The organism is Streptomyces sp. S6, from assembly GCF_054880855.1.
The window spans coordinates 1-57,671 of record NZ_JBTYMC010000004.1 but is presented as its reverse complement, the minus strand read 5'-3'; the positions used below and the strand labels follow the sequence as shown (position 1 = coordinate 57,671).

The window sequence follows — 57,671 nt, the reverse complement described above, 5'->3', positions numbered from 1 at the left end:
TCCCAGTGAGGGGGCTGAGGGTGCGGACGGTGCTGGGGTTGAGGGTGAAGCTGGAATCGAGGCTGAGGTTGGGGCTGAGGTCGGGGTCGAGGCTGAGGTCGGTGCCGGGGTAGGGGCTGAGGTCGGGGTTGGGGGTGAAGCCGGGGTCGAGGCCGGTGCCGGTGTCAGGGTCGGTGCTGGTGCTGGTGCTGGTGCTGGTGCTGGAGCCGAGGCCGAGGTCGAGGTCGGTGCCGAGGTCGGGGTCGGTGCTGCGCGGGCCGGAGTTGAGGCCCTGGACGGGGAGTCCGCTGAGGGTGCCTTGCCTTCAGGGGGTGGTGCCACGTCAGAGGCCGATGTCACCGTTCAGGCCCGCGTCATGTCCGAGGTTGGCGGCGCGGGCGTCGTGGCGGTGGACGGTGCCGGACTCGGGGCGGGGCTCGGAGACGGTGAGGGGGAAGCGGTTGCGGCTGTGTCTCCCGAATCGTCCGCTGCTGTCGAGGGGTTCACCTCGGATGAACGGCCCGCTCCCGGTGATCGGGCTGACGGGGACGGGTACACCGGTGCCGAGTCTGGCGCCCGGTCCGACGGAGTCGAGCGCGTTGACGCCGAGCCCGACGATCGAGTCGGTGCTGAGCGCGTCAGCGTTGAGTCGGGCGGTGATGTCGTCCAGGCTGTGTCCGTGTCCGTGCCTGCTTCCGGTGATGGGGCTGACCGGGACGAGTACACCGGCGTCGAGTTCGGTGCGCGGTCCGACGGAGTCGAGCGCGTCAGTGCCGAGCCCGATGACCGAGTCGGTGCTGAGCGCGTCAGCGTTGAGCTGGGCGAGTCTGCTCTTGCCGAGCGCGCCAGTGTCGAGTCGGGCGGTGATGTCGTCCAGGCTGTGCCCGCTCCCGGTGATCGGGCTGACGGGGACGGGTACACCGGCGTCGAGTCCGGTGCGCGGTCCGACGGAGTCGAGCGCGTTGACGCCGAGCCCGACGATCGAGTCGGTGCTGAGCGCGCCAGTGTCGAGCCGGGCGGTGATGTCGTCCACACTGCGCCCGCTCCCGGTGAGCCGGGCGAGTCTGCCCCCGCCGAGTCCGTTGAGCTTCCCGTCTCCTCCGAGACGACCATGGCCCTCCTTCTCCCGCCCGCCCCGGGAGGGGAAACGGTCCCGCGCCCGGGATCTGGTGGCGGGGTGGACCTTGGTGCTGATCCGCGTGCGGAGGCTCCTCGGGAGGCTGACGTGGACGCGCGGGGCGGTCACGAACGGCGTCGGCGTCTTGACCGCCGAGCCGGTGCTGACGACTGGCCGGGTGCTGATCGCCGATCCGGCGCAGACCTTCGGCCCGGTGCTGACGACTGGCCGGGCGCAGACCTCCGTCCTGGCGCAAACCGCCGATCCGGTGCTGACGACTGGCCCGGTGCTGAGCAGCGGCCGGGCGCATTCCGCCTGCCGGGTACCGACCACCGGCCCGGTACCGACCACCGGCCCGGTACCGACCACCGGCCCGGTACCGACCACCGGCCCGGTACCGACCACCAGCCCGACGCCGACCGCCTGCCCGGCGCCGATCCGCGTGTCGGCGTCACCCCGCGAACTACCCCCCGCGTCGGCCCCGCCGTGGAACCCGCCCCCGCCTCCGCGGAGCACGCCCGTGCCGAAGGTGAGGAGCAGGTCACCGCGAAGGGGTTGCCCAAGCGGACGCCCAAGGTGAGTGCGCCGGAGGCGGTGGTGCGGCCGAGGGCGGGTGGGGTGGACGCGGAGGCGCTCAGGAAGAAGCTCGGAGGGTTTCGGCAGGGGGCCGTGGCCGGGTACCGGGACGCGGAGTCGGAGCTCGCGGAGGAGACGGTCAAGGTGGAACTGCCTGCCCAACAGGGGGAGTTGCCCGCACAGCGGGGGCAGCGCGGGGAGCCGGGAATCGCCGGGGAAGCCATGGGGGGCACAGTCGAGGAGGCAAGCAGTTGACCGCGCCCAGTACCTTCGGCCTGAGCAGCGAAGCCCGTAACCTGCACTGGCTGCTGAACAACTTGGTGGAGGAGGTCCCCGGCATCCAGTCGGTGGCCGTCGTCTCCTCCGACGGCCTGTTGCTGCTCTCCTCCGACCCGGGCCTCAACGCCCAGGCGAAGGAGGTGAGTTCACAGAAGCCCAGCGGCCCCAAAGGCTCCGCCGCAGACCTCGCGACGATCGTCTCCGGCATCGGCAGCCTCACCCTCGGCGCCGCCCGCCTGATGGACTTCGGCACCGCGAAGAACACGATGGTCGCGATGGACGACGGCAGCCTCTGCGTGATGTCGATCAGCGACGGCTCCCTCCTCGGCGTCCACGGGAACGCGGACTGCGACATGAGCGTCGTCGCCTACCACATGGCCCTGTTCGTCGGCCGCGTCGGACACGTCCTGACCCCCGAACTCCGCACGGAACTACGGAAGTCGCTGGAGGCGGAAGGGGGCGCCCGATGACCGACGGCAGGAAACAGCTCCCGACACGCGGCGGAAACCGCCGCCCCGCCCGCGTCCGCCCCTACTCCCTGACCGGCGGCCGGACCCGCTTCGGCCACGTCCTCCTCGTCGAGACCTTCGTCGCCGCTCTCGAAGCGCCGGAGGAACACAAGGAGTTGACGAACCGTCAGCCTGATCTCAGGGGCCTCCCGGAACTCGCCGCCATCATCGAACTCTGCCGCCGCATGCGCACGGTCGCCGAGATCGCCGCCTTGCTGCGCATGCCCCTCGGTGTGGTCCGGGTCCTGCTGAGCGACCTCGCGGACCAGGGGAAGATCCGGGTGTACGGCACCGGTACCACCCACGGTACGGGCCGCCCGGACCGCGCACTGCTGGAAAGGGTGCTGAGTGGACTCCGTCGTCTCTGATCGCACAACCTCCGGAAGATTATGGGGAGTTGATCCGGACGAGAACCTGAAATCCTGGCAGACGGACCGCACCCGCGCCCCCGTCGCCGCGAAGATCGTCGTCGCGGGCGGCTTCGGCGTCGGCAAGACCACGCTGGTCACGGCCGTCTCGGAGATCACCCCCCTCCAGACGGAGGCCCTGATGACGCAGGCGTCCGCCGCCACGGACGACCTGACCGCCACCCCGCAGAAGCTCACGACCACGGTCGCGATGGACTTCGGCCGCCTCACGCTGGACGACGACCTGGTGCTGTACCTCTTCGGCACCCCCGGCCAGCAGCGCTTCTGGTTCATGTGGGACGACCTGGTGCGCGGCGCGATCGGCGCGGTCGTCCTCGCCGACACCCGCCGCCTCAAGGACTGCTTCCCGGCCCTGGACTACTTCGAGAGCTGCGGACTGCCGTACGTCGTCGCCGTGAACCACTTCGACGGCACCGAGCGCTACGAACCCGACGACGTACGCGAGGCGTTGACGATCCCTCAGCGGGTGCCCGTCCTCGTCATGGACGCCCGCCGCCGCATCGCGGTCATCGACACCCTCCTCTCCCTCGTCGCCCACGCGCTCGACGAAACCCCCGAATAACGACCGGAGTTGGCATGCGGAAGATACTCGTGGTGGGGGCCGGCCAGTCCGGCCTCCAGCTCGCCCTCGGCCTCCAGAAGCACGGCTACGAGGTCACCCTGATGTCCAACCGGACGTCGGACGAGATCCGTTCGGGCCGCGTGATGTCCACGCAGTGCATGTTCCACACGGCCCTCCAGCACGAACGCGACCTCGGGATCAACTTCTGGGAGAGCCAGGCCCCGAGGATCGAGGGCCTCGGTGTCTCCCTCGCCGCCCCCGGCTCCTTCGACCCCGGCTCCTCCCAGCGCGCGATCGACTGGCTCGGCCGCCTCGACGGCTACGCCCAGTCCGTCGACCAGCGCGTGAAGATGGCCGGCTGGCTGGACACGTTCGCCCAGCGCGGCGGCCAACTCGTCGTCCACGGCGCCGCGGTGGGCGACCTGGACTACTTCTCCCGGACGTACGACCTCGTCCTGGTCGCCGCCGGCAAGGGCGAGCTGGTGTCGATGTTCGCCCGCGACCCCGAACGCTCCCCGTACGACGCCCCGCAGCGCTCCCTCGCCGTCGCCTACGTCCACGGCATGGGCCCGCGCCCCGAACACCCCGACACCGAGGCCGTCCGCTGCAACCTGGTGCCCGGCGTGGGGGAGTTGTTCGTCATGCCGACCCTCACCACCTCCGGCCGCGCCGACATACTGTTCTGGGAGGGCGTCCCCGGCGGCCCCGTGGACGCCTTCGCCGGCGTCCAGGACCCCGCCGAACACCTCGCCCTCACCCTGGAGTTGATGAGGACGTTCCTGCCCTGGGAGTACGACCGGGCCAAGGACGCCGAACTCACCGACGCGGGCGCCACGTTGGCCGGCCGCTACACCCCGACCGTCCGCAACCCCGTCGGTACACTCCCCGGCGGCGGGCTGGTCCTCGGCGTCGCCGACGTCGTCGTCGCGAACGACCCGATCACCGGCCAGGGCTCCAACTCCGCCGCGAAATGCGCTGCTTCCTACCTCGGCTCCATCCTCGGCCACGGCGAGAAGGAGTTCGACGAGGAATGGATGCGGGGCACCTTCGAGCTGTACTGGGACACCGCCCGGCACGTCACCAAGTGGACCAACGCGATGCTCGCACCGCCGCCCGAGCACGTCGTCAACCTCCTCGGCGCGGCAGGACAGTTGCAGCCCGCCGCCGACCGGTTCGCCAACGGGTTCGACGACCCCGCCGACTTCGAGGACTTCTTCTACGAGCCGGAGCGGACGGCCGCGTACCTCGCGTCACTGACCTGATCGTCGGCCAACTCCAGTACCGGATAGTCGAGATACCCCTTCTCGCCACCCGTGTACATCATCAGGGCGTCCCGCACCTCATTGAGCGGGGCGCCCTCCCGTATCCGGCCGACCAGGTCCGGGTTGGCCAGGAAGGCCCGACCGAGAGCCACCAAGTCAGCCCCGGCGGCGAGGAGTTGCTCGGCCGCCCCCTGACCGCCGTCGGCGGGGAGCGTCGCCCCGAGCGCAGGGTTCCCGATCAGCGTGCCGGGCCACAGGGCGCGCAGGCGGGGGAAGAGGGGGTGGTCGTGGTGGAGGAGTTGGTGGCGGAGCGGGCTCGGATCGACCGGTTGATCGCCGAACTCGCCTTGTCGCGTGAGGTGTTGGACGAGGCGATTGGGGCGGCTTCGGGGGAGTGAGGGGAGGGGAGGAGTGAGGGCGTCGGGGTGAGAGGGCAGGTGGGGCCGCGTTGGGGTGAGCGGGGTCGGGTGGGGCTGCGTTGCGGGCGGGCGAGGCGTCGATGTGGCTGATAGTGCCCCGCACCCTTTGCGCCCGCGTCGCCTCTCCGCGCCTGTGCTGCATTGCGCCCACCCTGCCCGCTCCCCGCCCCCACTTCTAGGCCGGTCGCACCGCCCCCAGCACCGGATCGGTCGCGATGGGCGTGACCTTCACCCTGCCGCCCGGCCCCGGCGCCTGCACCACTTTCCCCTTCCCCACGTACACCGCCACGTGCGTCGCGTCCGGGCGGTACAACACCAGGTCACCCGGCTGGAGTTGACGCAGCGGCACCTTCGGCAGCCGCGCCCACTGCTCCTTCGCCGTACGCGGGATCGTCCGGCGCCAAGCCCCCACCGCCAGCCCCGAGTTGTCGTACGCGGACGGCCCCGCCGCACCCGTCTCGTACGGCTTGCCCACCTGGTCCATGGCGTAGCGCACGGCCTGTTCGCCCGCCGGGGAGGCGGGGGAGTCGGGTGTAGGGAGGGTGTCGAGGAACTCCCGCTGGCGTTGGTCGACTTGGGTGCGTTCGAGGAGGGCGAGGCGGGTGAGCTGTTCCGGGGTGAGGGAGGCGAGGAGCTTCTGGACGTCGTCGAGCCGGTGCCGGACGTCGTCGAGGGCCTTCTTCTTGCGGGCGGTGAGGGCGAGTTGGGTGTCGAGGGCGGTGCGGGCGCCGCGCGTGAGAGTGTCGCGGCGGTGTTCGTCCTGGGCCAGCCGGGTGGTCGCGGAGGCACGGTCGCGGGCGAGCTGGCCGATGACGTGGCCCTCGTCCAGGGCGTGTTGGGGGTCCTTGGCGAGGAGCAGCCGGACGTAGGGGGAGATGTCGGTGTGGGACTGGTACTGCTGGCGGGCGAGCCGCCCAGCGGTGTCGCGGCTGTCGTCCAGTGCGAGCCGGGCCCGCGTCAACTCGGTGTCGAGGCGCGTGACTTCACCCCGCTGCGCCTTGAGCCGCTCCTCGGTCGCGTTGTACGCCTCGGTGGCCGACTCCGCCTCCCGGTACAGCCGCTGAAGCTCCGTCAGCAGCTCGGCGACGGGCCGCTCGGCGGGCTCGGGCACGCCCACCGCGACCGACGGCACCAGCGCCACCTGGGCGGCCAGCGCCGCCGTGCACACCAGCCGCAGCAACCTTCCTGACATGCCATCACCTCCGCCGGGGACGGTGGATCCGTCCCGCAGGGCGAGCATCAGGCGCGGGAGAGCAGGGCGCGCGCCGGGCGTGGGCGGTCCGGCGCAACGACGTCACTCGTGCGCGTCACAGGGGGCGGGGGTCGGCGTGGCGGCTGGTGCGGTGGCGCCTGGCGGCTCACACCGCGGCTGGCTGCTTACGCCCGGGCTGGTGGCTGAGGTTCCGGTGGGTGGCTCGTATCCGGGCTGGCCGCTGACGCTCCGGTCGGCAGCTTGCACCCGTGCTGGCCGCTCACGTTCCGGTGGGCGGCTTACGCCCGGGCCGGCTGCTCGCACCCCGGCCCGGTGCCTCAGTCGAGGCAGAACTCGTTGCCCTCGACGTCCCGCATCCCGATGCAGGACTCGTTGAACTCGTCGGCGACCAGTACGCGGTCGCAGACCGCGCCGAGCGCGATCAGGCGGTCGCGCTCCGCCTTGAGCACGGCGAGCCGCTCTTCGCCGACGAGGCCGGTGCCTACGCGGACGTCGAGGTGGACGCGGTTCTTGACGACCTTGCCCTCGGGGACGCGCTGGAAGTACAACCGGGGGCCTACGCCTGTGGGGTCGGAGCAGGCGAACGAGGCGCCCTGGCGGTCGGCCGGGAGTGTGCGGTCGTAGTCCGTCCAGGAGGCGTAGCCCTCAGGTGGGGGCGGTACGACATACCCCAGTACCTCGCACCAGAAGCGGGCGACCCGCTCGGGGTTCGCACAGTCGAAGGTCACCTGGAACTGCCTGATCGTTGACACCGGCGCACCCTAGCAAGGGGGTGGGCCGATGATCAGCTAATTTTCCGTGCCCTCCTCGCGGGGCCGCGGCTTCGACCAGGGCCAGCGCGGCTTCGCCGGACCCCCCTTGCCGTCCGGGTCGAACGCGTACTTCCAGCCCGTCGGGACCCCGAGGCGCTTGCTGTGGCCGCGCGGGACCCGCCGGTAGACGAGGACCGTCGGGGGGCCGCCCGCGCTGTCGGGGACGGGGATGCGGTACGTCTTCGGGGGATGGCCGGTCGGGCCCAGGAGGACGGGGAGGGTCCGGCCGTCCATGGGGCCGCCCTCGAAGGGGGTCTGCTGGCTCTTCACGGGACCAGTCTCCGGTACGGGGGTGGTGGGGGCGCGCGGTGGTCGTGGGCGCGCTGCCGGTGTTCGGGTGCGCCCCCTAAGGGACGCGCTGCCTCAGGGACGCCCCTCAGGGATGCCCCCCTCAGGCCCGCTCCGCCAGCCCGCCGAGCAGTTCCGCCGTCTGCGGGTCGCGGCTCGCGGTGACGGTGAGGACCGCCACGAACTGGTCGACCAGCCAGTCCCGCAGCTCCTCGGCGGGCGGCTGCTTCCCCTCGTCGAGCCAGATCAGGGAGGCCGCCTCGACGGCGGTGATCCACATCCGGACGGTCATCCGAAGGCGGGGGCCCGGGTCGGCGACGTCGAGATGGCTGTAGATGTGCTCGGCGGCGGCCCGGCGCACCCCGTCGACCGTCGCCGTCGTCCGGGAGGTCTCGACGACGCTGCCGCCCTGGAGCAGCGCGCTGAACCCGGTGCCGTGCTCGTCGACGAAGCCGAGGTAGCGGTCCAGGGCGCGGCCGAGGCGGGTGAGGAGGGGGCCGTCGTGCGGCTCGTCGAAGCAGTGCCGCAGCTCTTCGGCTGCCGACCGCAGCGCCGCCTCGTACAGTTGCTGCTTCCCGCCGGGGAAGTACCGGTAGACGAGCGGCCGGGAGACCCCCGCCGCCTCCGCGACGTCGTCGAGCGAGACGTCCTCGGGGGCGCGGTGCGCGAAGAGCGTGAGCGCGGAGTCGAGGAGCTGACTGCGCCGCTCCTCGACACTGAGACGGCGGTAGGCGGGGACGGCGGGGGGCGGCATGACGTGCAGCGTAACCGCTGGGACCGGACCGTGGCCCTCCGGTACTACGGGGGTGACCCTTAGGCCAGCAGCCCCGACGACCGCCACAGCCGGCGCCCCACACCCCGTAGTACCCCGATGTCGTCGAGGAACTCGGTCAGCTTCCCGGCGCCCTTCTGTATGACCTCCCGCCGGTGCCCGCTCGCCTTGACCTGCGCGACGGCCTCCCGCTGGTCGAGCCCGACGTTGGCGTACACCTCGGGGTTGACGAAGGCGACGGAGAACACGCGGGCGAACTCCCCGGACGTCACGCGGGTGAACTCCTGCGACCAGCGCGGCGCGGTGAGCATCTGGCGGCGCAACTCCTCGCGGGCGTACCGCACATGCCGCGCCTCCTCGACGACGTGGATCCGGGTGACCCCGCGGATCAGCGGCTGGACGCGCTCGTCCGGGAACGTGAGGCGCTGCATCCAGTCGAGCACCTCCTCGCCGAGGAGCGTCGCCGTGAACGAACCCGGCGTCGTCGAGATCGTCTTGAAGACCCGGCCGAGGTTGTGGTGCGCGCGGCTCACCGGGTACCAGGGGGTGTCACCCCGGGTGACGAGCCGGGCGAACATCTTGGAGTGCCGGCACTCGTCCTCGATCTCGGTGAGGGCGTACCGCACGTGCGCGCTCGTCGCCGCCTTGTCGTAGATGTGCCGGACCAGCAGCTGCATGAGGATCAGCTCGAACCAGATGCCGAGCGAGGCGAGGGCGGCGGCCTCGTGCCGGGAGAGCAGGATGCGCTGCTCCTCGCTCATCCGCCGCCACATCGGGGTGTCGTACAGGGACAGCAGCTCCGGCGGCCAGAACCACTTGCCGTCCTCGAAGGGGGCGTCCCAGTCCAGCTCCTTGTCCGGGTCGAACGAGTGCTTCGCGGAGGAGGCCAGGAGCCGTTCGGCCACCTGCTCGCGGTCCTTGAGCAGGCCGAGCGCGTCCCGCAGACCGTCAACGGCGTCGGTATCGGTCAGGGTCGTCATGGCGCTTATGAGACCGCTTGTCAGCAAGGCCGTCAATCCCCCGTGCGGAACTTCGTCGTCCTCCCCCGCTTGGAGTACGGTTCTGGCGTGTCCACGCCTCCACCGCCCCCGGGTCCCTACGGGCCGCCGAACCCCTACGGGCAGCCGCCCGCCGCTCCCGGGCCCTACGGGCAGCCGCCCGCGTACGGAGGCGCCGCCCCCTACGGGCCGCCGCAGCAGGCCCCTTACGGGGTGCAGTCGCCCTACGGCCAACCCCCTCAGGGTCAACCCCCCTACGGCCAGCCTCCCCAGGGTCAACCCCCCTACGGCCAGTCCCCTTACGGGCAACCCTGGGGTGCCCCGGTCCCGCCGCCCCCGCGCAGGCGGCGTCTCGGCCTCGTCCTCGGGATCATCGCCTCCGCCCTCGTCCTGCTCATCGTCGCCGTCGTCTCCCTCGTCTTCGTCAGCGGCTCCGACAAGGGGTTCCCCGAGGCCAGGTACAAACTGACGCTGCCGACGACGCTGCTCGACGGGGAGTACCGGTTCGGCGAGGACATGTCGCAGACCCTCGGCGAGCAGATCGAGAGCGAGAGCGGCGCCTGGAACGCGCGCGACGTCAAGGCGGTCGTGGGACGGTACGACGCGAGCGCCGGCCGGACCAAGGGTGGCCTGGTCGTCTCCGGGATGTACGGCCGTTTCAAGGACACCGCGGCCTCCCGCAAGAGCATGATGAAGGGCGTCGGCGAGGCCGAGAACACGTCCATCGCAGTAGCTCCCAAGGACTACAACCTGCCCGGCGCCGATCTCACGATCACCTGCGAGATCGCGGTCCAGGAGCGGCTCGGCACCAAACTCACCTACCCCGTCTGCGCCTGGGTCGACGGCAACACGGGCGCGACGGTCGCCGAGGTCTCACCCGAGTCGCTCGCCCAGAAGGTGGAGGACGTCGACCTGGAGGCGGCGGCACGGACGACGCTGAAGGTCCGCGAGGAACTCCGGAAGCCGATCTGACCCCCACCCGCACACCCCGGTGGCCGATCCGCCCCGCCTCTCACACCCCACCCCTCACACCCCGCCTCTCACACCCCGCACCCCAACCCCTCCGGCACCTCTCCCGCCACCGCCTCGCGCACCCCCGCCGCGAACGACGTCCGCAGCGTGAACGCGTACGGCGTGGGTCCGTTCGCGCGCAGGTGCAGCAGCCGTGCCTCCGCCTCCGCGACGGTCGGCCGATGTCCCGCCGGCACCCACCACAGCACGGCCATCGCCTCCACGGCCTTCTGAAACCACTCCCGCCGCCGCTGGAGCAACTCCCGGTGCCGCCCTCGGTACATGAACGCGGTCAGCGCGTCGGTGTCCTGCCAGACCGACATGTTGATGATGAGCCAGCGGTCCCCGAAGACCTCGATGCCGGTGGCGTCACCGTCGTCGGACTGGAGCCTCCAGACGAACCCCGGTGCGGCGTCCGCGACTGCGTTGACCGGGTCCAGAGCGTCGACGAAGTCCTTCAACTCCGGTGAGTCCAAGGGGAACTTGAGGCGGGCGATGTTCACCTGGGCGAGTTCGTGGGAGGTCATGGCCGAACGTTAGGTCGGGGTCCCCGTCCCCGGCACCCCCCGTCTCACGACGTGAGCACCGCCTCCATCACCGCCCGCGCGATCGGCGCCGCGACGTCCCCGCCGGTGATGTCGCCCCGGTCGGCCGAGCCGTCCTCGACGACCACGGCGACCGCCACGCGGGGCTCGGGATCCCGCTCGCCCTGCGCCCAGGACACGAACCAGGCATACGGGGTACCGGAGTTGCCCACGCCGTGCTGTGCGGTGCCGGTCTTGCCGCCGACGACGGCGCCGGGGATCGCGGCGTTGGTGCCGGTCCCCTCCCGCACCACGCCTTCCATGAGTTCCCGCAGCCGAAGGGCGGTTGACGGATGCATCGCCTGCCGCACCGGACGCGACCCGGCCGTCGACATCGTCATCCCACCCCTCCGTGTCGTCCGCTCCACGAGGTACGGCGTCCGCACCTGCCCCCCGTTCGCGACGGCCGCCGCGACCGTCGCCATCTGGAGCGGCGTCGCCCGCGTGTTGTACTGCCCGATGGACGACAGCGCCAACTGGGCTTGATCCACGGTCCGGTCGAAGGTGCTCGGCGCCACCGCGAACGGGATCCGCACGCCCGGGTCGTTGAACCCGAACGCCTCCGCCGTCGCCACCATGTTCCGCACCCCCACGCTCACCCCGAGCTTCGCGAACACCGTGTTGCAGGACCACTCGAAGGCGGCCCGCAACGGCGCGTCCTCACACCCCGGCCCCTCGTTCGTGAGGCTCGTCGTCGTCCCCGGCAGCGTGTAGGGCGCGGGCGAATCGGTGGGCGCGTCAAGGTCGTTGACGACACCGGCGTCCAACGCGGCAGCCGCGGTCACCACTTTGAAGGTCGACCCCGGCGGATACGTCTGCCGTACCGCCCTGTTGAGCATCGGCTGATCGGGATCACCGTTCAGCCGCGCCCACGCCCGCCGCACGGCCGCCCCGTTCCCGGAGAGCGCGGCCGGGTCGTACGACGGCGTCGACACCAGCGCCAACACCCGCCCCGTGGACGGCTCGACGGCAGCCACCGCGCCCTTCCGGTTCCCGAGGCCCTCGAACGCGGCGCGCTGCGCACGGCGGTCGATGGTCGTCACGACCCGCCCGCCGGGCGGGCGGGCGCGCGTCACGCCGTTCAGGATCGGGAACGCCGACAACGACGGGTCGGTGCCGGAGAGCACGGCGTCCTCGCTGTGCTCCAGGAGCGTCGTCCCGTACTGCTGCGACGAGAACCCCGTCACCGGCGCGTACAACGGCCCGTCCCGGTACGTCCGTTCATAGCGCAGCTGCTCCCCGCTGTCCCGGGAGCCGGTGACGGGGGCGCCGCCGACGAGGATGTCGCCGCGCGGGGCCGCGTAACGGGCAATGGCGGTACGGCGGTTGGCGGGGTTGCCGTCGTACGACGGGGACTGCACGACCTGCACGCGGGCCGCGTTGACCAGCAGGGCCAGCAGCAGGAGGCAGGAGAAGACGGCGGCGTGCCGGATGTGCCGGGTCATGCGCGGATCGCTCTTCACCGCTCCCCCTTCCGCGCCACGTGGCTCAGCCGGATCAGCAGCGCCACGATCACCCAGTTGGTCACCACCGACGAACCGCCCTGCGCGAGGAACGGCATCGCCATGCCCGTCAGCGGGATCAGCCCGGTGACGCCGCCCGCGATGACGAACACCTGGAGCGCGACGATCGCCGAGAGCCCGACGGCCAGCAGCCGCCCGAACGGGTCGCGCAGCGCGAGGCCCGCGCGGTAACCGCGTTCCACCAGCAGGCCGTAGAGCAGGAAGAGCGCAGACAAGCCCGCGAGGCCCAGCTCCTCGCCGGCCGTCGCGAGGATGAAGTCGGACTTCGCGGCGAAGCCGATCAGGACGGAGTGGCCGAGCCCGAGGCCGGTGCCGAGGACGCCGCCCGCCGCGAACGAGAAGAGGGACTGGGCGAGTTGGTTCGGTCCGAGACCCGCGTCGATCGACGCGAACGGGTGCAGCCAGTCCTCGACCCGGCTGTGCACATGGGGCTCCAGCGCGCTGACGGCCGCCGCGCCGAACGCCGCGAGCAGCAGGCCGACCGCGATCCAGCCGGTGCGCCCGGTGGCGACGTACAGCATCACGACGAACAGCCCGAAGAACAACAGCGAGGTGCCCAGGTCGCGTTCGAGGATCAGGACGCCGACACTGATCAGCCAGATAGCGACGATCGGCCCCAGGACACGGCCAGTTGGGAGCTGCATGAACCAGATCCTGCGGCCCGCGTAGGCGAGCGCCGTGCGGTTGTCCGCGAGGTACGCCGCGAAGAACACCGCCAGCAGCACCTTCGCGAACTCGCCCGGCTGGATGGAGAATCCGGCGATCCTGATCCAGATCCGGGCCCCGTTGACGGCCGGGAACAGCACCGGGAGCGTCAGCAGCGCGAGGGCGGCGGCGACACTGACGTACGCGTACCGCTTCAGGACCCGGTGGTCGCGCAGCGCCAGGACGACGAGTGTGAAGAGGGCGACTCCCGAGGCGGACCAGATGAGTTGGGCGGGCGCCGCGCGGTCGCCCGGGGTCTCCAGGTCGAGCCGGTGGATGAGGACCAGGCCGATGCCGTTGAGGAGTACGCCGATCGGCAGGAGCAGCGGGTCCGCGTACGGCGCGCGCAGCCGGACCGCGAGGTGCGCGCAGAGCGCGAGCACCCCGAGCCCGGCGCCGTAACCCGCGGCGCCGGGCGGCACCGAGCCGCTCTTCGCAAGCCCCACGGCGCAGTAGCCCGACACGCAGAGCAGGACGGCGACGACGAGCAGGGCCAGTTCGAGGCCGCGGCGCCGGGGGAGCCGTACGGCCGCGTCGGCCGCGGCGATTCCGATACCGGCGCTCGTCATGTCCGGAACCTACCCAAATGGTGCTCCTTGTGAGCCTGGCGCTAGCACCAGCGCGGCGCCGGGCCGATGTTGTCGATGTACCGCGCGGCACCCCACGCCCAGGTGCCGTCCGTCAGCAGGTACCAGAGCGGGTTGCTGTCGACCGTGTCCCCGGGGGTCTTGCAGAAGATCGACACGATCTCCCCCTTGGGGGCCACTCGGATGACCTCGCTGCCTCGCGTGGGCTTGGAGTGCAGCCGCAGCCCGCCGTTCGCCGTCACGACGCCCTTGTAGAGGCGCGGATTGTCGTGATGGTGGTGGTGTCCCCAGTCGTCGTTCGCGGCGGCCGGTACGACGGCGGCGGCGAGCGCGAGGGCGGCGGTGGCGCCGGCTATGCCGAGACGGGCGAGGGTGGAGCGCATGGCGGTTCCTCCGGGAGAGAGGGGGAGAAAGCTGACTAACCGCCACGTTAGGGGTGAAGGGGTAGGGGATGCCCCTTAAGTTGCGCCACTAGGGGACGCCCCCGAGGGCAGCGTCAGGGTGGCGACCGCCCCGCCGTCCGGCGCGTTGCCGAACGCCAGCCGCGCGCCCAGCGCCTCCGCCTGCCCCACCGCGATCGTCAGTCCCAGCCCGTGCCCCCGCGCCCCGCCCTCGGTGCGGAACCGCTGCGGCCCGTGCAGCACCAGGTACTCCGGGTACCCCCCACCGTGGTCCCGGACCGACACCACCGGCCCGTCCACCGTCACCACCACCGGCCCCGCCCCGTGCCGGTGCGCGTTCGACACCAGGTTCCCGAGCACCCGCTCCAGCCGCCGCCGGTCCGTCTCCACGACCCTGTCCTGTACGACGACGACGTCCGCCGCCGCACCCGAAGCCGCCACGACCCGGTGCGCCAGCGCGCCCAACTCCACCGCACCCAGGTCGAGTCGCTCCTTCCCGGTGTCCAGCCGGGAGATCTCCAGCAGGTCCTCCGTGAGCGTCCGCAGCGCGGCGACCCGGTCGCGGACCAGCTCCGTAGGGCGGCCCGGCGGCAGCAGTTCCGCCGCCGCGTGCAGGCCGGTGAGAGGGGTGCGCAGCTCGTGCGCGACGTCCGCCGTGAAGCGCTGTTCGCTCAGCAGCTTGCCCTGGAGCGACGACGCCATCCGGTCCAGCGCCGACGCCACCGCCGCGACCTCGTCCTGCCGGGACTCCCTCGCGAGGGGGTCGTCCACCCGGGCGTCCAGATCGCCCGCGCTGATCCGGCGGGCGACCTGCGCGGTCGCCTGGAGCCGACGGGTCACGCGGGCCACGGCCACCGCGCCGACCAGCAGCGTCACGCCGATCGCGAGGCCCGACGACCACAGGATCGCGTTGTCCAGCGCCTCGATCGTGCGGGCCTGCTGGCCGTACTCGACGGCGACGGCCAGCGCCTTGCCGCCGGCCGCCGGGCCCGCCGCCCACATCAGGGGGCGGCCCCGGTGCTCGGCGACCATCGTCCCCCGCTCACCCGCCGCCGCCAGCGCCTTCAGCTCCCGGGGGAGCCCGGCCGGGTCCACCCCGGCGTTCGGCGACAGCGCGTCGCCCGCCTCGTACGCGTCCGTCGCCTCCGCGAGCCTCGACAGTGCGACGCTCCTCGACTGGCCGACCGTCTGGTTCGTCACCTGGACGTGCACGAGGATGCCCAGCATCGTCGCCAGCCCGCAGCACATCACCGTGATGAACGCCGCGGTCTTGAAGGCGAGAGTGCGGGTCCAGCGGGGGTTGCGGATGAGGCGCGGGGGGCTCATCCGGACAACCCTGACGCCCCGTACACCCCGTACACCCCAGGTACGACGTCCGACGTGCCCGCCGCGGGGGAGTACGAGGAGTACGAGGGGCGGGGCGTCGCGGACGGGAGCGGCTGAGGGGTGGTGGACGGGTGGGTCACGGACGGGGCGCCACGGCGTTTGCCGCTCGGCATGCGGCGGCCGTCCGTGCGGAGCATCTCGTCGTGGGTGAGGAGCATCGCCTTCTGCTCCGGGTCCCAGGTCCACTGGAGGCGGTACTCGTAGTCCGCGAGGTCCGAGGGCGAGCGGATGATCACCGACCGCCCGGCCAGCTCCACCGCGCTGACCGCGTCCTCCCAGGACATGACCTGCACGAGCCGGTGCGATTCGACGGTGTAGACGCGGACGGCGGTGAGGTCGCCGGGGTGCAGCCGGAACCCGAGGGTGAGGTCGGGTTTCCCGTCCCCGGTCAGGTCCCGGTAGTACGGCTGGAGTACGGGGCACTCGCCCTTCCCGGGCGTGCCGCACCTGTCCATCAGCCGCCCGGTGTCCCGGTACGGCGCCTTCGCGCCCGCGTAGTCGCTCGGGTCGGAGGCGATCTCCGCGCGGACGACCGCCACCGGGTCCACCCGGCGGATGTCGTCCCCCGGCACGGTGATCCCCTTGACCACCCGCGTCTCCGCCTCGTCCAGATCCCACGCCGGGCTCGACGCCGGCTTGATCTGCGGCCACAGCCGCTCCGGGCTGTTCGCGACCGCCGTCGGCCCCGCCCCCCGCACCCCACCGGCGTCACCGCACCCCACTCCCGCCGCCGCCAACAGCACGACGACGAGCGCGAGACGAAGACGCCGGGCGAGACTCAAGGGACTCCTGTGGGCCGAACGGAACACTGATCCCGTTCACCTTATTCGTGCGGAAGTCCTTTTTGCGTACCGGGCTGGACCAAGGGATGGGCAAGAGGGGGGTACTACGGGGGTGACAGGGCCGGGATTTGTAGGGATTTAGTCGTGAGTATTCGGGTGGGGAAGTGAAGGGTGTGAAGAGAGGAAGAAGAAGGCGAAACGATTACTCACCCCTTCACTCGGCCAGCTCCTCCAGTAACCGGGCCGTCGGCAACCCCGCCCGCAGGTACTCGACGAACAACTCGTTGTGCAGAGCCCAGGGCGACCGCCGCCCCCGGATCAGCCGGATCGCCTCCTCCGCCCCGTACCCCCGAAGTCCCAGCGCGTGGGCGACGACGAGGCCGGAGCGGTTGTAGCCGTGGTAGCAGCGGACCAGCACCCGCCGCCCCTCGTCGAGCGCCTCGCTGGCCGCGCGGGCGAGCCGGATGACGCCGGCGAGCTGGGTACCGTCGAGAGGGCCGTCCGGGATGTCCCAGACGTGGTGCTCGACGGTGGAGCCGGGACCGTACCCCGGCAGGCGCAGCAGCGTCTGCACCAGGTCGAACTGATCGCGTACGACGGCCCGTTCCACCTGCCCGGAACGGCCCCGGAACTCGTGCCCGCCCATCCACAGGCCGGGGACGATCTCGTTCCACGGGCTGTCGGGGGCCGGTACATCGGGCTGCTTCCTGCGGGTCCGCAACAACGCCTCCCCAACGCGCGCTCACCGGAATCTGCCTCGGAGGTATTACGGGACGTGTGCAAGGGATCTGCCAGTGGCCTGCCCAACTCGCGCCAAAGGTAACCGCCTTCTTGCCCCTGGCGTACCGCTCCTGTTCCCATGGTCCATGGGGTGATGGTGCATGACGGGACTGCGCGTCGTACCGACCTGGCGCCACGGCCAGGAACGGCTCTACGTCTGCCTGACCGACGGACGGAACATCGCCTGGTACGACCGTGAGGCGGCCAGGGTCAACCTGCTGAGCGACGACAGCAGAGCGGACGTCATGACGGCGCTCGCCCCGTTCCTCACCGGCCCGGTCACGGTCGGCCCGCCCCCCGTCCCCACCCCCGCCGAACTGGCGCTCCTCTCCCTCCACCCGGACGACGACCTCGCCCCCAACCGCCCCGGCGAGGCCCTCCTCGTCGCCCTCGACCGCACCCCGCCGACCGGCTCCCGCCTGCGCCCGGACCCCCGGCGCCGGGCCCTGGCCGCCGAGCAGACCGTCGGCGACGCGCTCGACGCCCTCGACGGCGCCGGCTGGCACACCCTGCACTCGGTGCCCCTGCCCGGCGGCGACCGCCTCCACCACCTCGCGATCGGCCCCGCCGGCCTCTACGCCGTCCACACCGTGTACGCCCGCAAGGTGCGCGTCATCGTCGCCGACCCCATGGTCACCCTGGGCCGCCGCGACGCCCAGCCCCTCCTGCGCCGGGTCCGCGCGGACGCGGCGAGGGCGTCGTACGCGCTGACCGCCGAGGTACGGCCCGTCCTCGCGGTCGTCGGCGCGAGCGAGGTACGGGTGACGGCTCCCCTGCGGGAGGTACGGGTCCTACGGGACGACGCGCTGCCCGAGCTGGGGCGGCAGGGCGGGGTGCTGAAACCGGCCGATGTGGAGGCGCTGCACGCGATGGCCCGGGACCGGGGGACGTGGGGGAAGGTATGAGGGGCGGGGGGACCGGAGGGGTACGGGGCGTCACCTAGGGGACCCGGCCCGCCCGGTCCGCGTCGAACAGTGGGGCCAGTAGATCCCCGTACTCCGCCACCCGTCGGACGACGTCTCCCGCGCGGAACGCGAGACCACCGCCGTCGGATCCGGCCGCCACCTCCGCCCAGCGCACCGGCGTCGAGGCCGTGGCCGTCGGGCGGGCGCGGAGGGTGTACGGGGCGGCGGTCGTCTTGCGGGCGGCGTTCTGGCTCCAGTCGACGAAGACCTTGCCGGGGCGCAGACCCCGGTTCATGCGGTGGACGACGAGATCCGGCAGCGCCGTCTCCGCCTCGACGGCGAGCCGCTTGGCGTACTCGCTCACCCGTTCGGACGACGCGTCGCGCACCGCCGCCAGGAGGTGCAGCCCCTTCGCGCCGGACGTCTTCACGAACGCCTCGATCCCGTCCGCCGCGAGCCGCTCCCGCAGCCACAGCGCGACCCGGCAGCACTCGGCGACGCTCGCGGGCGGGCCGGGGTCGAGGTCGAGGACCAGCCGGTCGGCGAGGTCGGGCCGCAGCACCGTCCACTGGTGCGTGTGGAACTCGGCGACCAGGTTCGCCGCCCACATCAGGCTCGCCAGGTCCTGGACGACGACCATCCGCGCAGCCCCGTCCGACCGCGTGACCTGCGCCTTCGTGACCCACTCGGGGGTGCCCGGCGGGACGTTCTTCGTGAAGAAGACCTGGCCCGCCGCGCCGTCCGGGTAGCGCAGGAACGAGACGGCGCGGTCCCGCAGGTGCGGCAGCAGGACGTCCGAGATCGTCGCGTAGTAGTGCAGCACCTCGCCCTTGGTGAACCCGTCCGCCGGGTACAGCACCTTCTCCAGGTTGCTGAGCGCGAGCCGCCGGCCGTCCACGGAGGTGATGGGCGTCATAGGATAAGAATCCCGCAAAACGGAGATTATCGGGATGGAAAGGAAGCGAACCGTGCGATCCATATGGAACGGCGCGATCTCCTTCGGGTTGGTCAGCATCCCGATCAAGCTCGTCAACGCCACCGAGAGCCACTCCGTCTCCTTCCGCCAGATCCACACCGAGGACGGCGGCCGGATCCGCTACCGCAAGGTCTGCGAACTGGAGGACCGCGAGGTGGAGACGGCCGAGATCGGCAAGGGGTACGAGGAGGCCGACGGCACGATCGTCCCCATCACCGACGACGACCTCTCCCACCTCCCCCTCCCCACCGCCCGCACCATCGAGATCGTCGCCTTCGTCCCGGCCGACCGGATCGACCCCCTCCAGATGGACACGGCGTACTACCTCGCGGCGGCCGGCGTCCCCGCCGCGAAGCCGTACACGCTGCTGCGCGAGGCGTTGAAGCGCAGCAACCGCGTCGCCGTCGCCAAGTACGCGCTGCGGGGCCGTGAACGCCTCGGCATGCTGCGCGTCGTCGGCGACGCGATCGCCATGCACGGCCTGCTCTGGCCCGACGAGGTCCGGGTTCCCGAAGGTGTCGCCCCCGAGACCGAAGTCACCATCCGGCCCGAGGAGTTGGACCTCGCGGACGTCCTCATGGACACCCTCGGCGAGGTCGACCTCGCCGACCTCCACGACGAATACCGGGAAGCGCTGGAGGAGTTGATCGCCGCGAAGTCCTCCGGCGAGACCCCTGCGGAGACGCCCGCCGCCCCCGCCTCCGGCAAGGTCCTCGACCTCATGGCCGCGCTGGAGAAGAGCGTCAACGCCGCGAAGGCGTCCCGGGGTGAGGAGGCCGAGGTCCGCCAACTCCCCGAGCGCACACCGAAGAAGACGGCGCCGAAGAAGAAGGCCACGGCGAAGAAGACGACACCCCGCAAGCGAACGGCCTGATCACGCCCGCCCGTTCAGTCTCCTGCGCCCCCACACGAGACACCCCCACCTGGCCACCGCCCCCACCCCCAACGCGACGATCACCGCACCCCAGTCGATGACATGCGGCAACCCTGGGAAGAACGCGAAGAACCCCAGCCCGGCCACAACTCCCCCCACAAACCCCCCGACCCCGACCCACCGCAACCACGCCTCCCGCCGCTCCTCGCCCACAACACCCCTCACTTCGTCACGTGATGACACTGACTCACCCGCCGCACGCCACTTACGTAGAGATGCGCGCACGCCTTGTACTCGAACGTCCGCACGGGTGTCGCCCCCACGGCGGTCGCATGCACCGTCCCCGGAACAACCCGGATGAGCAGAGAACGGTTACTTGGCGGGTCGGTGATCACTGTGACGAGTGAGCGTGAGCGTCTCGGCTGTGCGCCCCCGGCACGAGGTGGGCCCGGCTGCGTCTCCCTCCCAGGAAGCAGCCGGGCCCGCGTCGGGTGCGCTGTGGGTCACCCCGAAGCATGGATCAGCTCATGGACCTCACCGTCCGCCAGTCCGTCGACAGCACCACCTTCACCGCCGCGTTCGTGTTGGTCCGCGACGGATAGTAGATCCGCATCTGCCCGTCGACCGCGGACCGCGCCCAGATGTCGGGGACGCCGTCGCCGTTGACGTCGGGGATGCCGAGGGCGGTGGAGACGGCGGACTCGGCCCAGCCGGTGCCGTAGGCGACGTCCTGGCCGCTGAGGGAGCTGGAGCCCACCTTGAGGGATTCGAGGTCGACGCTGCCGGTGACGGAACCGGGCTTGCCGTGGCGGACGTACATGTTCCCGTTGTCGAGGTTGCGCCACAGCATGTCGGGCGTCTTGTCGCCGTTGACGTCGGCGATGTTGACGATGTCGCGCCGGGCCCACGCGTCGGTGTTCATCATCGTGGCCGTCTGGAACTTCGCCCCGGTGTACCCGGAGAGGACCCAGAAGGAGGTGCCGGAGCGCAGGACGAGGTCCGGGAGCCGGTCGCCGGTGATGTCGCCGACGGCCCTGATCTGGGTCCAGGTCGAGGGCGCGGGCGCGTCGGCGGGCAGGATGACCCGGATGCGCTTGTCGATGTTGAAACTGCCGTACCCGTCCCCGGGGTAGAGCCAGAGGACCCCGTCGGGGGAGACCGCGAACAGGTCGGAGACGCCGTCACCCGGGTACGCGTCGGAGTAGTGGCTGATCAGCGCGGCCTTGTTCGTCGCCGGGTCGTACCAGTGGCCGGCGGGGTGCAGCTCTCCGCCGGACCTGTACGACGCGGCCATGCACCCCTGGAGTTCACCGGCCGGCAGACCGACGCAGGTGAGGAGCTTGCCGTCGCCGTTCACCAGGACGATGTCGGGCAGCGCGTCGCCGTTGACGTCACCGGGGGCGTCTCCCGAGTCACGGGGCGGGACGTAGAAGCCGTAGTTGGTGACCACGCTCTGGTTGTTGGCCGCGTCGATGGCGTACACGTTCAGCCAGTTGATGCCGGCGTGCTGGGGTTTCAGCGCCGTGTCGGTGAACGTGTCCACGACCGTCTCGTCGATCTTTTTCTTGACCGCGTCGGCGGTCTTCCACCACAACCCCTCGATGCCGTACCGGAACTTCACCGCACCCGGCGATGTGAAGGTGACGGCCCCGGTGTTCCCGAACTTCTCCTTCGCCCAGGTCTGTCCGTCGTCCGTGGCCTCGGGAAACACGTCGCTCTCCACCGTCGGCGGCGGCGGAGCCGACCCGTCGACGGTCACCGTGCACCGGCTCCCGCTGGTCGGGAAGTAGTCGGAGACCAGCCCACCGGAGTCCTCGGCGCGGACGTCCCAGAAGTAGACACCCTTGTCGACGAGGTTGGCGGCGGAGATGGTGAACGTCGCCCTTCCGCTGGACAGGCTGGTGACGAGGGCGCCCGCCGGGACGGCGGCGCCGGACTTCCACATCCGGAAGCGCAGCCCCTTGAGGTTGCCGTCCGGGTCGGAGGACTTGGCGGACAGGACGACGTTGGTCTTGCCGATCGTCGCCCCCGCCTTGGTGGTGTTGCAGGCGTTGCCCGGGGTGCTCGTCACGCTGCTCGGGACGGCCGGCGGGCGGTTGTACTCGACGTCTATGACCGCCGAGTCCGCCCTGAACTTGCGCCAGGTCTGGGTGTCGCGTTTATTGGTCGGGCGCATCCCCAGCGTGATGCTCGACCAGCCGTTGTCAGCGCCCTTCTGCGCGGCGGCTCTCACGTCGAAATCCACGAATTTGTCAGGGCAGTTGCCGGATTTCCAGCCGTGCGCGAACGACGCCCGGTCGATCTCGGTCGTCCAGGCGGGCGGCTTCCGCCACGTCGTGCCCGACGAGATCGCGCCCGTCAGCCAGAGCTGGAACTCCCGCTTCTCACACGACCAGGAGTGATTGTTGAGCACCTTGAACTTCGCGGACGTGATCTTCGCGCCCTTCAGGCTGCTGCTGTACTTCATGCGCCAGAACGAATGAGCGGTGCCGCCGGTGTCCTTCTCGTGGCCCACCCGCGCTTCGGGTGTGCCGTCGTTGTAGTTGACGCCGTTCCAGAAGCTGGCGTTGGGATGCGGCTCGTAGGCTATGGTCCAGTTCAGCGTGCCCGGGTGGATCGTCGGGTCGACGAACACCGGGAAGCGGGCCTGCGGGTCGCTGAGCAGCCCGGTCGCACCCGCCTTCACCTCAAGCCGCGCCGTCCCCGTGCCCTCCCCGGTCAGCGCCATGGGCGCCGGGGCCTGCCGTGAACCCGGCTCGATGCCGTTCAGCCCGGACAGGGCCAGCACCTCCTCCGGCGTCGCGACGGAGTCGCCCGGCGCGTCCGGGTCCTGCGGCAGCTCCGGGTCACGCCCGCTGGAGTCCCACGCGAACGGCGTCGGCACGGAACCGACCTCCGCGCCGGAGGAGTCCGCGATCAGCACGCGCTGCGCCGACGCGTCGGACTTGAAGACGGCCGTGGACGACTTCAGCCCGTACGACAGCGACGCGAGTGCCGGATTCGCCGCCGCCTCACGGGTCTTGACGATGAGGAGCTGGGCGAAACCGCCCTCCGCGCGGGCGACCATCAGCAGGTCGACGCCGGGCAGCACCTCGGAGTACAGCGCGCGCTGACCGCTCAGCACCGGCTCGGGCAACTCCCCGGGCCAGGTGTAGGAGATGACGTGGCCCTGGATGACGGTCTGGGCCAACACGGTTTCCGTGGACGATTTCTGACGAGCCGTCAGTGAGCTGCGCGCGTACGACCGGTCGGCCCTGTCCTGCCGGGTGCCGGCGGAGAACGTCAGCGGAACCACCGGGTTGGCGGGGCGGACGCCGTCGGCGGTCCGGTGGAGCCGGTTGTCGATCGGCGCCCACCGTCCCTCGGCGTTCTTCGCGCGCCGGGGGAGCGCCGCGGACTCGGTGCGCATCCGCCCGTCCGGCAGCGCCCATGTCATCCCGGTGGCGGTGGTCGCCGTGTCGACGACCACCGCCTTCCCGGTACGCCGGGACTCGGCCACGGCCGCGGCTTCGTCACGGGGGCCGACCTCGGCCTTCCGGGCCTCGGTCGGCTTGCGGGCAGCGGGAGTTGATGAGTCGTCGCCACTCCACCAGGGCAGCAGAGCGGCGATCACGGCGGCCAGGACCAGGCCGAGGGCGAAGGTCAGCCGGGTGCGGGTGCGCACGAAGGGGCTGAGAAAGCGAGGCGGCGCGGGCACGACGGTCTACTCCCCGTGGGAACCAGGACGGATGGAGACATGGGCGCGGACACGATCACACGGTTCTCACCGTTCGTCCATGAATGAAAATTTTATAAACCCGTGATGGAGGCTTGGTGAGGGCTTTACCGGCGGGATTTGTGTCCGATCGGTGACGTTCCGTTGCGAAATTGCCTGTGGCGTACATCTCAAAGGGACGATTCCCTTCCAGATCAAGACACTTGAACCATGCGGTGGACATGCCACAGGCTGCCGACCATCTCTGTTGTCTGCATCGCCTGGGTGGGGTTCGACGCGTATGCGTGCTCAAGGTCCTCTGACATGGCTGCGGCGCCGCCACGGCCGCGTGGCGACCGTCCTGCTGCTGTCCTCGGTACTGACTGTGACCAGCCTGAACGCGCAGGCATGGGCGATTCCGGCGCCCAAGATGACGCGGTCGATCGACCTGCCCGAGCTGCCGAAGACGGACCCGCTCGACGGCGACGAGCAGGCGGACAAGAACCTCACCACCGCCCCCGAGGTCCCCGTCGAGCCGTACGTGCCGAAGGCCGTCACCCCGTGGGCCGAGGACAGTGGCGTCGCGAAGCTCACCCAGGACACCGCGCCCGGCACCACCGTCCCCGTCGAGGACCTGCCGATCGCGATCGGCGTGCCCAAGGGCACCCAGGCCGCGACGGTCGCCGGTGACTGGCAGGTCGACCTCGCCTCACCGGCCGTCTCCCAGGACGCCGGCGCCGCGGGCCTGATCATGCGCGTCACCCCGCCCACCACGGCCGACCCCGCCGCCCAGGTCACCATCGCCGTCGACACCACCGCCTTCGCCGACCTCTACGGCCCGCAGGCCGCCGAACGCTTCGGCCTCATGCTGCTGCCCGACTGCGTCCTGGAGGCCCCCGGCAGCGGCGACTGCGCGGCCGAGGACGGCGTCACGACCATGTCCGCCACCGCGGACGCGCCGCCCGAGCGGCTCTCCAGCACGGTCGAGGAGGTCCCGGCGGCCGACGCCCCCGCGAAGATCACCGCCGCGAAGCAGGAGAAGACCCGCACGATCCTGACGGGCACGGTGCCGGTCGCCGACCTGCTGGCCGACGACAGCGGGACACCGGTCACCTCCGGCGCCTCCGTCCGCACCGCAGCCGCCACCGCCGCCTCCGGCTCCCGCGTGGTCGGCGCCCTCGACACCGGCTCCTCCACCTCCGGCGACTTCAACGCGACCCCGCTGCTGTCCTCCGGCTCCTGGTCGGCGGGCTCCTCCTCGGGCGCCTTCACCTACGGCTACCAGGTCCAGGTCCCGGAGTCGGCGGGCGGCCTCACACCGAAGGTCAGCCTCGGCTACTCCTCCCAGACGGTCGACGGCCGCACCTCCGCGACCAACAACCAGGCCTCCTGGATCGGCGACGGCTGGGACTACAACCCGGGCTCCATCACCCGCTCGTACGCCACCTGCCGCGAGGACTCCAAGAAGGACGGCTCGAACAACAAGACCCACCGCACCTCCGACCTGTGCTGGGGCTCGAACAACGCGACCCTCTCCCTCGGCGGCACGACCACCGAACTGGTGTGGGCGGGCGGGAAGTGGACCACCGCCAACGGTGACGGCGCCGTCGTCCAGCAGATCCGCGACAAGTCCAACGGCAACGGCGCCTTCGAGGGCGAGTACTGGATCGTCACCACCCGGGACGGCACCAAGTACCACTTCGGCAAGCACAAGCTGCCCGGCGCCCCGGACGGCACGGTCACCGACTCCGTCCTGACGGTCCCCGTCTACGGCAACCACAAGGACGAGGACTGCTACCAGTCCGAGTGGAAGAACTCCGCCTGCACCCAGGGCTGGCGCTGGAACCTCGACTACGTCGAGGACATCCACGGCAACGCCATGTCCCTGTGGTGGAAGAAGGAGAAGAACCTTTACGCCCGCAACTTCAACTTCAAGGCCCCTGTCGAGTACGACCGCGCCGCCTGGCTCGACCGCATCGAGTACGGCCAGCGCAACGTCGACGACAGCATCTTCCGCACCCCCGCGACCTCCCGCGTCCTGTTCCACGTCGAACAACGCTGCCTCCCGAAGGACGGCGTCTGCTCCGACGCCGACTTCGCCGACAAGGACCCGAGCAAGTACCGCATCTGGTACGACACCCCGGCCGACCTGAACTGCCAGTCCGGCAAGAGGAAGTGCTGGAACGCCGGCCCCTCCTTCTGGAGCCGCAAGCGCCTGACGACGATCACCACCGAGACCCAGCGCGTCGCGGGGTCCACCGCCCGGCAGAACGTCGACAAGTACACGCTCACCCATGACTTCCCGACCCTGAAGACCGGCCCGAACACGGCCCTGTGGCTGGAGTCGGTGCAGCGCACCGGCTACGAACCGGGCGGCGCGGCCGTCACCCTCAACGCGGTGCGCTTCGAGAGCAACGCGGAGGACATGCCGAACCGCGTCAAGAAGGACAGCGCTCCCGGCTTCGCCCGCCTGCGCATCGGCCGTGTCATCAACGAGTACGGCGGCGAGACCGTCGTCAACTACAAGGCTCCCGAAGGGGATTGCGCGACCGGCAAGGGACTGCCCGGCAAGGACGACAAGGCGGCGCTGAAGGCCAACACCCGGCTCTGCTACCCGACTTACTGGCACCCGGACCCCGAGGTCGAGGACATCGACTGGTTCCACAAGTACGTCGTGGATTCCATCGAGGAACTCCCCAACATCTCCGGCGCGTTGGCCACGGAGACGGCCTACCGGTACAAGAACGCCGGCTGGAAGCTCGCCGAGGCCGAGTTCACCAAGAAGTCCACCCGCACGTACTCCCAGTTCGCGGGCTTCGAGCAGACGACCGTCATCACCGGCGACGACAACAAGCAGTTCGGCAGCAGGCGCTCCAAGGCCGTCACCCGCTTCTTCCGCGGCATGGGCGACGACGTCCCGGTGAAGGACATCACCGGCGACGAGATCGCCAAGGACCGCGAGCCCTTCGCGGGCCGCATCGCCGAGGAACTCACCTACACCAACGCCGACGACGCCGACACCGACTGGCTCTCGCGCTCCGTCACCGTCCCCGAGGCCACGGAACTCGCCAAGCGCAAGCGCGACGACGGCCTCAGCGACCTGCGCGCCTGGCGCGTCACGGAACCCGAGGAGATCGCGTACACCCGCTCCTCCGGCACCGGCGACGACACGCGCAAGCAGCGCGTCGTCAAGTCCCGGACGACGTACGAGCCGACGTACGGCCTGCCCGTCCTCGTCGAATCCCTCGGTGACACCCGCGAGAACGACGACGATTCCTGCACCCGCCTCGAATACGTCCACCAGACCGACAAGAACCTCATCGGCCTCACCAAACAGGTCCTGGTCTCCCCGACCACCTGCGCCGCAGCGAACTTCGCCGACCTGTCCACCCTGAGCGGCGCCACCCGCACCGCCTACGACGGCCAGGCATACGGCGCCGCCCTCCTCGCCGGCACGCAGGGTGAGGCCAGCCAGACCTGGTCCCTCAAGGGTGACGGCACCGGCTTCCAGCCGAACGGCCGCAGCGAGTTCGACGCGATCGGCCGCGTCGTCAAGCAGACCGACCCGGACGGCAACTCCGGCACCATCGCCTACGACCCGCCGACCGGGCAGGTCTTCAAGGTCACCGAGACCAACGCGCTCGGCCACTCCCAGATCCAGGAACTGGAGCCGGGCCGGGGCACCTCGCTGAAGACCACCGACGCCAACGGCCATGTCAGCCGGGCGAAGTACGACGCGCTGGGCCGTCTCGTCGAGGCCTGGGGCGCCGACCGCACCCCGTCCGCCTCCGCCGTCCCCGACTTCAAGGCCGTCTACACGATCCCGAAGCCCACCCCGGATCGCGACGGCACGAAGCCGCCGTACGTCACCACGTACACGCGCGGCCACGAGGACCGCGTCGAGAAGTCCGCCACCCTCTACGACGGCCTCGGCCGTGAACGCCAGACGCAGGAAGAGGCCGACGGCGGCGGCCACTTGATCACCGACACCCTCTACAACTCCTCCGGCGAGATCTGGCAGACCAACAACGCCTACTTCACCGAGGACGCCAAGCTCGGTGACCTCTTCAGCCCGCTCGCCGACACCGTCGTCCCCAACATCACGCGCTACACGTACGACGGCCTCGGCCGCGTCCTTGAGGAGATGCCGGTCCTGAAGGTGAAGTCCGGGTCGGCCGGCGAGGCGACCTCGGAGGCGGTGCCGGAGCGGGCCACCCGTTACAAGTACGGCGAGGACTGGTCGGAGGTCGTCAACCCGCAAGGCACCTCGTCCTACCGCGTCTTCACCGACGCGCTGGGCCGCACGTCCCGCCTCGACACCTTCAACCCCCAGGCGCCGAACGGCTTCACGTCCACGAAGTACACGTACGACCGCCACGGCCGCCTGGAGAAGGCGTCCAACTCGGCGGAATCCACGCAGGCTTGGAGCTGGACGTACGACCACCGGGGCCGCCAGATCACGGCGACCGACCCCGACACCGGCACCACACGGACCGAGTACGACCACCGCGACCGTCCCCGCCGGACGATCACCCAGCGCGCCACCGTCTGGAACGACTACGACGTCCTCTCCCGTCCCACCCAGCAGCGCCTGAACGACGACAAGGGCACCCTGCTCGCGTCCTTCGAGTACGACAAGGCGCCCGGCGGCAAGGGCATGCCGTACGCGGCGACCCGCTGGACCGGTGGTGAGGCGTACACCCAGAAGGTCGAGGGCTACACCGAGGACTACCAGCCGACCGCCACGTCCCTGACCCTCCCGCAGTCCCTCAAGGACGCCTGGGGCCTGGACACCACGTACAAGTCCAGCTACTCGTACAACGACACCGGCGCGCTGGAGCAGTCCACCCTCCCCAAGGCGGGCCGCTTCGACGCCGAGACCCTCGTCGTCCGCTACAACGAGAACGGCAAGCCGCTCTCCGTCTCGGGCAAGGACTGGTACGGCGCCGAGACCGTCTACGACGTCCACGGCCAGGTCCTGCGCTCCACACTCGGCGCCCAGCCCTACCGGGTCTGGACGAGCGCCCTCTACGACGAGGGCAGCGGCGCGCTGACCCAACAGTCCGTCCACCGCGAGAACATCAAGGACACGTCGGTCGTCTCGGGAATCGAGGTGTCCCGGCGCACCTACGACTACGACCCCTCGGGCAACGTCACCTCCATCCAGGAGAACGCCAAGGGCCAGGCCGCCGAGCGGCAGTGCTTCACCTACGACCCGATGGGCCAGTTGAAGACGGCGTGGACGGCTGCCGACCAGACGTCCTGCGTCGGCCCCAAGAAGCCCGACGGCTCCCTCAACGTGGCTGCCAACGCCGACAGTTCGGGTTACTGGCAGGAGTACGAGTACGACCTCGTCGGCAACCGCACGAAGCTGACGGAGAAGAACCTCGCGGGTTCCGCCGAGTTGGACGCGGTGACGTCGTACGCGTACGGCAAGGCGGACGGCAGTCAGCCGCACACCCTCACGAAGGTGTCGAAGACGTACCGGGCGGCTGCGGGCGGGCCGGAGGTCAAGGCCGAGGCGGAGCGCCTCTACGAGCTGACCGGTGAGACGAAGTCGATCACGTCCGTCCAGAACGGTGACAAGCAGGAGCTGTCCTGGACGTACGACGGCAAGGTCGAGCGGATCAGCGGGCAGGGGGCGCGCGGTAAGACCCCCTACGTGGGTCTCGCGGACAAGTGCCTCGACCTGAAGAGTGGCGTCACGACTGCCGGGCAGCCGATCCAGCTCTACCCCTGCAACAACTCCCCTGCGCAGAGCTGGCGGTTCGCGATCGCGCCGGGGCAATCGGACGCGAACACGGGCACGTTCACCATCTACGACGACTGGTGTGCGCAGCCGGCTTCCGGTGCGGTGGGTGCGGCGGTTCAGCTTCAGAAGTGTGCGGTTGGTGCTTCGGGGCAGCAGGTGAAGCGGACGTCCGCGGGTCAACTGGTGCATGCCGCCTCGGGGTTGTGCTTCGCGGTGAAGGACGCTTCGTCGGCGAACTCCACGGCGATCGTCCTCGCGACGTGCGATGCGTCCAAGCCTGAGCAGCAGTGGGCCGCGCAGAACGACACGCGGTACATCTACGGGCCTGACGGTTCCCAGTTGCTCGCGGTGAAGGGCAAGCAGGCCACGCTCTTCCTCGGTGACACCGAGGTGACGGTCGCTGCGGGCGGCGGGCTGATCAACACGCAGCGCACGTATGCCGTTCCGGGTGGTGCGGTCATGCGGTACGCGTATGGCGCGAGCACCGAGAACCTGGTCGCCCTTGCCGGGGACCATCAAGGCAGCACCTATGCCGAGGTCGGGCTCGGGCTGGGCGGGGCGATGCCGGTTCGGATCCGTAAGCAGGATCCCTTCGGGAATCAGCGTGGCGCCGGGACCGTCGGGGTCGACTTCCAGTCCAACAAGGGGTTCCTGGGGGCTAATCGGGACGACGCGTCGGGCTTCCAGCCGTTGGGGGCGCGGTTGTACGACCCGGTGGTGGGGCGGTTCCTGTCGGCGGACCCTGTGCTGGACCTGAAAGATGTGTTGCAGTCCAACGGGTACTCCTACGCGCACAACAACCCGGTGACCATGTCCGACCCGACGGGGTTGGCGATCACGCTGACGGCGTCTGAACGTGCCGCCGCGCTGGCGGGGGCGGGTCTCTCGGCGGCCCAAGTCGCGCAGGCTCAGGCGATGATGGGGAAGTCGTTGACGTCCGTCATCCTTGCGGTGGCTTGGGAGACGTTGAAGGACTTCATCGGGATCAACGACGCGATGGCCTGCTTCGGCGGGGACATGTGGTCGTGCGCGGGGTTGATCGTGGACGCGATTCCCTGGACGAAGCTCGGCAAGATCCCGTCGGTTTTGAAGGCCGTCAACCGGACGATCAAGGCGATCGAGTCGTTCAAGGCGGCTAAGAAGGCTGCGGAGTTGGTCCTGAAGGCGGCCAAGGCTGCCGAGACGGCCGCCTTGAACGCCAAGAAGGCGGCGATTGAGAAGGCGAAACGGGAGGCTGCTCAGCGGGCGAAGAAGAAGGCCGCGGAACAGGCGAAACGTACGGCTGACGCGGCTGCCGCTCAGAAGAAGAAGACCGGCAATCCGGTTCAGAAGCAGGCCCAGGCTAAGGCCGCGCCCAAGGTCTCTACGGCGAAGAGCGCCGGTGGGGGTGGCGGGAGCAAGGGGAGCGGCTCCAAGCCGGGCGGCACCTCCGGGGGGTCGTCACGCGGGAGTGGTGGCGGGTCGAGCGGGGGCGGTGGCTCTGGCAAGGCCGATAGCGGCGGCACCTGCAACAGCTTCGTCCCAGGTACCAAGGTCCTCATGGCCGACGGTTCCACCAAGCCGATCGAGAAGGTCAAGGCCGGCGACAAGGTCCTCGCCACCGATGAACGGTCCGGTGAGACGCGGGCTCAGACTGTTACGGCTGAGATCAAGGGGCGGGGGCTCAAGCACCTCGTCAAGGTGACGGTCGACGTCGACGGCAAGAAGGGTGCCAAGACGGCCTCGGTCACGGCGACTGATGGGCATCCGTTCTGGGTTCCTGCGCTTCGGGAGTGGGTGGATGCCACTGATCTGCGGGGTGGGGAGTGGCTGCGGACCAGTGCGGGGACGTTGGTCCAGATCGTTGCGGTCGAGCGGTGGACGGCGCAGGCTTCGGCTGTTCACAACCTGACGGTCAGCGATGTTCACACGTACTACGTGTCGGTGGGGACCACGCCAGTCCTGGTGCACAACTGCAATGGAACTGCCACTATTCGCTGGGATCAGGACATGGAACACGCCACCATCCGTGTGGAGGGAGACGGAGTTTCGCTGGAAACTGAGCAGGTGATACCCGACTGGGACGGCGGTGGCAATCCCAATGGCCTCCCTACGACCGGGGCACGCGCTGAACCCCTTGGGCCGAATGTGATCGAACGGACCTTTGAGCTTTCTGATGTGAGGGCGGCAATGAGGGCACAGCAAGATTCTATCGGTGCGGATCTTGGCAGATATGATGGGATTCACAATAGCTGCGTAACCTACTGTATTTCCATTCTTAGAGCTGGAGGGGTAGATATTCCAGAAGGTGCGCGTGGAATGATTGCTCTCCGAAGGACCCTGGGTTAGGTGATTCATTTGGATCAAAGCGGCGACCACTACGACGCTGTGCTTGCTGAAATGCTACTCAGTAGAAAGGTTGGAGTCTCCCACATTCGGCATCTTGGTGACTTGATTTCGGCCCGGGCGCAGTTGAGCATGGGGATGCAGGGCGCTGTTGGTCTCTCATTTGATCAGCGTGCCGACATAGTCGAGGCGGTCATCGAGCTGGAGGATTCTTACATCTCCGCATGGAATTCCATTTCCAATGAATTGCGAATTGATCGGCAGGGTCGGAATTTGCAGAAACTTGAGCAAGCCCTGCGAGATGCCGTGGCGGGAATCCGTGAAATTGCTCGCAGGAACGGAATTAGGATCGAATGAATTTTCTGCAGCGGAATGCCCAATGCCCAATGCCCAATGCCCGGTCTCAGGGCCAGATGTGCGATCCGAGCCGTCCGAACGGCGTAGGTGGCGGGGCCACCGCGGGCTACGGCTCGGTGGATGTGGTGCGGGAGGGCGTGGAGTCGTTCGGCTATGTCCAGAGTGCGCAGCTGCTGGTTGTCTAAGCTTGACTTTTAACCCCGGGCCTCGAACATCGCGTCGCACGTGGTCACTCACCCCCGACGCGGTGACACGCTGTTCGAGGTCACCGATGCGATGCTCTGCGAGAACGGGCCGGTGACCTCGCCGGTCGGCCTGTTCGCCCGCCCCGAGACCCCTGGGGTGAACCGGACGTGGCGACCGCCACCGTGACCGACCGCTACGGCACCGCGCAGACCACGGTGTTCGACCGCCTCCACCCGAAGCTGACCACCCGCTCCGCGTGGCTGGAAGATGTGGAACATTCGAATGATTACCTCCCGATACGGCGGTAGTGGTGGACCCTTCGAAATATCCCGATGTCGACGCGCTCGTGGCACGTCTTGTCCGAAGCCAGGAATCCGGCACTGGGCGGGCTGTCGGACTTCCTGAAGATGAGTCGACTCCGATTGATACAGGTCGACCCTTGAGTAAAGAATTCCTGCGGAGGCTGGCAGGGCGGCTCGAAATGCAGAGCTGTGACGTCTTCCTCATCGCGGGAATGATAAATCCGAACGATACATTATTTTTCGATGAGGAAGCTGGTCGCGAACTGCCTAAGCTGGTACGACGCGCCCTTTCTTTGCCGACGACTGACGGGCAGCGGCTGCGTGACTTCGCCCGGTCTCTGCCTGAGATGCCGCGAGCCGTCTCTCTCAGGAAGCGGCGCCCTTATGAACAGTACCCGCCGGGTTTTGGTTCCCTCTTCGTGCGGATGTTGGCCCTTCGTAATATGGGATGGTCCTCCGCGGCCCAGGTGATGTACCTGATGTCTGGTGTGTGTGTTTCGCCCTCGACCATCGGTGCGGTGGGGCGCGGCGTCAGGGAGATCGACTCTGAACTCCTCAACGGCTTCGCAGTTGTGCTCGGTATTCCGCTCACCGTCCTGGAATCTTTGACCGGTTCGCACCAAACCACAGATCACATCCGTTTGCCGGAGAATTCAGATACGGCCGCCCTGATTTTGGATGTGCGACATCTGAATGCGAGGCAGATTCGGGAAGTTTCTCAGCTGGTAGATATGTTGAGTCCGTGACTGTCTGCATCAGGCGTCAAGTACAGCTGTCGTGTCGGGCGGGACGCTCGGTCAAGAGGGCGGGGAGTACCCGGGATCATGACCCCTCCCCCTGCTCCAGTCAGCGCATGAATGCCGAACGCGCAGTGCGTGACGGTGAGTTGAATTGCCGGAACCTTGCTGTGCCCAACAGACTGCCGTGCTACCTCAACTCGGTATCGCTTCTGAGGGTTTCGCTTCAGGGCGACGTCATGACAGCGTCCAGGTGAGGCGAGACCGGGCTGAACATGGATGCCGGATGATCGGCCTACCCGCCACTGCGAGTTCAATCGCAGTACTCAGCTCTGTCAGGTCACGGGCTTGTACTCGGTGGTTCGAGATTCTGAGGCGGACCAAACGCTTCGCCATTCAGGGTGTTTTGGCGGGATGATTGACCCGGTTAGTGTAACCCTCAATACTTGACATGAGTGGATGCGGGCGGTGGATTCCGTGCGCGTCTCCTCCGTCCATATTTAGAGTTAGTGGTGAATGAATCTGATTCTCCAGATCGGCGATGAGGTTATCGTCTCCTGTGAAGCAGCAAGTGCCCGAGTGGTCGCGGTGAACTCGCGTCACATCACTTTGAAATGGCCATGGGGAGTGATCGACCACTCCTCGAACTTCCGGTGGGATGGTACATATTCCCTTCCCTGTGACGAGTCTGATGCAGAATGGATTCCGTACAGGCTTGAACCGGCCGCTTCCGAACTTCATGCGGGAGATGAATGTATGATTTCCATCCCCCCGACACGACTCCATGTCGGGCATTATGAAAAATATGACCCTCCGCGCAATCTTGGCTGGACTCCCGCACCTACTGCGGGGCTCTATGTGATTCCGCTGGAGAAATCGGAGGAGGATGATGCGGGATGCATGCTCTATCTGGGAGGTGCTGAGCTCATTCGAGTGGAGTTGGTGGAGGGATAGAGGGTACTGAAAAGCGGGAGAGTCGATGAACCACAGTGAGTGGAGGACTCGTCGCCACCGCCAGATGTCGGGCGAACACCCGGACGCCGATCCTGAGTACGACCGGGTCTACGAAGAGGCCGGCCTCGCCATGACGTTGGGCAAGGCCGTTTACGACCGGCGTAAGCAGCTGGGCCTGAGTGAGGTCGATCTCGCCGAGCGTATGCATGTCGACGTCGATGACATCGAAGGCATCGAGACGGCCACCGAGCTGCCGCCCATCGCGGTCATCATGCGCCTGGCCCGCGCACTGGACCTCACGGTGGACGTACACCTCGCCGGCGGAGACGAGCCCACCGTCACCATCGTCCCGGCGGCCTGAGGCGGGGAGGAATCATGCAGGACCCGCCTTCCGTGCTCGCCCGTGAGCTCGGGCGACTCGTCCACGACCGGCGTATCAAACTCGGGCTGTCCCAGGCCGAACTGGCCGAGCGGTGCGGGATGAAGCAGCCGCAGATCTCCCGCTTCGAAGGCGGCGGGACCGTGCCCACGCTTCCCCTTCTGCGCCGTCTGGCTCAGGCTCTCGGCGCCGACCTGACCATCAGTCTCACCCCGCGCGACGAAGCCGCTTGATATGTGAATTCGGACTTCCTGAGGTGGTGCGGGCCCCTGGCGTAGGGCTACTGCTTCGGTTCGGCGCTACTGGCGGGAGAGCGTGGCCGGGTCGATCTTGATGGGGAACGGGGTGCCCAGGTGGGTGGTCGCGCCTGTCAGAGCTGTTGTCCGTTCCACGTACCGGCCGCCTTCCAGTTCGTAGACCGCGAGCATCGGGGCGGGGTCGAACTCCAGGTGCCAGAAGTGGGGGACTGCGGCCTCCGCGTACAGCAGGGGCTTGATCTTGCGGTCCATGGTGCGGTTGCCGGGGGAGACGAGTTCGACGACGAGCTGGACCGCTTCGATGCCGAAGGTGACGGGGTCGTCGGCGGTCGCGCCGGCGTCGGCTACGACCAGGTCGGGCACGACCAGCCCGGACGGTAGGACGACGTTGACACCTTCCAGGATCTCCACTGGTGCGCCAACGGCGCGGGCGGCCGTGTCAAGGGCGACGTGGAGACGGAACGAGGCCCGCTGGTGGCGACGCCGGGGGCGGGGGACACCACGAGGGACTCCCTCAGCAGCTCGTAACGGACGGTGCGGTCTTCGGGTAGTGCCAGGACATCAGCGACGGTCCAGGGCCCGGTGTGGTCGATGGCAACGCTCATTCCCTTTCACCTCCTCGTCCGACCGGGAGTCTTCGGTGTGACCCCGACATGCGGTATACGGCCAGCATACGGACGTCTTCACCCGGCGACATCAGGGTTCGTCGGTGCGGGTGAGTTACCGGACGTGGTCCGACTTGATGGCGTGCACGAAGGTCAGCCAGGTGGGGACGGGGAAGATGAAGGCCCCGTGGGAGGGGGTCTTCGAGTCGCGGATCGCTATCTCGCCGGCGGGGAGGGGGAGGTATTCGACGCAGTCGGCGTCGGCTCCGTCGCTGTAGCTGCTCTTGCGCCATCCGTCGGTCGGGAGGTTCCTGCGGAGCATGAGTTCCTCCTGGCTTCTTCCTGGTTGGTCAGGTGCCCGGCAGTTCGTTGTGCTTCACCGCGTCGATGAAGGACACCCATGACAAGGTAGGGAAGACGAAGGCCCCGTTGGAGGGGGCCTTCGAGTCGCGGACCGCAACTTCGCCCGTGTCGAGGGGCAGGTATTCAACGCACTGGGCGTTACCTCCGTCGCTGTAGCTGCTCTTGCGCCAGCCGTCGGTCGGGAGGTTCCTGCGGATCATCGGCTTCCTCTTAGCTTCTCTCGAAGTCCCGCATCGCGAGCTTGATCAAGTCGGCGGTATGACGAGACGATAGGGCGGCTGCGCGAATCTCGTCAAAGAGCTTCCGGTGTACCTCGACGTCGGCGGCGTCCTGCATGTACAGGGACTTGGACCAGGTGCTGATCTCGACGACATCCAAGGTGGTGGCGTCATCGTTGATGATGGTCCTGAAGGAGCCGTGAAGTCCACCGTAGACCGCCTGCTCGAACGGCACGACCTGGATAGTGACGTGGGGGCGCGTGGCCAGCGTGAGTAGGTGGGCCAGTTGCTTGCTCATGACGCCGGGGCCGCCTACCGGCCTGCGTACGACACCCTCGTCGAGGATGCACATCACCTGCGGCGGGTTCTCCTTCTCCAGAACCTTCTGCCGCTCCATCCGCAGACCGACGTAGTGCTCTACCTCTTCTGAGCTGCGCCACGGCTCAAGCCCATGGATCATCGCGGCGGCGTACTCCGGTATCTGGAGCCATCCCGGCAGGTACATCGACGCGAACGCCTCGACGCGCGTGCACTCCGACTCCAGCTCGACCATCTCGCGCGCGTCCACGCGGAGGTCGTACTCCGGGAAGTACTGCGTCTGCCCGCTCTCCCTCAGCAGGGTGATCAGGTCCGTGCGGACCTTGGCGTCCGTCACGCCGTACAGGTCGAGCAGTGCCTGGAGTTCCAGCCGGCGGAGACGAAGTCTGCCGGTCTCGATCTTGGACATCTTGCTCTGCTGGGCGTCGAGCTCGGCAGCTGCGTCCTTCTGTGCGATGCCTGCGGCCTCACGAAGCCGCTTGAGATCCGCACCGAGCTTGCGCTGCCTGAGCGTTGGGCCTTGTCGACTCGCCACATTCCCTCCTTGATCGGGACCAAGTCTGTCGTGCGCCGTAAGCCGTAGGGACTCTTTCCCGCGTCTCGGCATATGCCAGAGTCTCACGAGACTTCACTCGTTGGGACTTATTCCGTGAAGTATGTTGCGGCGAACCTTCGGGCTGCCCCACTCTGGTTCCCCGGCAGCCCGGCCGAACTCGGTGGCATCAACTGCCCTGACCTGGGCCGACCTTGGCTGCCATCTCTCCAACTGGAGGCGGCATGGCACAACAAACCCAACAGGTGCACCACGAGTTCCGGTTGCCCCTCTTCGTCGAACCGGAGAAGCTGCGGTGGGTGCGAAGGGGCGTCGGAACTCGCGTTCGGGCGTGGGGACTTGACGCCGTTGTGGACGACGCCCTCGAAGTCGTCACCGAGCTGCGCATCACGGCGTGGTGGAGGGCGGAGGCGACAGGGGAGGCGGCGTCGTGATCGTCCCGTACATCACCTGTCGCGCGGGCGAGGAACCTGTCGAGCACAAGGAGTTGCGCGGGAGTTGGGGAGCGGACGGGCGTCCCCGGCTCGGTTACCGCAGCGAACTTCCCGGCGACAGGGACCTCCAGGACGTCCTGTGGGCCCGCTGTTCGCAGAGGCGTGGATCCGACGGTCTTCCCGTCGGCGAGCCCCGGTGGCGTGACGTCCATCCGGTCCGCCAACGTGAGTGCATGCAACGCCTGTTGTGTCAGGTCTGTGCCCAACCCGCCCGCACGGCACAGGGGTTCATCTTCCTCCTCGCCCCTGATGAACTACGCCCCCACCAAACCAACCTCCTCACCGCCCAACCCCCCGTCTGCCGCAGACATGCCCGCACCGCCGCCACCCTCTGCCCCTACCTCCGCGAAGAACCGACGGTCCTCCTCGTCCCCACACCCCGCATCCACGGCGTAGTCGGCGCCCTCTACGAACGCACCGGCCACCGCATCCGCCCCGCCCCGGCCGACATCGGCTCCCTTCCGTACGGTCACCCCTGTCTGCGCTGGTACCTCGCATCGCAGATGGTCCGCAGGCTTCACTCTTTCGAGGTCCTCGACTTGAAGGAACTCGCCGACGGGCGATGAGGTGCACGTGTGAGTACTCCTGCCCGTCCCCTGATTCCCGTGCGTCGTGGCCGCCTCCGAGAAGCTGCGGGGCGTATCGAGCAACTCACGGGCGCGAGAGTGGAGATCATCGGTGGGGCACTCCTGATCTCCCTGAGGTCGAGCGGTAGGCACGCAGGGATCGTCATAGACCTGCGTGACGCCATCCGCCCGCAACTCCCACCTGAGTACGAGGTGTTCGCGAACATCTCCGTCCCGATGCCGGGTGATCCCGACGACTACGCCACCCCGGACCTCACCGTTGGCCTCCAAGCGTTCCGTGACGACGACGGCTGGCTCCTCGACGCCGACGCGGTTGAGTTGGTCGTAGAGGTCATCTCCCCGGGCGAGCGCCTGAAGGGGGTCAACGAGAAGACCGCCTGGTATGCGGCGGCGGGCGTTCCGCGGTTGTTGCAGATCGATCCTCGGTCGGGCACGTGGTCGCTGTTCGGCAGGCCGGGGGAGGGGCAGTACAACAGCGTGGTGCACGGCAAGTACGGTGAGACCGTGCCCCTGCCCGCTGATCTCGGTGGCGATCTGCCCACGGCCGGCCTCACGGCTGACGGTGCCACCCCGCCACGGAGGCCACGACCCGTGAAGATCGACGACGTCATGGACTTCCTGGTCGAGCACCGGGCTCCCGGCGTCGTCCCCGGCTACATCTCCGAACAGCTCCTCTCCATGGCGTGGATCATCGATGCCGAGGACGTCGCCCGTATGACGGAGACGGCCCGGCGCTGGCTCAGGTCGGACGACCCGTTTCGGGTGGCCGTCGCGATCGGGCTGGAGAACGAGACGTATCTGGCCGACTCCTGGGAGGAGATCTCGGCCCTGGCTGAGCCGCTGAAGGAGAAGTTCCCCTCCATGGCGGCTGACGTGGACGCCTGGATGGTCCGGGCCGAGGCGTCGTACGAGCGGCTGCGGAGCGGGAGCTTCTTCGCGGAGGGGTAGGTCCCCTCCCGTATCGCTCCGCCCACCCCCTTTCGCAAACCCTCGTACAAACCCTGTTGACGACGTCGATGTTACCGGTAACATTTTCGCTCGTCGGAGGTTTCGAGAGCCGCTCACGATGATGTGGGCCGTCCCCGGGAGGGTGTGTGTTCGTGGCGCGTTCTCAGGGTGCTGCCTGCTCTCCGTCCCTTACCCCCCTCTCCGGAAGGACCCCCATGTCCGCCCTGACCACTACCCCTACATCCTTCGAGCTCAACGGTGAGCCCTTCCGGATCATCTCCGGGGCGCTGCACTACTTCCGGGTGCACCCGGACCTGTGGGCGGACCGGCTGCGGAAGGCGCGGCTGATGGGGCTCAACACCGTTGAGACGTACGTCCCTTGGAACCTGCACCAGCCGGAACCGGGGACGCTGGTGCTGGACGGGCTGCTCGATCTGCCCAGGTTCCTGCGGCTGGCGCAGGCGGAGGGGCTGAAGGTGTTGTTGCGGCCGGGGCCCTACATCTGCGCGGAGTGGGACGGGGGCGGGCTGCCGCACTGGCTCATGTCGGAGGCGGACGTCCAACTCCGCAGCAGTGACCCGAAGTTCACGGCGATCATCGATCGGTACCTTGATCTGTTGCTGCCTCCGCTGCTTCCGCACATGGCGGCGTCCGGCGGGCCGGTCATCGCGGTGCAGGTCGAGAACGAGTACGGGGCGTACGGCAACGACGCCGCCTACCTCAAGCACCTGGTGGAGGCGTTCCGTTCACGCGGCATCGACGAACTCCTCTTCACCTGCGACCAGGTGAACCCTGAGCACCAGGAGGCCGGCGGGATCCCGGGGGTGCTCGCCACCGGGACCTTCGGGGGGAAGATCGACACCGCGCTGGCCACCCTGCGGGAGCACCAGCCCGAAGGGCCCCTGATGTGCGCCGAGTTCTGGATCGGGTGGTTCGACCACTGGGGCGGCCCGCACCACACCCGGGACACCGCCGACGTCGCCGCCGACCTGGACAAGCTGCTCGCGGCCGGCGCCTCCGTGAACATCTACATGTTCCACGGCGGCACCAACTTCGGCCTCACCAACGGCGCCAACCACCACCACACGTACGCCCCCACCATCACCTCGTACGACTACGACGCCCCCCTCACCGAGAACGGCGACCCGGGACCGAAGTACCACGCGTTCCGCGAGGTCATCGCCAAGTACGCGCCGGTGCCTGAGGAGTTGCCCGAACCGTCGGTGAAACTTCCGGTGACCGAGGTCGAGTTGAGCGAGCGTGCACCGCTGCTGCCGTACCTCTCCGAGCTGTCGGGGCGGACCGTGCGCACCGAAAACCCCATCACCGCCGACGAGTTGGGGATGCGGGCAGGGTACGTGCTGTACCGCAGCACCCTGCCGAAGAACGGCCTCGGGGTGCTGCACTTCGAGGGCGGGGTGGGGGACCGGGCCCAGGTGTACGTCGACGGCACGCCGGTCGGGGTGCTGGAGAACGAGCGGCGGGAGGTCAGCCTGCCGGTTCAAGTGCTGCGCAGGGGCGCGGTGTTGGAGGTGCTCGTCGAGAACATGGGGCGGGTCAACTACGGGCCGCGCATCGGGGCCCCCAAGGGGCTGCTCGGACCGGTCACCTTCGACGGTATGCCGGTCACCGGCTGGGAGTGCCGTCCGCTGCCGATGGACGCGCCTCTCGGGGACGCCCTCTACGCCGAGGCGGAGAGCGAGGGGTGCGCCGAACCCGCCTTCCACCGGGGGACGTTCGAGGTCGCCGAACCCGCCGACACCTTCCTCTCCCTGCCGGGGTGGACGAAGGGACAGGCGTGGATCAACGGCTTCTCGCTCGGCCGCTACTGGAACCGGGGTCCGCAGCAGACCCTGTACGTCCCCGCCCCCGTCCTCCGGTCCGGCACCAACACCCTGATCGTCCTGGAACTCCAGGCGACCGCCAGCCGTCACGCCCGTCTCGTCGACGCCCCTGACCTCGGCCCGAAAGGCCAGTGACCCGTGACGCACCGACTGGGCCTGCCCCCGCCCTCCGCCCCGCCCCGCACCGGCCACCTCCCCTTCTCCGACGCCCCCGGCGTCCCCGACCCGATCCAGGTCACCAGCCGGTGGCTCACGCGGGGCGGGCGGCCCTGGTTCCCGGTCTCCGGTGAGTTCCACTACTCCCGTAGCCCGAGCGGGAGTTGGGAGGAGGAACTCCTCAAGATGAAGGCGGCCGGGGTGAGCGCCGTCGCCTCGTACGTCATCTGGATCCACCACCAGGAGGGCGAGGGTGCACCCCGGTTCGACGGTGATCTCGACCTGCGCCGGTTCGCCGAACTCTGCGCTCGGCACGGTCTCGACTTCATCCCCCGGATCGGCCCCTGGTCCCACGCGGAGGTCCGCAACGGGGGCCTGCCCGACTGGGTGCTGGCCCGCACCGACGCACCTCGCACCGACGACCCGGCCTATCTCGCCGCCGTCCAGCCCTGGTTCGAGGCGATAGCGGCTCAACTCGCCGGGCTGGAGCGGGCGTCGGGCGGTCCGATCGTCGCGATCCAGATCGAGAACGAGCTGTACGACCAGCCGGGGCACCTGCTCACGCTCAAGCGGATGGCCCAACAGGCCGGACTGAGTGCGCCGTTGTGGACCTCCACCGCCTGGGGCGGCGTCCAGCTTCCCGGTGACGAGCTGATGCCGCTCTACGGCGGCTACCCCGAGACCTTCTGGACCGAGGCCGACGGGGGATGGTCCGACACCTGCCGCAAACACTTCTTCTTCACGCCGCAGCGGGACGACGAGGGCATCGGCGCCGACCTGCGGCCCACCACCGTCCGGGGTGTCGACTCCGCTGTCTACGCGGAGCGATTCCCCTGGGCCACCTGCGAGTTGGGCGGCGGGATGGCCGTCGCCTACCACCGCCGGCCGCGTGTCGACGCCACCGACGTCGGGGCGCTCGGGCTCACGAAGATCGGCTGCGGGTCCGTGTGGCAGGGCTACTACATGTTCCACGGCGGCACCAACCCGGCGCCCGGACTCCAGGAGTCCCACGCGACCGGCTACCCCAACGACCTTCCCGTCCTGACGTACGACTTCCAGGCGCCGCTCGGGGAGTACGGCCAGTACCGGGACTCGTACGACGAACTCCGCCTCCAGCACCTGCTGTTGGCGGAGTTCGGGGAGCGGATCGCACCGATGGAGTCCGTGTTCCCGGCGGCGGGGCCCGCAGGGCAGCACGACCGGGAGACGCTGCGGTGGGCCGTACGGACCGACGGGGACGGCGGGTTCCTGTTCGTCAACAACCATCAGCCGCACGAGGAGTTGGCCGAGCATCCTGGCACGGTGTTCGACATCGGGGGGCTCACCTTCCCGAGCCGCCGCTTCACCGTCCCCCGAGGCGCGTATTTCTGCTGGCCGTTCAGGATGCCGTTCGCGGGGCTGCGGATCGAGTGGGCAACCGCTCAGCCGGTGTGCACAGTTCGGGACGACGACCGGACGGTACTGGTGCTGGCGGCCACCGAGGGCGTGCCGGTCGAGGTCGCCCTCGGTGGCGGGGTGGGGGTCGTCGCGACACCGGAGGGCGCCGACATCGGGCCCGCCTACGAGGACGGCAGCGGTGTGCTGATCACCGGCGTCCGGCCCGGGACCGACGCGTGGATCGAGGTGGAGAACCTCGACGAGGAGCGGGTCGCCGTGCTCGTCCTCGACGCGGCCACCGCGCGGACCGCCTACAAGGGGGTCGCCTGGGGTGCCGAGCGGCTGGTCCTCTGCGCGGAGGGGGTCGTCTTCGACACGCACCGCGACGAGGTGCGGCTGCACGGGCGTACGGCGGGCAGCGGGGAGACGGTCTCCTTCGCCGTGCTGCCGGAGCCGGAGCGGATACCGGCGGGGGAGGGGGCGGAGGTCGCCCAGGCGCCGGACGGGGTGTTCACGCGGTACACCCTGTCGGGGGCGGGGGGTGTGGACCTGCCCCCGACAGGGCGGCCCGTGCCCGTACCGGTCGTCGAGCTGCTCCGGCCCGCCGGGGACCCGCCCCCGCCCACGACCGGCGTCCTCCAGCGGGCCAGTGCGCCGGACGACAAGTGGTACGAGCGGTCGGCCGCCGTCCACCAGGTCCGGGTCCCGGGCCCAGTGGCCGGCCGGAGCGGTGTGCTGCGGCTGCACTGGCGCGGCGACGTCGCCCGCGCCTATGTGGGGGAGCGGCTCGTCGCCGACCAGTTCTACTCCGGACGGCCCTGGGACATCGGGCTCGACCTGCTGACCGAGGGGGAGCCGCTGACGGTCCGGGTACTGGCGGCCGATCCGGCGGCGCGGGTGTATCTGCCGGTGGATCGGGAGGCGGCGGCGGAGGTACGGGGTGCGGAGGTGGTCACGGCGCGGGTGTGGACGGTGGGGTGAGGGGTGGGTCATGGGGGACCCGTAGTACTTCAGGGTCGGCGAGGGTGGACCCGTACGACCCGTAGTACTTCAGGGCTGGCGAGGGTGGACCCGTACGACCAGTACAACCCGTAGTACTCCGGAGCCACCCCCGCCGGCCCCACCATCCCCTCACCCCCGCCCTCCCCCCACCCCCGTCCTATCCTGTGAATCCGTCGGCCACCCCAGCGTCGGCGCCCCAAGCCCCGTGTTCGGGTGGGCCGGGGGACAGTCGAGGGAAGAAGTACCCATCATGACGAGAGGCGCTGCCGAGAACCCGGGGACGAGCGAGAGCCCGGGGACGAAGGGGGGCGGTCGCAGTCGGCGGAACTTCGCGGGGAACCGGCCGGTGATGGAGGACGTGGCACGGCTGGCGGGGGTCAGCAAGCAGACGGTGTCACGGGTGCTGAACGACAACCCGGCGGTCCGGGCGGAGACCCGGGAAGCGGTGCGCGCGGCCATGCGGACGCTCGGCTACCGGCCCAGCCGCAGCGCACGTTCACTCGCCAGCGGACGGACCCGGATGCTCGGCGTGATCTCCTTCGACGCCGCTCGCTACGGCCCCGCCTCCACCCTCACCAGCGTCAACACGGCAGCGCAGGAAGCCGGTTACCTCGTCAGCTCCATCGCGTTGGACACGGCCGACCCCGACACCGTCGTCGAGGCGGTCGAGCGGCTGTCGGCCGAGGGCGCGGACGGCATCATCGCGATCGCCCCCCAGCTGTGGATGGCCGCCGCGCTCGCCGAGGCCCACCTCGACCTGCCGCTCGTCATGATGGACAACGACCTCGGCGACGGCACCCCCATGATCACCTGCGACGCGCACTCCGGCGCCCGCAAGGCGACCGAGCACCTCCTCGCCCTCGGCCACCCCACCGTCCACCACGTCGCCGGCCCCACCGGCTGGACCTCCGCGAGCCGCCGCGCCGAGAGCTGGGCGGCGACCCTGGAGGCGGCCGGAGCACCCGTCCCCGAACCGCTCGTCGGCGACTGGAGCGCGGACTCGGGATACGAACTCGGCCGGCAACTCGCCAAGAACCCCGAGGTCACAGCCGTCTTCGCGGCCAACGACCAGATGGCCCTCGGTATCCTGCGCGCGCTGCACGAGGCGGGCCGCCGGGTGCCGGAGGACGTCAGCATCGTGGGGTTCGACGACGTCCCCGAGGCCGCGCACTACCTTCCGCCGCTCACCACGATCCGCACGGACTTCCAGGAGATCGGCACGCGCTCCCTGCACGCCCTCCTCCACCGCATCGAGACGGACCCGGTCCCCGGAACACCCCCGACCCTCATCCCCGTAGACCTGATCGTCCGCGCGAGCACGGCGCCGTATCGGCCCTGAGGGGTAGGGGACGACCCGTACCACCCGTACCACCCGTACGACCCCTAATACCCCTAGACTCCTTACGGCCGTTGATCCGAGTTCCGTTCAGGAAGGCACCGAGATGCGCCGTACCGCGATCAGCACGACCGTCCTCGCCCTCGCCCTCTTCGCCGCCCCGGTGACAGCACAGGCCAACACGGAGTGGCAGCTCGCCGCCCCCGCGAGCACGAACGCCCCGATCAAGGTGACGCTGACCGTGCAGGGGCCGGACGGCCCGCTGTTCAAGGGCAAGGTCAGGACGCAGGGCCACGACGTGACCCCCGCGACCGGCGGCACGCACACCTGCGACGGCACGAACGCGGGCGCCCACCCCTCCCCGGTGCCGACCCCCACGGCCGCACTCGACGACGCGGCCCGCGCGGGCGGCTTCACCTGGGACGGCACGTGGTACCCGGCCTTCGACGACTATCTCGTGGAGTCCGTCAAGAACGTCAAGAGCGACGCCACCGCATACTGGAACATCTCCGTCAATGGCACCCCGACCCCAGTGGGTGGCTGCCAGTTCAAACTGAACGCGGGGGACAAGGTGGCGTTCACCTGGACGGTGCTCTGAGCTCTGCGCGGCCGGTGCCGCGAGGTGGTGCGGGAGGACCCGGATTCCCGGCCGTTCGAGGTGTTCAACTGCATCGGTGTGCTCGGGGCCACGTTGTTACGATCCAGCTCAAGAAGTTCGGTGAGGCGCCCGAGTATCGGGGGTTGGCAATGAGTATCGGTCACGTGATCCGGTTCGACGGGATGCGTGGATACGGCTTTTCCCGAAGTCCAGGAACCACCGCGATGTACTAGGCGCTGTCCCCCGTCCCCGAGTTGACGGCAAAGCCCCTCGTTTCCGTATGCAGACCAGGGCCGGGTGCGCCCCCTCACAGCGCCCGGCCCTTTCCATGCCGTGAACCGCGCCCAAGGGACGCGTGTGCCCGGTGCCGAAATCGCCGCGCCGTGAGAAGCCCGGCGAGCACCGGAACCGCACAGGCGCGGTACGTGCGGGGAACGAAAATCCAGAGAGTAAGGAAAGTCATGGACGACAAGAGCGTTCCCAACGTGTTCCTTCGTGGCGGTTCAGGCACGTTCCTCTCTGATGAGGAACGGCTGCGCTACGTTCCCGATCTCGATGTGGAGAAGGTCAAGGTTCTCTGCGGCAATCGCTATGAACACTTCGAGGCCAGTGCCGAGACGACTCTCGTCGACGACCGTGAACTGAGGGTCTTCGAGTGGGCGCACCGCACATTCGTGGCGGAGTGAAGGACGTACGGCCGGCCGGTGCGCCGACGGCGCCGTCCGAGCTGCTCGCCGACTGCCTGACCTGGGCGGAGTGACCGCCTCGGGCGCGGCGTCCGCCGGGCACACCCCTGTCGTTCGGGGGTACGGGATGTTCATCTTCGTTTAAGTCACACAGCCATTGCGGTGCATTCCTTTAGTGCAATGGCTCACTTAGTCATGGGTGCTCAACTGCCCTGTCCGGGCAGTTGAACGGGGGCCGGGCAGCAGGTTTGGTGGTACACATTCCAGGGAGGACACGTGGCCGCACGTTGCGTCGTCCCCAGGGCCTGGTTACTGTTCCGAAATAAGCGGCGACAACGAGAGGTGACGTACGTGGGGCACAAATTCTCCCTGGTTCTCAGCCGGGAAATCACCGATGAGGAATCGGACCTCCTGCGGGATGCCGGATTCACCGAAGCGGCTTTCCTTTCCGATTCGCTTCCGACCAACGCCGATATCGCCGTCACGAAGATAGAATTCGATGACACGGTGTCGCCCACCCTGGCCGAGGCGATCGAGTCGGCCCTGGAGACGGTGAAGAAGGTTCCCGACCTCACCGTGCCCGGCCTGAGCGTTCCGGCCGTGCCGAAGGAGTCCTCGTCGGACGAGCCGGCCGTGCTGGTCGGCGAGGTGGTCGACTCGGCCGCCGACGAGGAGCCGGCGGCGAAGAAGCGGAAGACGAAGAAGGCGGGCGCCGCGGCCTAGGTCGCGCAGCCGTCACCAGTACATCGAAGCTCCGGCCGACGAGTCATGCCTCGTCAGCCGGAGCTTCGGCGCGTCTGCCCGGCGGTCGGCGGCACGGCCGCTTCGGCGGCGGGTGTTCAACCGGTGCGCCGTCATGGTTGAACACCCGCGTCCCCTCGGATGTGTGGGTGATGTGTCCTTGTGAGGGTTTCCGGCCGGCCGTGGGCGCCGTGCCGGCTGTGCATATGCCCTGGTCGGGGGCTGCGACCTATCCGGCGTAATCCGGTCAAGGGGCCCAAATGAGGTGAACTCGAAGTGTCTGGAAAGTGTGTAAGTGGAGGTTTGCGTAAGGAATTTCAAAGATGTCACAAAGGCCAGGCTGTGCCAAATCCCAAAGAAGTCGCAAAAACGGATGGCGCCCGCTAGAGGGAGGGGTGGGGGCTGTTAGCCTGTTCAAGGATTCAAGCACTTCTATTCGGCCTGACCAGTGAATAGACCGGCATCGGGTCAGTGCATCGACTCCAGCTTTGTTCGCGGTAGGCAGCTCGATGTTGTCATCGGGGGTGAAAGATGAGCCTTGTAGAACACGATCTAATTCCGGCTGGGGTAGACAGTTTCAGGGGTGTCACTTCTGGAATTGTTTCTGTTCCGATCATGCAGGTGCTGCCCGGTGAATCACCTCGTCTGGGCGGCGAAGACAAAGCTCACGTGGTGCGGCTGGCGGCACTTGACTGTGCGCTTCCCCCCATTCTTGTCGACCGAAGAACCATGAGAGTCGTCGACGGTATTCACCGTCTCATGGCGGCCTCCATCAAGGGTCACAAGTTCATCGACGTCGAGTTCTTCGATGGCAGCCGTGAGGACGCGTTCCTCAAGGGTGTCGAGGCGAACGTCGAGCACGGGCTCCCGCTGACGCACGCCGATCGCACGGCGGCGGCGCTGCGGATTCTCAAGTCGCACCCGAACATGTCGGACCGTGCGATCGCGAAGTCCACCGGCCTTGGTGCCAGGGCCGTGGCCGAGTTGCGCCGCTCGTCCGATTTCGTGCCGAAGTCGGAGTTTCGGGTCGGGCGGGACGGCAAAGTCCGGCCGTTGGACGGTGCCAAAGGCCGGCTGCGGGTCGCGGAACTCATCGCGGAGAATCCGGACGCGTCCCTGCGGCAGGTCGCCCGGGTGGCCGGTGTCTCGCCCGCGACGGCGCTCGACGTACGGCGGCGGCTGGAGCGCGGGGACGAACCGGTCCGGCGGCCCGAGGCTCCCGTCGACACGGAAGTGGCCTCGCCGAAGGATGCCGGGTCGTTCCAGAATCTGTCCGAGGCTGTGCCCCAGTTGACGGCCACGCTTGAGAAACTCATGCGTGATCCCTCGCTGCGGCAGAGTGAGCTGGGGCGGCGGCTGCTGAGGATGTTCAAGGAGAACGTCTTGGGGGCCAAGGACATGACTGACATCGTTGCCTCAGTGCCCTCGCACTGCATCGAACTGATCATTCAGCTCTCTCGGCACAACTCGCAGATCTGGGACGAGTTCGCGGAGGAGCTGAAGCGGCGGGCGCAGGTCGGAAGGGCTCGCTAGTGCGCGGGGGAGGTGTCGCGGTCGGCGCGTGAACGTCTGGTGCCGGGCCGCGGTGCTGATCGCTGATGGCGGTGAGTGGCACGTGTCCGTCGTGGGGCGAGTCTGACGACGCCGTCCGCACGGCACGGCACTGACCGCAGTCACGTGGGCCATGGCCTCGCCATACTCCCCCTGATCCTCCCGACGACCGTCCCCGGGGGCCTCGACGGGACGACGCCGGCGGCCGGCCGCGTACCCGTACCGCCGGGGAAACCTCAAGACACACGCAACGAACCCGCGAACCTCGACGTCTCTCAAGCCCAGCGGCTTGCACGGGGGTTCGCGGGTCCGTGCGCGTTCTGCGGCTGTGCCGGGGTTTGTGGTTCGGGCCGGGCTCTGGGGGTTGTGTTGAGCGCCGTGGTTTGTGCCGGGGTTCGTGGTGCGGCCGGGTTCTGGGGCTGTGCCGGGATTTGTGGTCCGTTCGCATTCTGCGGCTGCGCCGGGGTTTGTGGTGCGTGCCCTGCTCTGAGGGTCGTGGCACGTGCCGGGGTTGTGGGTTCGGTTGGGATCCGTGGCTGCGCCGGGACTTGTGGCTTCCGCCAACACCCGCCAACACCGCCACCCCCGCGATTCCCGTCGACACCCGCCACCCCCGCCGGCATCCGCAAGCCTCGCCAACACCCGCAAGCCCCACGTACCCCCGCCACAGCACGGTGGCGTCCCGCTAAGTGGTGTAGCCGGTCAAGTACGCGGAACGCGCAGGTCATCGCGTACACCGACGTGGCTCGGCGGCGCCTTTGGTGCTGACGACAGGTCAGCCGCACGCGAGGCGGGCGCCGCGTCCCTGCGGCCGGCCAACGCGCGGCTTGTCGGAACGTGTCGAGCAAGGTCGCTCACACCACGAGGCGGAACACGACCCACAGCACCGTCCCCGTCAAACCGCCATCCGCGTCACCGCGAGTCTCCAAGCCGCCCGCCCCCTCCCTTTCTCCTTCCCACCGGGACCGGAACCGGAGATCCACGGCGGGACGCCTCGCGGGGTGCCATCGACACGGAGACCGGTGTGGGCCTCGCCACGGAACCCCGCCCACTTGCTTCCCGGCGTGGCCCCGATCCCCGAGGTCAGCCTGACCCCCGGCGCTGATCCGAGACCGCTGTGGGCCTCGCGACGGAACCCCGCCCACCTGATTCCCGGCGACGTCCCGATCCCCGCCCCACCCCGCCCTCGCGCCGCCGCACGCTGAGGGATGCGGGGTGGGTTGGAGGGGGCCCACGGGGGGTCTCCGGGGTGTTTGTTGGGATGGGGGAGGAGCTGGCGGTGAGCGCGGGGGAGCGGTGGGGCACGTGAGGGGCCCGCGTCGGTCTGGTGGGGAAACGCCAGTTGCGGGGCGCCGATAGTTGCTCGGGCGGGTGCTGCGGGCGGCGTCGCGTCGGGCCGTGCCGTGAGCCGGATTGCCCGGTGAGGCGTGTCCGGAAGGCTCGTCGTGCTGGGCGGCGTCTCGTCGGGCCGTGCCATGAGCCGGGTCGGGGTATCGGTGTGTCTGGCCGGAACCGCTCGCCCCTCTGGGGGCAGGGAGGCCGGTGGTGGGTGGGCAGGTGGTGTCGGTGGTTGTTTGGGCGGGTGGCGCGGGCGGCGTCGCGTCGGGCCGTGCCGTGATCCGGGCCGGCGTGGTGGTGGGTTCTGTGGGGTGTGGCCGGAACTGGTCGCCCCTCTGGGGCAGGGAGGTCGGTGGTGGGTGGGCAGGGGATGTCGGTGGTTGTTTGGGCGGGTGGCGTGGATGGCCTCTCGTCGGGCCGCGCCGTGATCCGGGCCGTGCCGTGGTCCGGGTCGGGCTGTGCCGTGATTCGGGTCAGGCTGTGCCGTGGTCCGGGTCGGGCCGTGCCGTGATCCAGACCGGTCCGCGCCGTGAGCCGGGCCGGGCCGTGCCGTGATTCGGGTCGGCGTGGTGGTGGGGTGTGGCCGGAACTGGTTGCCCCTCTGGGGGCGGGGAGGTCGGTGGTTGTTTGGGTGGGTGGCGCGGATGGCCTCTCACCGGGCCGTGCCGTGATTCGGATCGGGCTGTGCTGTGAGCCGGGGCGGTGTGGTGGTCGGTTCTGTGGGGTGTGGCTGGAACGGTTGTTGTGCTGGAGGTGGTGGGTGATCAAGTGGTGCTCAACCCCGTTGCTTCTCCTCCCGCCGCGACCCCCCTTATGGTCGGCGTGTTTCCTCAGACGGCGGGTGAAACCTCCGTCGGCAGGGGCAGTGCTGTGATCGAGTCGTGGGCCCGCGCGGACTGCTGGGGTGGTCCCCGTCTCAGAGGGCCAGGACGGCGGCAGGACTGTCCCCGCGTTCACGCACCGGTGACGGCGCCCTGCGGCGCGGAGGGTTTCCGCATGTCCGGCCAGGGCTTTCACGACTACGGAGGGTCGATCCGATGACCGCTGACCAGAACACCGAGACCGCGGCGATCAGCGCGCCGGACATTGAGAAGGCGCTGCTGGCGTTTCTCGCCGGGCATATCAGCACGGCCGTCGAGACCGATCAGGACCTGTTCGGGACCGGCCTGGTCACCTCCATGTTCGCGATGCAGCTCGTGGTCCACCTGGAGGAGGCCTACGACATCGCGATCGTCGGCCCGGAGCTGAACATCGACAACTTCCGCACCGTGCAGCGGATGACGGACCTTGTGCTCAGGCTGCGCGCGCAGGAGGACGTGACCCAGGGTGGCTGAGACCCTCGCGGAGCGGTTCGCCCTGGTCGACGGGCTGGTCGGCGATCAGCCCGGGGCCTGGGACGTGGCCGGTGAACTCCCGCGCGACCTCCTCGCCGAACTCGGCGCGGCGGGCATCCTGTGCGCGGAGGTCCCGGAGTCCTTCGGTGGCCTCGGCCTCACCAGCGCCGACAACGGCGCGCTGACCGCACACGTCGGCCGGCACTGTAGCTCCCTGCGCTCCATCATGACCTCGCAGGGCATCGCCGCCGCGACGATCCGCCGCTTCGGCGACAAGACGCAGCGCACCCGCTTCCTCAAAGACCTCACCGGCGGATCCCTCGCGGCGGTCGCGTTCAGCGAACCCGACGCGGGCAGCGACCTCTCCGCCATGCGCACCAGCGTCGTCACCGACGGCGACGAGGTCGTCGTCACCGGCGAGAAGAAGTGGACCACCGGCGCCCGCTACGCCGACTACCTGATCGTCCTCGGACTCGACGCGAACGGTGTCGGCGCCGCGGTTGTCGTCCCGACCGACGCACCCGGTGTTCACCTGGACCTCGTCGACAGCCCCCTCGGCTGCCGGGCGGCCGGTCACATGAACCTGCGCCTCGACGGTGTGCGGCTGCCCGCCTCGCACCTGCTGGGCGGCGGCGGACAGGCGCTGGGCATGCTGTTCACCACCGCGCTGTCCTACGGCCGAATGTCGGTCGCCTGGGGCTGCGTCGGGATCATCCGGGCCTGCCTCGACGCCGCGACCCGGCACGCGGCGACCCGCACGCAGGGCGGAGTGCCGCTCGCGGACCGCCAGTTGATCTCCCGCCACCTCGCCGACCTGCTGGTCGCCGAGCAGGTCTCCACACAGATCTGCGCGAACGCCTCCCGCAGCTGGGACGCCGGCTCCCCCGACCAGGCCGTCAACGCGGTACTCGCCAAGCACGTCAGCGCGGGCCACGCGGCGACCAGTGCCGCCACCGCCGTACAGGTGCTCGCCGCGGCCGGCTCCCAGGACGGACACGTGGTCGCCCGCGCCTACCGGGACGCGAAGCTGATGGAGATCATCGAGGGCAGCAACGAGATCTGCCAGCTCATCCTGGCCGAGCACGCGCTGTCCCTGACCCGGTAACCCTCACCGCAGGACAAAACCCCACGCAAAGCTCGCAGGAGGATTCCGTGTCCGACAAGCCCACCCTGGTGAAGTGCCTGGTCTGGGACCTGGACAACACGCTGTGGCAAGGCACCCTGCTGGAAGACCCCGACGTCGAACTCTTCGAAGGGGCCCGCGAGGTCATCGAGACCCTCGACTCGCGCGGCATCCTCCAGTCGGTGTCCAGCAAGAACGACCACGACCTGGCCTGGGAACGCCTGGAGAAACTCGGCCTCGCCGAGTACTTCCTGCACCCCCAGATCAACTGGGGCCGCAAGTCCGACTCCATGACGAAGATCGCCGAACAGCTGAACTTCGCGATCAAGACCATCGCGTTCATCGACGACCAGCCCGCCGAGCGCGCCGAGGTCGAGTTCGGGACGCCCGACGTCCGCACCTACCGCGCCGACCAGCTCACCGAACTCCTCGGCCTCCCCGAGTTCAGCCCCGAGGTCGTCACCGAGGACGCCCGCCGCCGCCGCGAGATGTACCAGGCCGGCTTCCGCCGCGAGGCCGAGAAGGAGTCCTTCAACGGCCCCGACGAGGAGTTCCTGCGCTCCCTCGACCTGGTCATGGAGATCAAGCGCGCGGACGGCGACGACCTCACCCGGGTCGAGGAACTCACCCTGCGCACCAGCCAGATGAACGCCACCGGCGTCCACTACTCCGACGAGGCGCTCCGCGGCCTGCTGAGCGACCCCAGCCACGAGGTCCTCACGGTCAACCTCGCCGACCGCTTCGGCCCCCACGGCGCCGTCGGCGTCATCCTCCTGGAGTACGGCGACCAGTTCTGGCGGCTCAAGCTCCTCGCCACCTCCTGCCGCGTCGTCAGCTTCGGCGCCGGATCCGTGCTGCTCAACTGGCTCGTGGACCAGACCGCCCGCAACGGCGCCCACCTGGTCGCGGACTTCCGGCGCACCGACCGCAACCGGATGATGGACATCGCCTACCGCTTCGCCGGATTCACCGACGAACCGACACCGCAGACCGCCCTGGTCGAACCCGCGGCCGACGGCATCCAGGTACTGCACCTCGCCGCCGACCGCCGCGAGGGCCCCACCACCATGACCGTCACCGCCCCCGAACTCGGCGTGAGCTGACCGCCCCGCCCGCGCGCCGCAGAACCACGGCGCGCGGGCGGCGGCCGGTCCGGTCGGTCCTACGTATGCGTTCCACCAAGCAAGCCCGAATGGTGCCCTGCTGCGCACTCACACACGGCACGCCGATCGGCGCCGTGCGCTGACTGCCCCGCCGTGCGCCGATCCGCGATTCGTGTGCAGGGAAATCCAGGGAGCACCAGAAATGAGCGAGTCCGAGAAGGCCGTCATGCCGGAGCCGTTGGCGGTCGTCGGCATGGCATGCCGCTACCCCGGCGGCGTCAGATCCCCCGAGGACCTGTGGCGGATCGTCGCCGACGAGCGCGACGTCATCTCGCCCTTCCCGGAAGACCGCGGCTGGGACGTCGAGGCCCTCTACGACCCGGACCCGGCCGCACCCGGCCGCAGCTACGTCACACGCGGCGGGTTCCTCGACGACGCCGCCGACTTCGACGCGGCCTTCTTCAGCGTCTCCCCCCGCGAAGCCGTCGCCATGGACCCCCAGCAGCGCCTCCTCCTCGAAGTCTCCTGGGAGGCCCTGGAACGCGCCGGCCTCGACCCGGCCACCCTGCGCGGCAGCCGCACCGGCGTGTTCGTCGGCGCCGAGGCCCGCGAGTACGGCCCCCGCCTGTCCGACGCGCCCGACGGCATCGAGGGCTACCTCCTCACCGGCACCGCCGGCAGCGTCGCCTCCGGCCGCATCTCCTACACCCTCGGCCTGCGCGGACCCGCCGTCACCGTCGACACCTCCGCGTCCAGCTCCCTCGTCGCCCTGCACCTCGCCGCGCAGGCGCTGCGCCGCGACGAGTGCTCGATGGCCGTCGTCGGCGGCGCCTCCGTCATGTCGACCCCCGGCAACTTCATCGCCTTCAGCCGCCTCAAGGGCCTCGCCCCCGACGGCCGCTGCAAGGCGTTCTCCGCCGACGCGGACGGCACCGTCTGGTCCGAGGGCGTCGGCGTCCTCCTGCTGGAGCGCCTCTCGGACGCCCAGCGCAACAACCACCGCGTCCTCGCCGTCATCCGGGGTACGGCGTCCAACTCGGACGGCGCCAGCAACGGGCTCACCGCACCCGACGACCGCGCCCAGCGCGCCGTCATCCACGCCGCGCTCGCCGACGCGGGCCTCGAACCCGGCGAGATCGACGTCGTCGAGGCCCACGGCACCGGCACCCCCCTCGGCGACCGCACCGAGGCCCGCTCCCTGATCGCCGGCTACGGCGGCACCCGCCCCGACGGCCGCCCCCTGTACGTCGGCTCCGTCAAGTCGAACATCGGCCACACCCAGGCCGCCGCCGGTGTGGCCGGCGTCATCAAGACCGTCATGGCCCTGCGCCACGGCGTCATGCCCCGCTCCCTGCACATCGACCACCCCACGGCCGACGTCGACTGGACCGCCGCCGCCGTCCACCCCCTGACCGAGGCCCGCCCCTGGCCCGACCTGGACCGCCCCCGCCGCGCCGGCGTCTCCTCCTTCGGCATCAGCGGGACGAACGTCCACACCATCCTCGAACAGGCCCCCACCCCTTCGGTGACGCCGGAGAACCGGACGGCGTCGCTGATCTCCAGCCACACCGCCGCGGAGCAGACGGCCACCCCCGACGAACCGACCGCCTGGCTCCTCTCCAGCCGCACCCCCGCCGGCCTCGCCGAACAGGCGGCCCGCCTCGCCGCGCACCTGGACCAGCGTCCCGACCTCACCCCCTCGGCCGTCGCCTGGTCCCTCGCCACCACCCGCGCCACGTTCGAGCACCGCGCCGCGATCACCGGCACCGGCCGCGACGAACTCCTCGCCGGGCTCACCGCGCTGGCCGACGGCGGACCCGCCGCTGGACTCGTCACCGCCTCGGCCTCGGCGGCCCGCGGCAAGACCGCGTTCGTCTTCCCCGGACAAGGCGGCCAGTGGCTCGGCATGGGCCGCGAACTCGCCGCCACGTCACCCGTGTTCGCCGCGCGCCTCGCCGAGTGCGCCGCCGCACTGGACCCCTACGTCGACTGGACGCTCGACGAGGTCCTCGCCGGCGCCCCGGGCGCACCCGCGCTGGAGTCCGCCGCCGTCGTCCAGCCCGCCCTGTGGGCCGTCATGGTCAGCCTGGCCGCGCTCTGGGAGAACGCCGGAGTCACCCCCGACTACGTCGTCGGACACAGCCAGGGCGAGATCGCCGCCGCCACCTTCGCCGGCATCCTCTCCCTGCCCGACGCCGCCCGCACCGTCGCCCTGCGCAGCCACGCCCTGGAGGCGCTGGCCGGCGAGGGCGGCATGCTCTCGATCGCCGCCCCCGCCACCGTCGTACGGGAGTTGCTCGCCCGCCACGACAGCGCGCTCGGCGTCGCCGTCGTCAACGGACCGAACGCCACCGTCGTCTCCGGCGACCTCACCGCCCTCGACGCCTTCGCCGAGGTCTGCGCCACAGAAGGGCTGCGCACCCGCACCGTCGCCGTCGACTACGCCTCGCACAGCCCGCAGGTCGAACGCATCCGGGACGACCTCGCGCAGCGGCTCGCCGGGATCACCCCGCGACCCGGCCGGATACCGATGGTGTCCACGATGAGCGGACAGGTCCTCACCGGCCCCGAACTCGACGCCGAGTACTGGTACGCCGGGCTGCGCGAGACCGTCGAGTTCGACGCCGCGATCCGCGTCCTCGCCGATGCCGGCTGCCGCGTCTTCGTCGAGACGTCACCGCACCCCCTGCTGGTCGGCACGGTCGGCGAGATCTTCGAGGACCGCACCCACCCCGACGACGAACCCGTCACCCCCGTCGTCACCGGCACCCTGCGCCGCGACGAGGGCGGCCCCCTGCGGCTCCTGCACTCCTTCGCCGAGGCCCACTGCGGCGGCGTCGACATCACCTGGCCGACGCTCCTGCCCGCCACCCCCGTCGCCGAACTCCCCACCTACGCCTTCCAGCGCACCCGCTACTGGCTCGACGCCACCGGCACCCTCCTCAACGCCACCGGCCAGATCGTCGCGGCCCCCTCGACCCGCACCAGGACCCCCGCCGGCGCCGCGGAACTGCGCGAACGCCTGGCAGGACTGTCGGGGACCGAGGCCACCGCACTGCTCACGGACCTCGTCCAGGCACACGTGGCCGCGTCCCTCGGACACGCCTCCGCCGACGAGACCGACCCCCGCCACACGTTCAAGGAGATCGGCTTCGACTCCCTGACCGCCGTGGACCTGCGCAACCGCCTCGTCGCCGCCACCGGACTCACCCTCCCCGTCAGCCTCGTCTACGACTACCCGACCCCCGAGGCACTCGTCCGCTCGGTCAAGGCCCACCTCCTCGGCGAAGCACCCGAGACCGGCCTTCCCACCCCGCGCCGCACCACCCGCACGGACGACGACCCGATCGCGATCGTCGCCATGGCCTGCCGCACCCCCGGCGGCGTCACCGGACCCGAGGACTTCTGGGACCTCCTCAAGACCGGCACCGACGCCACCTCCCCCTTCCCCGCCAACCGGGGCTGGGACCTCGCGCAGCTCTACGACCCCGACCCCGAGCACACCGGCACCCACTACTGCTCCCGAGGCGGCTTCCTCCACGACGCCGGCGACTTCGACGCCGCGTTCTTCGGCATCTCGCCCCGCGAGGCCACCGCCATGGACCCGCAGCAGCAACTCCTGCTGGAACTCGCGTGGGAGACCCTCGAACGAGCGGGCCTCGACCCGACCGGCCTGCGCGGCTCGGACACCGGCGTCTTCGTCGGCGCCACCCACTCCGGCTACGGCAACGCCCTGCCCGATACCTACGAGGGCCACCTCCAGACCGGCATCGCGGGCAGCGTCGCCTCCGGCCGCGTCGCCTACACGCTCGGCCTCGAAGGCCCCGCCGTCTCCGTCGACACCGCCTGCTCCTCGTCCCTGGTCTCCCTGCACCTCGCCGTGCAGGCCCTCCAGGCGGGCGAGTGCTCCCTCGCGCTGGCCGGCGGCGTGTGGATCTTCGGCGACCTCGCCTGGCCCGTCTACTTCAGCCGCCAGCGTGGTGTCTGCCCCGACGGCCGCTCCAAGGCGTTCTCCGCGCAGGCCAACGGATTCGCCATGGCCGAAGGCGCCGGCATGCTCCTTGTGGAACGCCTCTCCGACGCCCGCCGCAACGGCCACCCCGTCCTCGCCGTCGTACGCGGCAGCGCGATCAACCAGGACGGCGCCAGCAACGGCATGACCGCGCCGAACGGCGTCGCCCAGCAGAAGGTCATCCGCGCCGCCCTCGCCAAGGCCGGCCTCTCCCCGAGCGACGTCGACGCCGTCGAGGCCCACGGCACCGGCACCCCCCTCGGCGACCCCATCGAAGCGGGCGCCCTGATCGAGACCTACGGCCAGGACCGGCCCGAGGACCAGCCCCTGTGGCTCGGCTCGGTCAAGTCCAACATCGGCCACACCAACTGGGCCGCGGGCGTCGTCGGCGTCATCAAGATGGTCCTCGCCATGCGCAACGGCCAACTCCCGCGCACCCTCCACGCCGACGAGCCGACCCCGCACGTCGACTGGTCCGCCGGGAACGTCCGCCTTCTCCAGGAGAGCATCGACTGGCCGGAGACCGGCCGTCCGCGCCGCGCGGCGGTCTCCTCCTTCGGCATCAGCGGAACGAACGCGCACGTCCTGCTGGAGCAGGCACAGGGAGCAGTGGCGCAGGTCGACGGCGGACCGGGGTTTCCCCGACTGGCTGCGGTCCGCGCTGGCGGACAGTGCCCAGGACCGGCACGCCCGTAGCGCCGTCGCCCTCGCGG

General features: G+C 69.5%; 44 protein-coding genes and 6 pseudogenes (1 of these 50 running past the window's edge). 30 read left to right on the top strand and 20 right to left on the bottom strand.

Annotation, left to right across the window (positions count from 1 at the left end; all coding sequences use genetic code 11):
* The 5 genes and pseudogenes from ACVNF4_RS01185 to ACVNF4_RS01165 all read left to right on the top strand — a co-directional run.
* A pseudogene (locus ACVNF4_RS01185) lies at positions 1 to 61 on the top strand (sensor histidine kinase) (its annotated part extends 2,201 nt beyond the left edge of the window); the annotation flags it as partial.
* Between the two features lie 1,862 nt (positions 62 to 1,923).
* The gene (locus ACVNF4_RS01180; RefSeq protein ID WP_461800716.1) at positions 1,924 to 2,421 is read left to right on the top strand and encodes a roadblock/LC7 domain-containing protein; all 498 of its coding nucleotides are present in this window, start codon (positions 1,924 to 1,926) and stop codon (positions 2,419 to 2,421) included.
* Positions 2,418 to 2,828, top strand: a complete 411-nt coding sequence (locus ACVNF4_RS01175) for a DUF742 domain-containing protein (protein ID WP_461800715.1) — start codon at positions 2,418 to 2,420, stop codon at positions 2,826 to 2,828. Before ACVNF4_RS01180 ends, ACVNF4_RS01175 begins: the two co-directional genes overlap by 4 nt.
* On the top strand, positions 2,809 to 3,450 hold the full coding sequence (locus ACVNF4_RS01170; protein WP_461800714.1) for a GTP-binding protein: 642 nt from the start codon (positions 2,809 to 2,811) through the stop codon (positions 3,448 to 3,450). Before ACVNF4_RS01175 ends, ACVNF4_RS01170 begins: the two co-directional genes overlap by 20 nt.
* Before the next feature lie 14 nt (positions 3,451 to 3,464).
* The gene (locus ACVNF4_RS01165) at positions 3,465 to 4,712 is read left to right on the top strand and encodes a styrene monooxygenase/indole monooxygenase family protein (protein ID WP_461800713.1); all 1,248 of its coding nucleotides are present in this window, start codon (positions 3,465 to 3,467) and stop codon (positions 4,710 to 4,712) included.
* Here the strand turns inward: ACVNF4_RS01165 and ACVNF4_RS01160 are convergent.
* Positions 4,667 to 4,999: pseudogene (locus ACVNF4_RS01160) on the bottom strand (alkene reductase); the annotation flags it as partial. The gene ACVNF4_RS01165 and the pseudogene ACVNF4_RS01160 overlap by 46 nt on opposite strands.
* Between ACVNF4_RS01160 and ACVNF4_RS01155 the strand changes: the two are divergent.
* Positions 4,904 to 5,110 carry a hypothetical protein gene (locus tag ACVNF4_RS01155; protein WP_461800725.1) on the top strand — a complete coding sequence of 69 codons (207 nt, stop codon included), beginning with the start codon at positions 4,904 to 4,906 and terminating at the stop codon, positions 5,108 to 5,110. The pseudogene ACVNF4_RS01160 and the gene ACVNF4_RS01155 sit on opposite strands and share 96 nt — an antisense overlap.
* 196 nt (positions 5,111 to 5,306) lie before the next feature.
* Here the strand turns inward: ACVNF4_RS01155 and ACVNF4_RS01150 are convergent, their stop codons facing one another.
* The 5 genes from ACVNF4_RS01150 to ACVNF4_RS01130 all read right to left on the bottom strand — a co-directional run bounded on the left by ACVNF4_RS01150 (position 5,307) and on the right by ACVNF4_RS01130 (position 9,196).
* A complete protein-coding gene (locus ACVNF4_RS01150; RefSeq protein ID WP_461800712.1) occupies positions 5,307 to 6,323 on the bottom strand; it encodes a C40 family peptidase in 1,017 nt (338 codons plus the stop codon).
* Positions 6,324 to 6,661: 338 nt separating this feature from the next.
* Positions 6,662 to 7,096, bottom strand: coding sequence for a VOC family protein (locus ACVNF4_RS01145; protein ID WP_461800711.1), 435 nt, complete (start codon positions 7,094 to 7,096; stop codon positions 6,662 to 6,664).
* A 36-nt stretch (positions 7,097 to 7,132) separates the two neighbouring features.
* A complete protein-coding gene (locus ACVNF4_RS01140; RefSeq protein ID WP_461800710.1) occupies positions 7,133 to 7,426 on the bottom strand; it encodes a hypothetical protein in 294 nt (97 codons plus the stop codon).
* 121 nt (positions 7,427 to 7,547) lie between these two features.
* A complete protein-coding gene (locus ACVNF4_RS01135; protein WP_461800709.1) occupies positions 7,548 to 8,198 on the bottom strand; it encodes a TetR/AcrR family transcriptional regulator in 651 nt (216 codons plus the stop codon).
* Between the two features lie 59 nt (positions 8,199 to 8,257).
* Complete coding sequence (locus ACVNF4_RS01130; protein WP_461800708.1) at positions 8,258 to 9,196, bottom strand: AurF N-oxygenase family protein; 939 nt, start codon at positions 9,194 to 9,196, stop codon at positions 8,258 to 8,260.
* Positions 9,197 to 9,283: 87 nt separating this feature from the next.
* On the opposite strand from ACVNF4_RS01130, the gene ACVNF4_RS01125 reads away from it, so the two are divergent.
* Positions 9,284 to 10,186: a hypothetical protein gene (locus ACVNF4_RS01125; protein WP_461800707.1), complete on the top strand. Its 903-nt coding sequence runs from the start codon at positions 9,284 to 9,286 to the stop codon at positions 10,184 to 10,186.
* A gap of 68 nt (positions 10,187 to 10,254) precedes the next feature.
* On the opposite strand, the gene ACVNF4_RS01120 is transcribed toward ACVNF4_RS01125, so the two are convergent.
* The 7 genes from ACVNF4_RS01120 to ACVNF4_RS01090 form a co-directional block, all read right to left on the bottom strand.
* Positions 10,255 to 10,752 (bottom strand): DUF3291 domain-containing protein, encoded by a 498-nt coding sequence (locus ACVNF4_RS01120; RefSeq protein WP_461800706.1) that lies wholly within the window; start codon positions 10,750 to 10,752, stop codon positions 10,255 to 10,257.
* Positions 10,753 to 10,796: 44 nt separating this feature from the next.
* A complete protein-coding gene (locus ACVNF4_RS01115; protein ID WP_461800724.1) occupies positions 10,797 to 12,254 on the bottom strand; it encodes a peptidoglycan D,D-transpeptidase FtsI family protein in 1,458 nt (485 codons plus the stop codon).
* A 14-nt stretch (positions 12,255 to 12,268) separates the two neighbouring features.
* Entirely contained in the window at positions 12,269 to 13,606 is a 1,338-nt protein-coding gene (locus ACVNF4_RS01110; RefSeq protein ID WP_461800705.1) for an FtsW/RodA/SpoVE family cell cycle protein, read from the bottom strand.
* Between the two features lie 41 nt (positions 13,607 to 13,647).
* Positions 13,648 to 14,007 carry an SH3 domain-containing protein gene (locus tag ACVNF4_RS01105; RefSeq protein ID WP_461800704.1) on the bottom strand — a complete coding sequence of 120 codons (360 nt, stop codon included), beginning with the start codon at positions 14,005 to 14,007 and terminating at the stop codon, positions 13,648 to 13,650.
* 75 nt (positions 14,008 to 14,082) lie between these two features.
* Positions 14,083 to 15,351 carry an ATP-binding protein gene (locus tag ACVNF4_RS01100; protein WP_461800703.1) on the bottom strand — a complete coding sequence of 423 codons (1,269 nt, stop codon included), beginning with the start codon at positions 15,349 to 15,351 and terminating at the stop codon, positions 14,083 to 14,085.
* The gene (locus ACVNF4_RS01095) at positions 15,348 to 16,193 is read right to left on the bottom strand and encodes a hypothetical protein (RefSeq protein WP_461800702.1); all 846 of its coding nucleotides are present in this window, start codon (positions 16,191 to 16,193) and stop codon (positions 15,348 to 15,350) included. Before ACVNF4_RS01095 ends, ACVNF4_RS01100 begins: the two co-directional genes overlap by 4 nt.
* Before the next feature lie 214 nt (positions 16,194 to 16,407).
* Entirely contained in the window at positions 16,408 to 16,914 is a 507-nt protein-coding gene (locus tag ACVNF4_RS01090; RefSeq protein WP_461800701.1) for a protein-tyrosine phosphatase family protein, read from the bottom strand.
* A gap of 160 nt (positions 16,915 to 17,074) precedes the next feature.
* Between ACVNF4_RS01090 and ACVNF4_RS01085 the strand changes: the two genes are divergently transcribed.
* Positions 17,075 to 17,878, top strand: coding sequence for a nuclease-related domain-containing protein (locus ACVNF4_RS01085; RefSeq protein ID WP_461800700.1), 804 nt, complete (start codon positions 17,075 to 17,077; stop codon positions 17,876 to 17,878).
* A gap of 34 nt (positions 17,879 to 17,912) precedes the next feature.
* Here the strand turns inward: ACVNF4_RS01085 and ligD are convergent, their stop codons facing one another.
* Entirely contained in the window at positions 17,913 to 18,794 is an 882-nt protein-coding gene (gene ligD / locus ACVNF4_RS01080) for a non-homologous end-joining DNA ligase (protein WP_461800699.1), read from the bottom strand.
* Positions 18,795 to 18,846: 52 nt separating this feature from the next.
* Here ligD and ku point away from each other — a divergent pair.
* Positions 18,847 to 19,725, top strand: a pseudogene (ku, locus tag ACVNF4_RS01075) (non-homologous end joining protein Ku); the annotation flags it as partial.
* Positions 19,726 to 19,728: 3 nt separating this feature from the next.
* Here ku and ACVNF4_RS01070 read toward each other — a convergent pair.
* Positions 19,729 to 19,953: a hypothetical protein gene (locus ACVNF4_RS01070; RefSeq protein ID WP_461800698.1), complete on the bottom strand. Its 225-nt coding sequence runs from the start codon at positions 19,951 to 19,953 to the stop codon at positions 19,729 to 19,731.
* 295 nt (positions 19,954 to 20,248) lie between these two features.
* Complete coding sequence (locus ACVNF4_RS01065; RefSeq protein WP_461800697.1) at positions 20,249 to 23,425, bottom strand: DNRLRE domain-containing protein; 3,177 nt, start codon at positions 23,423 to 23,425, stop codon at positions 20,249 to 20,251.
* Positions 23,426 to 23,723: 298 nt separating this feature from the next.
* Here ACVNF4_RS01065 and ACVNF4_RS01060 point away from each other — a divergent pair, with 298 nt between their 5' ends.
* From ACVNF4_RS01060 to ACVNF4_RS01030, 7 genes and pseudogenes are all read left to right on the top strand, one after another.
* On the top strand, positions 23,724 to 31,502 hold the full coding sequence (locus tag ACVNF4_RS01060; RefSeq protein ID WP_461800696.1) for a polymorphic toxin-type HINT domain-containing protein: 7,779 nt from the start codon (positions 23,724 to 23,726) through the stop codon (positions 31,500 to 31,502).
* On the top strand, positions 31,503 to 31,856 hold the full coding sequence (locus tag ACVNF4_RS01055; RefSeq protein ID WP_461800695.1) for a hypothetical protein: 354 nt from the start codon (positions 31,503 to 31,505) through the stop codon (positions 31,854 to 31,856).
* A 353-nt stretch (positions 31,857 to 32,209) separates the two neighbouring features.
* Positions 32,210 to 32,350, top strand: coding sequence for a hypothetical protein (locus ACVNF4_RS01050; protein ID WP_461800694.1), 141 nt, complete (start codon positions 32,210 to 32,212; stop codon positions 32,348 to 32,350).
* A 2-nt stretch (positions 32,351 to 32,352) separates the two neighbouring features.
* Positions 32,353 to 33,090 carry a hypothetical protein gene (locus tag ACVNF4_RS01045; RefSeq protein ID WP_461800693.1) on the top strand — a complete coding sequence of 246 codons (738 nt, stop codon included), beginning with the start codon at positions 32,353 to 32,355 and terminating at the stop codon, positions 33,088 to 33,090.
* Between the two features lie 507 nt (positions 33,091 to 33,597).
* Positions 33,598 to 34,035 carry a hypothetical protein gene (locus ACVNF4_RS01040; RefSeq protein ID WP_461800692.1) on the top strand — a complete coding sequence of 146 codons (438 nt, stop codon included), beginning with the start codon at positions 33,598 to 33,600 and terminating at the stop codon, positions 34,033 to 34,035.
* 25 nt (positions 34,036 to 34,060) lie between these two features.
* Positions 34,061 to 34,396, top strand: coding sequence for a helix-turn-helix domain-containing protein (locus tag ACVNF4_RS01035; protein WP_461800691.1), 336 nt, complete (start codon positions 34,061 to 34,063; stop codon positions 34,394 to 34,396).
* 35 nt (positions 34,397 to 34,431) lie between these two features.
* Positions 34,432 to 34,647: pseudogene (locus ACVNF4_RS01030) on the top strand (helix-turn-helix domain-containing protein); the annotation flags it as partial.
* Positions 34,648 to 34,713: 66 nt separating this feature from the next.
* On the opposite strand, the pseudogene ACVNF4_RS01025 reads toward ACVNF4_RS01030, so the two are convergent.
* The 4 genes and pseudogenes from ACVNF4_RS01025 to ACVNF4_RS01010 all read right to left on the bottom strand — a co-directional run.
* Positions 34,714 to 35,127 (bottom strand): annotated as a pseudogene (locus ACVNF4_RS01025) (Uma2 family endonuclease); the annotation flags it as partial.
* A gap of 264 nt (positions 35,128 to 35,391) precedes the next feature.
* A complete protein-coding gene (locus ACVNF4_RS01020) occupies positions 35,392 to 35,598 on the bottom strand; it encodes a DUF397 domain-containing protein (RefSeq protein ID WP_461800690.1) in 207 nt (68 codons plus the stop codon).
* 28 nt (positions 35,599 to 35,626) lie between these two features.
* A complete protein-coding gene (locus ACVNF4_RS01015) occupies positions 35,627 to 35,839 on the bottom strand; it encodes a DUF397 domain-containing protein (RefSeq protein ID WP_461800689.1) in 213 nt (70 codons plus the stop codon).
* 10 nt (positions 35,840 to 35,849) lie between these two features.
* Positions 35,850 to 36,710 carry a helix-turn-helix domain-containing protein gene (locus tag ACVNF4_RS01010; protein WP_461800688.1) on the bottom strand — a complete coding sequence of 287 codons (861 nt, stop codon included), beginning with the start codon at positions 36,708 to 36,710 and terminating at the stop codon, positions 35,850 to 35,852.
* 242 nt (positions 36,711 to 36,952) lie between these two features.
* Here ACVNF4_RS01010 and ACVNF4_RS01005 point away from each other — a divergent pair, with 242 nt between their 5' ends.
* The 14 genes and pseudogenes from ACVNF4_RS01005 to ACVNF4_RS00940 all read left to right on the top strand — a co-directional run.
* A complete protein-coding gene (locus ACVNF4_RS01005; RefSeq protein ID WP_461800687.1) occupies positions 36,953 to 37,162 on the top strand; it encodes a hypothetical protein in 210 nt (69 codons plus the stop codon).
* Positions 37,159 to 37,788 (top strand): hypothetical protein, encoded by a 630-nt coding sequence (locus ACVNF4_RS01000; protein ID WP_461800686.1) that lies wholly within the window; start codon positions 37,159 to 37,161, stop codon positions 37,786 to 37,788. The genes ACVNF4_RS01005 and ACVNF4_RS01000 overlap by 4 nt, the downstream gene beginning before the upstream one ends.
* A 39-nt stretch (positions 37,789 to 37,827) precedes the next feature.
* Positions 37,828 to 38,757, top strand: a complete 930-nt coding sequence (locus tag ACVNF4_RS00995; protein ID WP_461800685.1) for a Uma2 family endonuclease — start codon at positions 37,828 to 37,830, stop codon at positions 38,755 to 38,757.
* Between the two features lie 215 nt (positions 38,758 to 38,972).
* Positions 38,973 to 40,736, top strand: coding sequence for a glycoside hydrolase family 35 protein (locus tag ACVNF4_RS00990; protein ID WP_461800684.1), 1,764 nt, complete (start codon positions 38,973 to 38,975; stop codon positions 40,734 to 40,736).
* 3 nt (positions 40,737 to 40,739) lie between these two features.
* Positions 40,740 to 43,115, top strand: a complete 2,376-nt coding sequence (locus tag ACVNF4_RS00985; RefSeq protein WP_461800683.1) for a beta-galactosidase — start codon at positions 40,740 to 40,742, stop codon at positions 43,113 to 43,115.
* A gap of 271 nt (positions 43,116 to 43,386) precedes the next feature.
* On the top strand, positions 43,387 to 44,475 hold the full coding sequence (locus tag ACVNF4_RS00980) for a LacI family DNA-binding transcriptional regulator (RefSeq protein WP_461800682.1): 1,089 nt from the start codon (positions 43,387 to 43,389) through the stop codon (positions 44,473 to 44,475).
* A 103-nt stretch (positions 44,476 to 44,578) separates the two neighbouring features.
* Positions 44,579 to 45,070 carry a DUF4430 domain-containing protein gene (locus tag ACVNF4_RS00975; protein WP_461800681.1) on the top strand — a complete coding sequence of 164 codons (492 nt, stop codon included), beginning with the start codon at positions 44,579 to 44,581 and terminating at the stop codon, positions 45,068 to 45,070.
* A 461-nt stretch (positions 45,071 to 45,531) separates the two neighbouring features.
* Positions 45,532 to 45,756 carry a DUF5988 family protein gene (locus tag ACVNF4_RS00970; RefSeq protein WP_461800680.1) on the top strand — a complete coding sequence of 75 codons (225 nt, stop codon included), beginning with the start codon at positions 45,532 to 45,534 and terminating at the stop codon, positions 45,754 to 45,756.
* Between the two features lie 351 nt (positions 45,757 to 46,107).
* Positions 46,108 to 46,479, top strand: coding sequence for a hypothetical protein (locus tag ACVNF4_RS00965; protein WP_461800679.1), 372 nt, complete (start codon positions 46,108 to 46,110; stop codon positions 46,477 to 46,479).
* Positions 46,480 to 47,112: 633 nt separating this feature from the next.
* Positions 47,113 to 48,030, top strand: a complete 918-nt coding sequence (locus ACVNF4_RS00960; RefSeq protein ID WP_461800678.1) for a transcriptional regulator — start codon at positions 47,113 to 47,115, stop codon at positions 48,028 to 48,030.
* Between the two features lie 2,393 nt (positions 48,031 to 50,423).
* Positions 50,424 to 50,720 carry an acyl carrier protein gene (locus ACVNF4_RS00955; protein WP_461800677.1) on the top strand — a complete coding sequence of 99 codons (297 nt, stop codon included), beginning with the start codon at positions 50,424 to 50,426 and terminating at the stop codon, positions 50,718 to 50,720.
* Positions 50,713 to 51,825, top strand: a complete 1,113-nt coding sequence (locus ACVNF4_RS00950; protein WP_461800676.1) for an acyl-CoA dehydrogenase family protein — start codon at positions 50,713 to 50,715, stop codon at positions 51,823 to 51,825. Before ACVNF4_RS00955 ends, ACVNF4_RS00950 begins: the two co-directional genes overlap by 8 nt.
* 47 nt (positions 51,826 to 51,872) lie before the next feature.
* On the top strand, positions 51,873 to 52,946 hold the full coding sequence (locus ACVNF4_RS00945) for an HAD-IIIC family phosphatase (RefSeq protein ID WP_461800675.1): 1,074 nt from the start codon (positions 51,873 to 51,875) through the stop codon (positions 52,944 to 52,946).
* 202 nt (positions 52,947 to 53,148) lie between these two features.
* A pseudogene (locus tag ACVNF4_RS00940) lies at positions 53,149 to 57,654 on the top strand (beta-ketoacyl synthase N-terminal-like domain-containing protein); the annotation flags it as partial.
* Positions 57,655 to 57,671 lie beyond the last annotated feature (17 nt).

Excerpts from the sequence above, each read along its gene's own strand:
- ACVNF4_RS01115 (WP_461800724.1), bottom strand. The coding sequence starts at position 12,254 with ATGACCCGGCACATCCGGCACGCCGCCGTCTTCTCCTGCCTCCTGCTG.
- ACVNF4_RS01150 (WP_461800712.1), bottom strand. The coding sequence starts at position 6,323 with ATGTCAGGAAGGTTGCTGCGGCTGGTGTGCACGGCGGCGCTGGCCGCC.
- ACVNF4_RS01135 (WP_461800709.1), bottom strand. The coding sequence starts at position 8,198 with ATGCCGCCCCCCGCCGTCCCCGCCTACCGCCGTCTCAGTGTCGAGGAG.
- ACVNF4_RS01175 (WP_461800715.1), top strand. The coding sequence starts at position 2,418 with ATGACCGACGGCAGGAAACAGCTCCCGACACGCGGCGGAAACCGCCGC.
- ACVNF4_RS01020 (WP_461800690.1), bottom strand. The coding sequence starts at position 35,598 with ATGCTCCGCAGGAACCTCCCGACCGACGGATGGCGCAAGAGCAGCTAC.
- ACVNF4_RS01060 (WP_461800696.1), top strand. The coding sequence starts at position 23,724 with ATGCGTGCTCAAGGTCCTCTGACATGGCTGCGGCGCCGCCACGGCCGC.
- ACVNF4_RS01005 (WP_461800687.1), top strand. The coding sequence starts at position 36,953 with ATGGCACAACAAACCCAACAGGTGCACCACGAGTTCCGGTTGCCCCTC.
- ACVNF4_RS01130 (WP_461800708.1), bottom strand. The coding sequence starts at position 9,196 with ATGACGACCCTGACCGATACCGACGCCGTTGACGGTCTGCGGGACGCG.
- ACVNF4_RS01085 (WP_461800700.1), top strand. The coding sequence starts at position 17,075 with ATGACGGGACTGCGCGTCGTACCGACCTGGCGCCACGGCCAGGAACGG.
- ligD (WP_461800699.1), bottom strand. The coding sequence starts at position 18,794 with ATGACGCCCATCACCTCCGTGGACGGCCGGCGGCTCGCGCTCAGCAAC.
- ACVNF4_RS01165 (WP_461800713.1), top strand. The coding sequence starts at position 3,465 with ATGCGGAAGATACTCGTGGTGGGGGCCGGCCAGTCCGGCCTCCAGCTC.
- ACVNF4_RS00970 (WP_461800680.1), top strand. The coding sequence starts at position 45,532 with ATGGACGACAAGAGCGTTCCCAACGTGTTCCTTCGTGGCGGTTCAGGC.
- ACVNF4_RS01100 (WP_461800703.1), bottom strand. The coding sequence starts at position 15,351 with ATGAGCCCCCCGCGCCTCATCCGCAACCCCCGCTGGACCCGCACTCTC.
- ACVNF4_RS01105 (WP_461800704.1), bottom strand. The coding sequence starts at position 14,007 with ATGCGCTCCACCCTCGCCCGTCTCGGCATAGCCGGCGCCACCGCCGCC.
- ACVNF4_RS01035 (WP_461800691.1), top strand. The coding sequence starts at position 34,061 with ATGAACCACAGTGAGTGGAGGACTCGTCGCCACCGCCAGATGTCGGGC.
- ACVNF4_RS01120 (WP_461800706.1), bottom strand. The coding sequence starts at position 10,752 with ATGACCTCCCACGAACTCGCCCAGGTGAACATCGCCCGCCTCAAGTTC.
- ACVNF4_RS00960 (WP_461800678.1), top strand. The coding sequence starts at position 47,113 with ATGCAGGTGCTGCCCGGTGAATCACCTCGTCTGGGCGGCGAAGACAAA.
- ACVNF4_RS00955 (WP_461800677.1), top strand. The coding sequence starts at position 50,424 with ATGACCGCTGACCAGAACACCGAGACCGCGGCGATCAGCGCGCCGGAC.
- ACVNF4_RS00990 (WP_461800684.1), top strand. The coding sequence starts at position 38,973 with ATGTCCGCCCTGACCACTACCCCTACATCCTTCGAGCTCAACGGTGAG.
- ACVNF4_RS01015 (WP_461800689.1), bottom strand. The coding sequence starts at position 35,839 with ATGATCCGCAGGAACCTCCCGACCGACGGCTGGCGCAAGAGCAGCTAC.
- ACVNF4_RS00980 (WP_461800682.1), top strand. The coding sequence starts at position 43,387 with ATGACGAGAGGCGCTGCCGAGAACCCGGGGACGAGCGAGAGCCCGGGG.
- ACVNF4_RS00975 (WP_461800681.1), top strand. The coding sequence starts at position 44,579 with ATGCGCCGTACCGCGATCAGCACGACCGTCCTCGCCCTCGCCCTCTTC.
- ACVNF4_RS01110 (WP_461800705.1), bottom strand. The coding sequence starts at position 13,606 with ATGACGAGCGCCGGTATCGGAATCGCCGCGGCCGACGCGGCCGTACGG.
- ACVNF4_RS01040 (WP_461800692.1), top strand. The coding sequence starts at position 33,598 with ATGAATCTGATTCTCCAGATCGGCGATGAGGTTATCGTCTCCTGTGAA.